Here is a 57671-nt window from a genome sequence, read left to right on the forward strand (position 1 = left end):
GGCGAGCGCATCGCCGGGGCGTTGTCGACCCCCATGCCCGCCAGCAACGCGGTGAAATGCGGCCGCCCGCTCTCGTCGAGCCCGAGCAGGATCGGTTCGGCATCGTCGGGCAAGTCCGCCATCGACGTCCATTCGAGCCGCCCCTCGCCCGTCACGGCGGGCAACAGACCGTCGAGCGCGAGCAACCGCGCCCGCCAGTCGCCCTGCGCCGCCGCCAGTGCGTCTGCATCGTGGCGCAGAGCATCGGCACGATCGAGCGTCCCGCCGGTAAAACCCGGTGCGACATCGGGCATGAGATCCGCGGTCAAGTTCATCGGCGCACGCCCCCCGCGGATCCGCTTCGCGCGACATCGGCGACCAGCGCGCCGACCACCTCTTTCCGCAACGGCCATTTCTCCCCGGGGAAATAATTGACCATCACCGTGCTCCGGACATGACGGACCGGGTCGACCCAGGCGAACGTCCCCGCCGCGCCGCCCCAGCCATAGGTGCCCTTCGATGCGCCGCCCGGCACGTCGGCGAGATACACCGACCCGCCCGCGCCGAACCCCATCGCATTACCTGCGGCCGCCGCACCGGTCCCGGTGCCGATCCCGCCGAACGACACCCCCTTGGGCATCAGGTTCGACATGCCGAGCGCGACCGTTTCGGGCTTCATCACCCGCACGCCGTCCAGCGTCCCGCCATCCTGCAGCATGTGCAGGAACCGGTCATAATCGCGCGCCGACATCACCAGCCCCGCGCCGCCATAGGGAAAGCTTGGCCGCTCGGCGAACACCGACGTCGCCGCAGGGTCGAGCGGGGTGCGGTTGTTGCCGACGAACGCATAGTTGGTCGCCAGCCGCTTCAGCTGGTCCTGTGGCACCATGAAGAAGGTCGAATTCATCTTCAGCGGCGCGAACATCCGCGTCTGCAGGAATCGCTCGAACGACATTCCGCTCGCCACCTCGATCACCCGGCCCATCACGTCGAGCCCGATCGAATAGCTCCATTTGGTGCCCGGCTCGGCGACCAGCGGCAGCGTCGCTGCACGGTTCGCGAAGTCCTCGAGCGAGGTCGGGCGCACCTTGGCCATCTGCGTTTCCATCTGCGCATTGACCGACATCGGCAGCACACCGCGCTGTTCATATTCCTTGAGCAGCGGCCCCTTCACATTGATGCTGTAGCCAAGCCCCGCAGTATGCGTCAGCAGCATGCGGATCGTGATCGGCGTCGTCGCGGGCCGCGTCGCCAGCGACGTGTCGGGGCTGGTCGCGACCGTCATCGTCTTGAATGCGGGGATGTATTTGCTCAGCGGATCGTCGAGGTTCAGCCGACCGTCCTCGACCAGCATCATCGCCGCCATCCCGGTGATCGGCTTGGTCATCGAATAGACCCGCCACAACGAATCGGCGTCGGCGAACGGCCGCCCCGGCTCGTCGCCGATTTTGCCGCTCGCCAGGAACAGGGTCGGCCGGTCGCCCAGGTCGAACGCGCCGACGATACCGGGCATCTTGTTGTCGCGGACATAGCCGTCGAACAGCCGTTCGACGCTCGGCAAGGCGGCGCGTGCGGGATCGCCCGCGCGTTCGGTGACGGCGATAGGGCCGGGGGCGGCCTGTCGCTGCGCCTGCCCGATGGCTGCGGTCGCCGCCAGTGCGGCGATGACGCCAGTCGAAATCCAGTGTGCACGCGTCATGCAGGCCTCCCTATCGCGCCCGTATAGCCTGGGCGGCCTTGGCGAAAACGGTCGGCAGCCCGGCGGTATCCAGGGTCTCGACGGGCCACCATTCGCCGGGTTGATGCGCCTCCACCCGCGCCACCGCAAGACCGAGTTCGAGGTCGAAATGCGTGAAGCCATGCGTGACGCGGTCGTCGAGCATCTGCCAGTCGGCCTGTGCCGGTGCGGCCTCGAACCCCGGCGGCTGGTCGGTCCAGGGCCCGGTCGGGAGCGCGCGCATGCCGCCGAGCAGCCCGGTGTCGGGCCGGCGCACCAGCAAGACCTGTCCGTCGCGCTCGAGCCAGAAGATCGTCCCGTGACGCTGCGGCTTGGCGGCTTTCTTTGCCTTGACCGGCAGCCGTTCGGGCTCGCCTTGCGCAAAGCCGTCGCAGTCGGGGCGGAGCGGGCACAGCAGGCATTTGGGGTTGCGCGTCGTGCAGATCGACGATCCCAGGTCCATCATCGCCTGCGCGAAATCGCCGGCTCGCATGTCGGGCGTGATCGTATCCGCGGCCGCGCGGATCGCCGGACGCGCGGCGGGGAGCGGCGTCGTGATCGCGAACAGCCGCGCGACGACGCGCTCGACATTGGCATCGACCACCACCGCGCGCTCGCCGAACGCGATCGCCGCCACCGCCGCCGCGGTATAGGCGCCGAGCCCGGGGAGCGTCCGCAGCTCGGCCTCGGTCCGCGGAAACACGCCATCATGCTCCGCGACGACCGCCTTCGCCGCCTTCACCAGGTTGCGCGCGCGGGCATAATAGCCGAGCCCCGCCCAGGCGGCCATCACATCGGCATCGTCCGCCGCGGCGAGGCTCGCAAAATCGGGCCAGCGCGCGGTCCAGGCGAGGAAGCGCGGGGTGACCGCGGCGACCGTGGTCTGCTGCAGCATCACCTCCGACAGCCAGACGCGATAGGGATCGACCGTCTCGCCCGGCCGGGCGCGCCACGGCAGCACGCGACGATGCGCGTCATACCAGTCGAGCAGGGCCACGGGGACCGAAGAGCGCTTGGCGTTCACGCGCCGCCTATGGCATGGGTGGCGCGATGAGCAACCCGCCCGGTATCACCACCGAACAAAAGTCCGCGACCGCGGCCAGCACGACGGACGTTCCGCCCGCGCGCAAGACCGCCGCCCGCAAAGCTGCTGCCCGCAAACCCAAAGTCGACGCCGATGCGCCGCGCGCCAACCGGTCGCGCGCCGTCGCCGAGCTGCTCCCCGCGATCGGCGGCGCGGCGTTCCGGCGCTTCGGCTTCATCCAGTCCTCGGTCGTCAGCCGCTGGCCCGAGATCGTCGGCGAGCGCTTTTCCGGTGTCAGCACGCCCGAATCGATCCGCTTCCCGATGGGACAGAAACAGGATGGCGTTCTGACCCTGACCGTGCGCGGCGCGCATGCGCCGATGATGCAGCACGTCATTCCCGAGATCACCGAGCGCGTGAACCGCTTCTTCGGCTACGCCGCGGTCGCGCGCATCACCATCCGCCAGGGCGAGGTTGCGAAGCCGCGCGTCAAGGCGGCGCCGCCCCCGCTCCGCACCGTTCCCGCCGATCTCGGTCTCAGCCTGAAGGGCATCGCCGATCCCGAACTGCGTGCGGTCCTCGAATCCCTCGCCGCCGGCGTCGCCTCGACGAGCGGCCTTCCCAGGATCAGCTGAATGCGTCTGTTCTTTGCGTTGTTCGGTCTCGCGCTGCTCACCGCGGCCGCGCCCGCCCCGAAGCCCGTGCCCGTCACCCGGACGGCGAGCGGCACCTATGTGCTCGGCAGCCCCGCAGCCCGGGTCAAGCTCGTCGAATATGCCAGCTACACCTGTTCGCATTGTGCCGATTTCTCGACCCAGTCGCAGGCGGTGCTGAAGGGCAAGATGATCGCGTCTGGATCGACCAGCCTCGAATTCCGCCACATGATCCGTGACCGGCTCGATCTCGCTGCGGCGGTGCTCGCCCGCTGCACCGGGCCGCGTGGCTTCTTCCCGACATCGGCGGCGATCTTCGCGGCGCAGCCCGCCTGGCTCGAAAAGGGGATCGAGTTCCAGCAGGTCAACGCCGCGCGCATCAACCTCTATCCGCGGCCGGCGCAGCTCAAGGCCTATGCCGATGGCGCGGGGCTGACCGATCTGGTCAAGGCGCGCGGGCTGTCCGCCGCCGCGATCGACGCGTGCTTCGCGGATACGGCGGAGATCGACCGGATCCTCGCCATCACCGCGGCGGCACCGCCCGAGGTCGATTCGACGCCGTCCTTCTTCATCAACGGCAAGGTCATGCCGCATGGCGGCTGGGCCCAGCTCGAACCCGCGCTGCGCACTGCCGGCGCCCGCTAATTTCGTTGGAGTATCCCGCATGAAGTTCGTCACTGCCATCGCCGTCCTGCCGCTCGCGCTCGCTGCCTGTTCGGGGGGCGATTCGTCGAACACCACCCAGGCCGCGGCCCCCGTCGCCGCGGCGGCCGCACCCGCCGGTCAGAACTGGACCGAAACCGTCGTCAAGACCGACGAGGGCTATCTGATGGGCAACCCCAATGCCCCGATCAAGCTGGTCGAATATGGCGCGCGCTCCTGCCCGACCTGCGGCGCGTTCGGCCGCGAGGCGTTCAAGCCGCTGACCGACAATTACGTCTCGACCGGCAAGGTCAGCTTCGAATTCCGCGACTTCCTCGTCCACGGCGCGCCCGACGTCGCGCTGACGCTGCTCGGCCAGTGCGGCGGGACCGCGCCGTTCTTCCCGATCCTCGAGCAGATGTACCAGAACCAGAACGCCTTCCTCGACAAGCTCCAGACGATGCCCCCGGCGATGCAGCAGAGCCTCGCCAATCTCGCCCCGACCGCGGTCGCGACCAAGCTCGCCGAGCACATGGGGGCGATCGACTTCGTCAAGCAGCGTGGCATCCCCGAGGCCAAGGCGCGCGCCTGCCTCGCCGACCAGAAGCAGCTCGAGATCATGGCCAAGCCGACCGAAAACGCGATGCAGTCGGGCACCGTCACCGGCACGCCGACCTTCCTGCTGAACGGCAAGAAGATGGAAAACGTGCTGTCGTGGAGCGAGATGGAAAAGGCGCTGAAGGCCGCCGGCGCGTAAGCCGCATCCCGTCCGGCGGGCATTCGGCAGCCCGGAATGTGTCCCTGCGAAGGCGGGGACCCAGTCCGGGCTGCCGCCTTCGCGGGAGAGCAGGAGCGCGCTACGCTCGCCAATCGTGAAGGGAGAGCGCGCGCCATGCAGATCAAACGCCTCCGCATCACCGGGTTCAAGAGCTTCGTCGAACCCGCCGACCTGGTGATCGAACCCGGGCTGACCGGCGTGGTCGGCCCCAATGGCTGCGGCAAGTCGAACCTGCTCGAGGCGCTGCGCTGGACGATGGGCGAGGCCAGCGCCAAGTCGCTGCGCGGTGCCGGCATGGACGACGTGATCTTTGCGGGGACCGCGACCCGCCCCGCGCGCGATTTCGCCGAAGTGTCGATCCTCGCCGAGATCGCCGGCCCCGACGGCGCCGACGAACGTGAGATCGTCCGCCGGATCGAACGCGGCGCAGGGTCCGCCTACCGGATCGACGGCCGCGACGTCCGCGCGAAGGATGTCGGGCTGCTCTTCGCCGACGCCGCGACCGGGGCGCATAGCCCCGCGCTGGTCAGCCAGGGCCGGATCGGCGCGGTCATCGCCGCCAAGCCCGCCGACCGCCGCGCGATGCTCGAGGATGCCGCCGGGATCGCCGGACTCCATGTCCGCCGCAAGGATGCCGAGGCGCGGCTGCGTGCGACCGAGGCCAATCTCGCACGGCTCGATGCGGTCATCGCCGACCAGGACGCACGCGCCGCCGCGCTCAGACGCCAGGCGCGCGCCGCCGAACGCTATCGCCTGCTGTCGAACCAGATCCGCGTCGCGGAGGCACGGACGATCTTCGCGCGCTGGCGCGACGCCGCTGCCGCCGCCGAGGCCGCGACCGCCGACGCCGCGCAGGCCGAGGCGCAAGTGGCCGCCGCCGCCGCCGCCGAATCCCTTACCGCGAAGGCGCAGCACGACGCCGCCGCCGCGGTCGCGACCGCCCGCGCCGCCGCGCTCGCCGCGCGCGACCATGCCGCCGAAACCGGCCACACGCTGGCCGGCCTGCGGACCGAACGCACCGCGCTCGACCGCCGCCTCGCCGATCTCGCCGACTCGCGCCGCCGCATCGCCGAGGACCGGCTGCGCGAAGGTAGCCTCGCCAGCGACGCCGCCGACGCGCTGACCCGGTTGACGACGGAGGTCACCGCGCTCGATGCCGCGATCGCCACCGCCACCGCCGCGCTTCCCGCGCTCGATGCGGCGCAGGCCGAGGCCGAACGCGCCGCGCGCGACGTCGAGGTCGCGCTGGCGCAGGCGATGACCCGCCATGCGAGCGATGTCGCCGAGGCGCGCGTCGCCGCCGCCGCGCTCGCCGCCGCGCGCACCCGCACCGATCGCGCCGCACGCGACGCGGCGCAGATCGCGGCGGCGCACCGCGCGCTCGGCGACCCCGCCCCGCTCGAGGCGGATCGCGCCACAGCCGCCGAGGCGCGTCTCGCCGCGCTGGAGGACGCCGCCGCTGCCCGCCACGCGCTCGCGCAGGCCGACAGCGACGAACGCACAGCGATCGCCGCGCGCGATGCCGCCGAGACCGCGCGCGCCACCGCCCGCGCCGAACTCGCCGCGCTCGACAGCGAGGCCGCCGCGCTCACCCGCGCAACCCAGAGCGGCGGCCGCGACCGGCTGCTCGACCATGTCACCGCCACGCCGGGGCTGGAGCGCGCGCTCGCCGCCGCGCTCGGCGACGATCTGGATACCGACCCCGCCGCCTGGGCCGGCGCTGTGCCCGCGCCCGGCGATCCCGCGCCCCCGCCCGACACCACCGCGCTCGCCGCCGACGTCGACGCCCCCGCGTCCCTCGCGCGCCGGCTCGCCCAGGTCTTCGTCACCGACCAGGACGACGGCCAGCCGCTCGCAGTCGGCCAGCGCATCGTCACCCGCAACGGCATGTTGCGGCGCTGGGACGGCTTCGTCGCACAGGGCAGCGGCGCCGCGGCCGCCGAGCGGCTCGAACGTCGCAATCGTTTGCACGCGCTGGAGGCCGCGCGCCCCGCCGCCGCCGCCACGCTCGCCACGCATGACGCGGCGCGCACCGCGACCGACCAACGGATCGCCGCGCACCGCCAAGCCGCCCAGGACGCCCGCGCCCACCTTTCCGCCGCCGAGACCCGCATCCGTGACTCGCAACGCAACGAGGATCGCGCCGCCGCGGCGCTCGAACGCCGCGCCGGACAGCGTGCCGATCTCGACCAGCGCGCGCACCGCGTCCATGCCGAACAGGCCGACGCCGCCGCGGACCTCGCCGCCGCCGAGGCCGCGGCCGCGGCATTGCCCGACGGCCGCGCCAGCGCCGACGCGGTCGCGACGCTCCACCGCGACGCCGAGGGCCGCCGCGGCGCGGTCGCACAGGCGCGCAGCGACCGCGCCGCGCAGGACAGGCTGCGCGCCGAAACGCGCGAACGCCTCGCCGCCGCACAGGCCGATATCCGCAGCTGGCGTGCGCGCGCGGGCGAAGCGGCAACCCGCATCACCGCCTTGGACCGCCGGGCCCGCGACGTCGCCGCCGATGCAGCGGCGCTCGCCGACCGGCCCGCCACCCTCGATGCCGCGATCGCCACGCTCGATACCGAGCACACCGCCGCGCGCGCGGACGCCGACACACTCCGGACCGCCGAACGCGCCGCCGAAGCCGCGCTCCGCACCGCCGACGACGCGAATCGTCGCGCGGCCGAAGCGCTCGCCGAGGCACGCGAGCACCGAGCCGGCGCGCTCGTCCGCGTCGATACGCAGGACCAGCAGCGCCGCGAGCTCGGGCGGCTGTCGGGCGAGCGTTTCGCCTGCCCCGCCCCTGTCCTGCCCGAACGCCTCGACTTCGCGGCCGCCGATGTCCGCACCCCCGCAGACGAGAGCCGCGCACAGGACCGCCTGACCGCCGAGCGCGAGCGGATCGGCGCGGTCAACCTCGTCGCCGACCAAGAACTCGCCGCACTCGAGAGCGAGGCGATCGGCAATGCGGTCGAACGCGACGAGCTGGGTCAGGCGGTCCACCGGCTGCGCGGCTCGATCGGCACGCTCAACCGCGAGGGGCGACAGCGATTGCTCGCGGCGTTCGAGACGGTGAACGGGCATTTCCAGCGGCTGTTCGCAACGCTGTTCAACGGCGGCAGCGCGCATCTCGAACTCGTCGATTCGGACGATCCGCTCGAGGCGGGGCTCGAGATCCTCGCCCAGCCCCCCGGCAAGCGGCTCCAGTCGCTGACGCTGTTGTCGGGCGGCGAGCAGGCGCTGACCGCGGTCGCACTCATCTTCGCGCTGTTCCTGACCAATCCCGCGCCGATCTGCGTGCTCGACGAGGTCGACGCGCCGCTCGACGACGCCAATATCGACCGGTTCTGTGACCTGCTCGACCGGATGGCGCGCGACACCGCCACGCGCTACCTCGTCGTCACGCACAATGCGGTCACGATGAGCCGCATGCACCGGCTGTTCGGCGTGACGATGATCGAACCCGGGGTCAGCCGCCTCGTCTCGGTCGATCTTCAGGCCGCCACCATCCTCGTCGCGGCATAAAGGCGTCACCCGCTGCGAAACGCGAGCAATCGCGCTATAATGGTCGGATGTTCCTCGACGACTCGACGATCTGGCCGCGCAAGGACGATCTTCCGCCGCGCAAACCCGCCTTCCGCCATGAGAAGGCGCTCAGCCGCATGCTCCTCGTCTATGCGCTCGCGCTGATGCTCCTCCCGATCAGCCTTGGCAGCTTCGTCGACATCATCCGCTACGTCGCTGGCCTGTTTGGATAATCCCCCGGACAGTTGATCCGCATCAATCGACAGGCCCCTGCGCGGAACGTAAGATGAACGCATGGCCCAGCTCGACACCCGTGAGAAACTCGAGATCCTGGCCGATGCCGCCAAGTACGACGCATCCTGCGCGTCGTCGGGCACTGCCAAGCGCAATTCGAAGGACGGCAAGGGGCTCGGCTCGACCGAGGGCATGGGGATCTGCCACGCCTATGCGCCCGATGGCCGCTGCATCTCGCTGCTCAAGATCCTGCTGACCAACAGCTGCATCTTCGACTGCCATTACTGCATCAACCGCAAGAGCTCGAACGTCCGCCGCGCGCGCTTCACCGCCAAGGAGGTCGTCGACCTGACGATCGCCTTCTACAAGCGCAACTATATCGAGGGGCTGTTCCTCTCCTCGGGGATCATCGCCTCGTCCAACTACACGATGGAGCAGATGGTCGAGGTCGCGCGCAGCTTGCGCGAGGATCATCATTTCCGCGGCTATATCCACCTCAAGACGATCCCCGACGCCGATCCCGAGCTCGTCCACCAGGCGGGGCTCTATGCCGATCGCCTGTCGATCAACGTCGAGCTGCCGACCGCAGGCGGGCTCAAGCGGCTCGCCCCCGAAAAGGACGGCGTCCGGATCGAGACCGCGATGCGCGAGGTCAAGGCCTCGATCGTCGACGGCAAGGACGCCAAGGCCAAGTACAAGTCCGCGCCGCGTTTCGCCCCCGCGGGCCAGTCGACACAGATGATCGTCGGCGCCGATGCCGCGACCGATGGCGACATCGTCCGCAAGGCCTCGACATTGTACGACCGGTTCGGTCTTCGCCGCGTCTATTATTCGGCGTTCAGCCCGATCCCCGACGCCAGCGCGGTGCTCCCGCTGCAGCGCCCGCCGCTGATGCGCGAACACCGGCTCTATCAGTCCGACTGGCTGATGCGCTTCTACGAATTTCAGCCGCACGAGGTCGTCGCCGCGGCGGACGACGCGACCGGCATGCTCCCGCTCGACATCGATCCGAAACTCGCCTGGGCGCTGAAGTTCCGCGGCAGCTTCCCGGTCGACGTCAACCGTGCGCCGCGCGAGATGCTGCTCCGCGTCCCCGGGCTCGGCGTGAAGGCGGTCAACGGCATCCTGACCAGCCGCCGCTGGCGCCGCCTCCACCTCGCCGATGTCGCGCGGCTGACCGTTTCGGTCGCCAAGATCCGCCCGTTCATTATCGCCGAGGACTGGCGCCCCGTTGTGCTGTCCGACCGCGCCGAGCTCCGCCCGATCGTCGCGCCGAAGCCGCGCCAGATGGAAATGTTCGCCTGATCTTCCAGCCGTGGCGTGCGCTGTCGCGGCTGGTGGATCGGGGGCGATGCGCTAAGGTCAGCCCATGGCCTTTGGCGTATTCATTCACCGCTCGGACTCGATCTACGACGACAGCCCGGCCGAACGATACCAGTTTCCCGCCCAGTATCTGAGCCGTGCGCAGCCCAGTATCGGCGACTGGATCCTCTATTACGAACCGCGCAAGGTCGCGGCCACGCGCGGCTATTTCGCGGTCGCCAAGGTCGAGCGGATCATCCCCGATCCGTCGACGCCGGCGATGTATCTCGCGCTCATCGAACCCGGCTCCTATCTCGACTTCGCGACCCCCGTGCCCTTTGCCGGCGTTGACGGTCCGGTCGAACGGGGCGTCCTGAACGATCAGGGGCGGATATCCGGCCGCGCCCAGTCCGCCGTGCGCCCGATCTCGCCTGCCGACTTCAACCGCATCGTCACGCTCGGCCTCGACGACGAGACCCCGCTGCTGCCGCGCACCGGCGATGCCGTGGCCGACACGGTGGACGACAGCCATTGGCACGAGGAGCGCAGCCCGTTCCTGATCGAGGGCGCGCGTCCGCGCATCGCCAGCCTCACCTCCCGCATCGTCCGCGACCGGATATTCCGCCGCACCGTCCTGCGCGCCTATGACGAACGCTGCGCGATCACCGGGCTGAAGCTGATCAACGGCGGCGGCCGTGCCGAGGTCGAGGCGGCGCATATCCGCCCGGTCGAGGCGAACGGCCCCGATATCGTCAGCAACGGGCTCGCGCTGTCGGGCACCGCGCATTGGATGTTCGACCGCGGGCTGTTGTCGCTCGCCGATGATCTCGCCATCCTCGTATCGCGCCAGGCCAATGATCCCGACACGATCCGCGGGGTCGTCAACGCGAGCGGCTATGCCACCGCGCCGGCCCGCGCCGCCGATCGGCCGCACCCGCATTTCCTGCAATGGCACCGCGCGCACTGCTTCAAGCACTAGCGTCGGCATCGCGGCGGCAAGCCCATTCTCGCCACCTGCCAAAAACCATGCGGGATCGCGCGCGGCGGTGCGTATGTCTGGATACAGAGGGAGCAGACGATGCAGGATCCTGTCGATGAAGGACTGACCCGGCTGGCGGCGATGCCGGTGCCGCGTGCGCTCGATGGTGTCGAGGCGTCGGTGTTCGAGAGCATCGCCGAGAATGCGCGCAGTCGGCACACCAGCCTTCTGGTCGGGCGCTGGTCGGTCGGTACCGCGCTGGTGCTGGGATTGATCGGCGGGGCGGCACCGATCGGCCATGGCGCGCCGGCGCAGGCGTCGATCCCGATCGGAATCGACGGCGCGCTTGCCCCCTCGACATTGCTGCTCGGGCGGTGACGTCCGTGGTCCGGCGTGCGGCACCGACGATCGTCCTTGCCTTCCTCGCGGCGATCGCCGGTGTGTTTATCGGCGGCTGGATCCGGGCGCCGGGCGCAGCGCACGGCACCGAACTTCACACGCTGCTCCACCGCGACGTGATGCTCGACGCCCCGCAGGAGGCGGCACTCGACCGGCTCGAGGCCGAGTTCGCGGTCCGCCGCGCGGCCCTGGAAGCGGAGCTGCGCGCCGACAATGTCCGTCTCGCCGCCGCGATCGAGCGCGAACATGCCAATGGCCCCGCGGTCGCCGCCGCGGTCGACCGGTCGCACCGGACGATGGGCGCGCTGCAAAAGGCGACGCTCGCGCACGTCTTTGCGATGCGCGGCGTGATGCGCGCCGACCAGACCGCGGCGTTCGACCGGGTCGTCGTGCAGGCGCTGACCCCCGCGCATTGATCCCGCCCCGCCCCGACAGGACCGCGCGCCGCACGAGCATCGATCTCGATGCCTATGACGACGCCGCGCTGGTCACCGCGCATCTCGCCGGACCGGCGGCGGACCGGCAGGCGGCGTTTGCGGCGCTGATGCGGCGGCACAAACAGCCGCTCTACCGCCTGATCCTCGCGCAGATCGGCGATCCCGACGAGGCGCTCGACCTGTTGCAGGACAGCTTCGTTGCGGCGCACGCCGCGCTGTCCCGCTATGACCGCGACCGGTCGCTGCGCGCGTGGCTCGCGCGGATCGCGATCAACAAATGCCGCGACTGGCACCGTCGCCGCCGGGTCCGCCATATGCTCGCCCGCGTGTTGCCGATCGAGGCGGGCGAGCGGGTCGCGGACGGGGCGGCGGATACGGAGACGAACGCGATCGGTCGCGACGACCTCGCCCGCACGATGGCCGATATCGCGCGGCTCCCCGCCCCGCTGCGCGAGCCGCTGCTGCTGTGCACGATCCACGAACTGAGCCAGGCAGAGGCCGCGCAGGCGCTGGGGATCAGCGCAAAGGCGGTCGAGACCCGGATCCGCCGCGCGCGCGCAGCGCTCGCCGCCGCGGCCTGATTTGTCTAACGTCATGAGGGGCGAGCCGATCGGCGGCGTATGACCTGACAGACGTGGCCGCTCCCGGCCCGAGGATCCGCATGACCCGACCGACCCGCCGCCAATTCCTGCGCGACGCCACGCTTGGCGGCGGCGCGCTTGCGCTGCCCTGGCTGCCCGCCTGGGCCCAGCCCGTGTCCACGGGGATCGCGACCCCGCTGCCGATGCTGTCCGGCACCGATATCGCGCTGACCGTGGCGCATCTGACGCGGACGATCGACGGCACGCGCAGCCACGCGATCGGCATCAACGGCACCAGCCCCGCGCCCCTCATCCGGCTGAAACAGGGGCAGCAGGTCCGGCTGTCGGTGACCAACAGCCTCGACGAGGAGACGTCGATCCACTGGCACGGGCTGCTCGTGCCGTTCCAGATGGACGGTGTGCCCGGGATCAGCTTTCCCGGCATCCCGGCGCGAACCACCTTCACCTACGACTTCCCCGTCGTGCAGGCGGGGACCTATTGGTATCACAGCCATTCGGGGCTGCAGGAGCAGATGGGGCATTACGGCCCGATCGTGATCAATCCCGCCGGCGCCGATCCGATCGTGTCCGACCGCGAACATGTGATCGTCCTGTCGGATCACAGCCCGCTTCACCCGCACGCCATCTTCCGCAGGCTGAAGCTCCAGGGCGGCTATTTCAACTATCAGAAGCAGACGCTCGGCGGCCTGCTCGCGGGTCGGGATCAGCCGGCGGGCGAACGGCGGATGTGGGGCGGGATGCGGATGGACCCGACCGACGTGTCCGACGTCACGGGCGCGACCTACACCTATCTCGTCAACGGGCATGGCCCCGCGGACAACTGGACCGCGCTGTTCACGCCCGGCGAGCGCGTCCGCCTGCGCATCATCAACGCCTCGGCGATGACCAATTTCAACGTCCGTATTCCGGGGCTGAAGATGACCGTCGTGCAGGCCGATGGCCAGAACGTGCGCCCCGTCGCGGTCGACGAGTTCCAGATCGCGGTTGCCGAAACCTATGACGTGATCGTCGAACCCGCCGCGCCCGTCGCCCACACGCTGGTCGCCGAGGCCTGGGACCGGTCCGGCATGGCGCGTGCCACGCTAACGCCGCGCATCGGGATGGTCGCTGCGGTTCCTGCGCTGCGCAGACGCCCGCTCGCGACCATGAAGGACATGGGCATGGGCGACATGGCCGCGATGGATCATGGCGCGATGGGCGGCATGGTGGGGATGGACCACGGCACGATGCCGGGCATGGACAAGCCCGCGCAGTCTCCCGCCGGCGAGGCGCCGATGCCCGCTATGAGCCACAGCATGCGCGACTTTGCCAACGCGCCGGGCCTGCCGAAGACGCCGACCGTACAGACCGTCGCGCCGATGCCGATGGATCGCACCGGCGAGCCGCCACAGGGCCTGAGCAACACCGGCCACACGGTGCTCGTGTACCGCGATCTCGTCGCGCTCGAGCGCAATACCGACCTGCGCGCGCCGACGCGGCAGCTGCAGATCCACCTGACCGGCAACATGGAACGCTATATGTGGGCGTTCGACGGCGTGAAACTGAACGAGGTCAAGGCGCCGATCCCGTTCCGCCAGGGCGAACGCGTCCGCGTGACTTTGGTCAACGACACGATGATGGCCCATCCGATCCACCTGCACGGCCATTTCTTCGAGCTGGTGACCGGCCACGGCGATCATTCGCCGCGCAAGCACACGATCAACGTCGCCCCCGGCGGCACCGCGACCTTCGACCTCACCGCCGATGCGGTCGGCGACTGGGCGTTCCATTGCCACATGCTCTACCACATGCACGCGGGCATGATGCAGGTCGTCACCGTCCGCCCTGATAGCGAAGCGGGAGCAGCGGCATGAAGACGCTCGCTTTCTTCCTCGCGACCGTCACGGCCACGCCCGCCGCGGCGCAGATGCATGAGATGCACGGGATGAAGATGCCCGGCATGGCGATGCCCGCCAAACCCGCGCCCAAAAAGCCCGCACCGAAAAAGCTCGCCCCGGCGAAACCCACGCCAAAACACGCGACACGCAAGGCGGCGCCGGCGCGGGCGCGCGCTGCGAAGCCCGCTGCATCGGCAATGCCGGCGATGGACATGTCCCCGACCGCCGCCTGTTCGGCCGAGCATGCCGCAATGGGCCACTGCCAACCCGCCGCCGGCGCGACCACGCCCCCGCCAGCCATGCCAGACGCCGCCTGCTCGCCCGAACACGCCGCGATGGGCCATTGCACCCCGGCCGCGTCTGACGATTCCGCCGCGCCGACAGGCACGAACCAGCCCGCCGGCACCGCACCGCCCCCCGCGCCGCCGACCACGCTGGCGGCGGCACGCTTCTACGATTCCGCGACGATGACGAAGGCCAATCGGATGATGCGCGACGAGCATGGCGGCATGCGCTTCAGCCAGATCCTCTTCAACCTCGCCGAGGTGCAGGTACGCAGCGGTCGCGACGGCTATCGCTGGGACGGCGCGGGCTGGTTCGGCGGCGATATCGATAGGCTGGTCGTCAAGACCGAAGGCGAAGGCGGTTTCGGCGACCGGGTCGAGGCCGCCGAAGTGCAGGCGCTCTATTCGCGCGCGCTCGACCCGTACTGGAACCTGCAGGCCGGCGTCCGCCAGGATCTCGGCGCAGGCGCCAAACGGACCTATGCCGCACTCGGGGTCGAAGGTCTGGCGCCCTATTGGTTCGACGTCGAGGGCACGCTGTTCCTGTCCGACAAGGGCGACGTGCTGGCGCGTGCGGAGGCCTGGTACGACCAGCGCATCACCCAGCGTGCGATCCTCCAGCCGCGTGTCGAGCTGAACCTCGCCGCGCAGGACATGCCCGGCAGCCGGATCGGCGCGGGGCTATCGACGGCGGAGCTCGGCGTGCGGCTGCGCTACGAGATCCGCCGCGAACTCGCGCCCTATGTCGGGCTGTCCTGGGAACGGCGCTACGGTGCCACCGCGCGTTATGCGCGCAGCGATGGCGATAGGACCGGCGGGGTCTCGCTCGCGCTCGGTGTGCGCGCCTGGTTCTGACGCGCCGCCTGCCACTGTCGATAGCCCAGCAGCGCGAGCAGGATCATCGCCGCGTAGAGACCCGCGGTCAGCATCAGGCCCTTCACGACGAACATCCCGACATAGACGATGTCGACGGCGATCCACAGCAGCCAGCTCGCACTGTGCCGCCGCGCGGTCCAATATTGCGCGACGAGGCTGAAGCTGCTCAGCGTCGCATCGATCCAGGGCAGCGCCGCGTCGGTATAGCGGCTCATGACGAACCCGATTCCCAGCGCGGCACCCGCACCGGTGCAAAGCCCCGCCAGCGCGGGGACCGGCCGGAGCGGCACGACGGCGACGTCGCCCGCATCCTGCCGCCCGCGCGTCCAGTTGCGCCACCCATAAACCAGCGCGCCGGCGAACACCGCCTGCAGCATCATGTCCGCATAGAGCCGCACGTCGAGGAACAGCTTGAAGTACAGCGCACAGGCCAGCAAATTGACCGGCCAGCACCACAGCCGCCGCACCGCGGTCAGCCAGATGCCGAGGAAACTGACGGCGACCGCGGCGATCTCGAGCATCGTCATGCGCCGTGCTCCGCATCGGCGATCCGGCGGAGGAACGCCTGCCCCGGCGCGGACAGGAACCACGCCGCATGGCCGATCAGATAACCGTTCCAGGCCAATGCCGCCGCGCTCATGTCGCCGAGCACCCCTGCGAAATACGCGACCTCCGACAAGGCGAATTCGAGATGCACCAGCGGCAGCAGCCGGACGAGCGTCGCCCGGTCCTCCGCACCGAACGCGGTCGTTGCCGCATAGCCCGCCAGCAGCGCGCACGCCGCCTCGGGCTGGCCGATCGCGGCGTCCGCGCCCTGCCCGAGCGCCAGCCAGGCGACACCACTGCGTTCGATCGCAATCGCCACGTCGTGCAGCGCGCAGGTCCGGTCCGCCAGCCCGAAATCGATGACGGTCCGCACGTCCTCCTCCGCCCAGAGCAGGTTGGAGGGATGCCAGTCATTATGCGTCCACAAGGGCGGCTGCGCGGCGAGCCGTGGCTGCAACCCGTCGCCGAGCGCGCCGAACAGCGACGCGAGCTCGCGCCGCCACGGCCGCGGGGCGAGGAACGCGGCGAGCGCCGGCCGCGCCGCGACATAGCGTTCCGCCGCCGCGATTGGATCGGGATCGGGCAGGATGGTGAAGCTCGCGACCAGCGGTTGTGGCGCGCGCGCGGGCGCGGCGAACCCCTGCGACGCGCGGTGCAGCCGGGCCAGTGCCACGCCCGCCGCGTGTGCCTGCGTTAGTGACAGGAACGGCGTCCAGGAGGGCCGGTCGCGATACAGGTCGACGCCGGGGGCCTTGCGATGCAGTTCATAGGTCCAGTCGCCGCGGGCCAGCGCGCCGTTGTCGCTGGGGGCGAGCGTCATGACCTCGGGCACCGTGATGCGCGTCCGCAGGTGCGCGATGAACCGGTGTTCCGCGCCAAGCTGATCGGGCGTCCGCATCCGGCGATGATGGCGCTTGAGCAGGAACATCCCCTGCCCGGTCTCGATCAGCGCTGCCGCGGAGAAGGGCCGCGGCGAATGCCAGTGCACGCGCTCGAGCGGACCGGCGACCGGAAACTGCGCGACCACGGCCGCGGCTTCCTCGGCGGTGATCGCCGGCCAGCTCGGCGCAGCCATGTCAGTGCCCATCCCGTGGACCAGATGCGCCGCCGGCGAGCCCGCGCCGATCATCGCGCGCGCTCCGGTCACAGGCCGCGCGAGATGGTCGCCATGACGGCCGCACCACTCCCGACATAATAGGTCGGCGCAGATCCCGCGATCAGCGTCCCCCCGCGCCCGATCACGTCGCGCGCATTGGTCGAGACCGACTGCACCCCCGCCAGCACGCGCGGATCGGTCACGTTGATCGCGTTCAGCCGCAGGTCGGTCCGCTTGCCATCGAGCATCGACGCCAGATGCACGCCGACCGACAGGTCGAGCGTCGCATAGCCCTTGATGCTCTCGTCGTTGACGAACGTCGCATATTGCCGGCCGACATATTTGACCGCGACACTGCCGAACAACCGTCCGTCGTCATAGGTCCCGCCGCCACCGATCTGCACGGTCGGGCTCGAGACCGCATGCCGGCCGCGGGTCGGCAGATAATCGTCGCCGACCGGCAGGTCGTCGCTGATCCGTGCGCGCAGATATTCGCCCGAGACATAGACGCTGACACCGCGCGCCGGGCGATAGTCGATCTCGGCATCGATCCCGTAGGAGCTCTGTCCCCCGGCATTCAGCGTCGAATTGACCAGCGCGCCGCCATTGTTGATGACCGTCGCCAGCTGGCGGTTGCGGAAATCATAATGGAACCCCGTCACCGATGCGGACAGTGCGGGGCCGATATAGCGATAGCCCAGCTCCTGCGAGACCGCATATTCGTTCTTCAGCGCGGTCGTCCCCGCGCTGACCAGCGCACCGCCCGCATAGCTGTCGTAAAGCGTGAACTCGTTCGGCGTGCGGAAGTTCGTCGTGATGTTGGCGAACAGCTGCTGCCGGTCGTCGATCTCGTAATGCACCGCCGCCCGCGGCAGCGCGGCGAAGCTGTCGAGGCGGACGCGGTCCTGCGGACCCGGCAGGTAGTTGCGCCCGCTGCGCAGCACATTGACGCCCTTGAACCCGATATCGACCGCAAGACGCGGTGTCAGCGTGATATGGTCGGCCAGGAACGCCGCCTTGGTGACGGTCACGGTCCGCTGGTTCTCATAGGCGAGCAGCCGGCCGTCGGCGGTCCGGATCGCCTTTGCGCGATAGCCCCAGCGATCGGCCGGCGCGCCATCGGCACCGACCGCGGTATAGGACTGGACGACGCGGTCGGTGCCGTGATCGAACCACAACCCTGCGGTCAGCCGGTGGATGCCGCGCTCGATCGTCAGCGTGTTGACCGTGCCCACGCGGCGCTGGTCGCCGGTATAATTGCCCAACACCGTCGCGACCCCGTCGACCGCACCCGGCAGCGCGATCGGATCGGCGAGCGGCTCGATACCCAGGAAGTTGCCGGTCGTGCCGAGCTGCGTCCCATAGGGCGAATTGCCGTAGCCGAACTGCAGATAGCTGGTGCTGTCGAGCGTTACCCCCGCGCCCAGCGCCAGATGCACCGGCGCCGACGCATAGAGGTTGCGGAACGGCGCGCGGTAGAGCCGCCAGTAATTGGTGTTGCCCGCGCTGTACCGCGCATCGAAGTTGAAATCGCGTCCCTGCGCGCGCCATTCGGCGAGCGTCGGGCTGCGATAGGTCGACGAGTTCGCGTTGTTGAACGACAGCGCCAGGCTCGCGCGGTTGCCGTTGCCCCATTCGCCGAGCAGCTTGGCATCGACATGCTGGCGCGTGTCATGGCCGGCACCGCGCCAGTTGTTCGCGCGCGTGTTCGAATAGGAGACGAAGGCCCGCAGCCCCGTCTGGCCGATCCGTCCGGTATCGAGCCGGACGAAGCCGCGCCGCGCCGCATAGGATCCGATCGACAGGTCGACGAGCCCGCGCGGCGCCGCACTCGGATCGTCGAGCCAGAGCGACAGCGACCCGCCCGCACCCCCCAGCGTCGGCGACGCGATATCGACCGCGCCCTGCGCCAGCGCGATCCGCTGGAGATTCTCGGTATCGGCGAACTGCGAGGGATAGGCGTAATAATAGCCAATGTCGTTCTGCGGCGCGCCCTCCATCGTCACACCGATCTCGTCCTGCCCCAGCCCGCGCAACGTCAGGCTCGAACTGGTCGACAAGCCGTAAGGATCGCTCGACGCGACGGTCGCGCCGGGCAGGAGGTTGACCAGCTGGAACGCGTTGAGCGTCGGCGCCTGCTTGGTGATGAACGCAGCGGCGATCGCGCTTTCGGATTTGGGCACCGTCTGGTCGGGGAGCAGCCCCTCGGGATCGAGAAGACCGACGACGCGGATATCGACCGGGTCGGCGCCGTCCCGCGCATCCGCCTGCGTCTGCGCGCTGGCGGGGGCGAAGGCCACCACAGCAGCAAGTGCCACTGCCAGCGCGCTGCATGCAACACGGGGCGGCCGGCCCGTCATCAGGTCAAATCGAAGGATCATCACGGTCTTGCGTCCACTCCACACGGAGGGACGACGGACGCGCCGCCAGCCCTCCCTACGCCGGTATCAACCGGATCAGGTTCAGCGGGTCATGGGCTGCAGCCCACCTCTCAGCCGCGCGTCAGCGGCCCCCCGGGGAGCGCGCCGTCTAGGCGGTTCGGTCCTCCGGCGATAGCGTTATTGCCCGTTTGCCCGTCCGCAGCGCCTTCCCGGCACACGCGCGGCAGAATTATATGACAATCCACCCCGCCCAGAGGCTTGCAGTGGGTGACAGCCGGACCGGTTTGCGCCACACAGGCTTTATGGAGCGTGTGCTGACCGACGTCGTTGCCCTGGAGAATCGGGATCTGGGACGGAACCTTACGCATGGCATGCTCGACCTGCTCGGCAAGGCCATCGTGACCGGCCAATATACGGATCGGCCATTCCCCACCGAGGCGGAGATCGCGGTGGCGCATGGCGTCAGCCGATCGGTGACCCGTGAGGCGGTCAAGATGCTGACCGCCAAGGGACTGGTCAGCGCGCGCCCGCGACAGGGCACGATCGTGCAGCCATCGAGCAGCTGGAACCTGTTCGACACCGATGTGCTGCGCTGGCTGCTCGACCGCAAATTCTCGGTCGAGCTGCTCCAGCAGTTCAACCAGCTGCGGATCGGGATCGAACCCGAAGCGGCGGCGCTCGCGGCGCTGTACCACACCGAACAGGACATGGTCGCGATCGAGGCGGGGCTGGCGCGGATGGCCGCGGCTGAGCGCAGCTATGACGATCCACTCGACGCGGACATCGCGTTCCACGTCGCCGTCCTGCGCGCGTCGCGCAACCCCTTCTACGCACAGTTCCAGTCGGTGGTCGAAACCGCGCTGCGCACCTCGATCCGCTTCACCAACCGGATCAAGGGGCGCAGCGCGAACATCGCCGACCATGCCGCGGTCGCCGTCGCGATCGCCGCGCGCGATGCCGATGGTGCGCGCGACGCGATGCGACGCCTGATCGGCGACGTTCTCAGCCTGATCGCCGAGGCCTGACACCCGAATCGTCGCGACCCGGTGTACGATCAAGGGACAGCACCGTGCGACGCCGTCACTCGACCTGATCGCGCTTTTCACTTATCGAGACGCGGTGCCCTTGGGCCCGGTGCCGCGAGTCGAGATTTGACAAGCGCCGGAATAGCTCGAAGGACGAAATGCGACCGCGCATCATGCGGGTAGCAATTGAAAACATGACGGGAAACAATGCGAAGGGCTCGAGACGAGCGAACTGCACGGATCGGCAAGGTCGCGCTCGCGGCGGCCATGACCGGCGGTTTGGTGAGCGGTGCGCAGGCACAGACGGTCAACGTCAACACACCCGTCAGCGTGCCCGTCGCGGGCAATGTCGACCGGTTTCGTGTCGTGCCGGTGATCACCAGTGTCTATGACAGCAACGTGCTGCGTCTCAACGACGCGCGCGGGAGCGGGCCGCGCGACAATATCCGCGTTTCGCCGGCGTTGGCGGTCGATCTGAACCGCATCTTCGGCCGCACCCGCGTCACCGCCGGCGGCACGGTCGGCTATGATTTCAACACCCGGTTCAGCGGCCTCGATCGTGAGCGGATCAACCTGACCTCGAGCGTGACGACCCCGGTCGGCGCGCCCTGCAGCGTGACCGGCAGCGCGGCGCTCGAACGCGCGCAGTTCGATCTCGGCGACACCAACACCGTGGTGACCGAGAGCTTCCTGCGCCAGGTCTATGACGTCGGCGCGAGTTGCCGCGCCGCGGCGGGCTTCTTTCCCGCGGTGGGTGTCAACCGCGTGTCGCTCACCAACAGCAGCCGCAAGGTTCTGGACACGAACCAGTCCGCGCTGCGCGCGGGGATCGGCTATGGGCGGCCCAGCCTCGGGACGCTGCAGCTCATTGGCTCCGTTGCGAAGATCGCGCGCCCGGGTATCGAGGATCTGACCGGGATCGACGATTCGACGATGATCACCGACGTCCAGCTGGTCTTCGAACGTTCGGTCGCGCCGCGCGTCAGCTTCCGGCTAGGCGGCGGCATCACGCATGCCGACCCCAAGCGCGCGGCCGTGCCGTCCTTCAGCGGCCCGTCGTTCGACGCGCAGGTGACGATACGCCCGGTGCCCCGGTTCACGATCGTCGGCTCCGGCCGCCGTGCGGTGCAGAATCAGAGCTCGTTTGGCGCGACCTATATCATCGCCGACAGCTACAACCTCAACGTGTCCTATCTGCTCTCGGCGCGCAGCACCGCCACCCTGTTCGCCCAGCGCGCGCAACGCGATCCGCGCGGCGAGGATCTGGCGCTTACGCTTCAACCACCACGCGGCAAGGACAAGCTGAACCTGGTCGGTGGCAGCTATGCATTCGATTTCCACCGGTCGCTGCGGCTCAGCCTGAGCGTCACGCATCAGCGCCGCACGGCCGACAATGCGATTTACGATTATACGGCCACATCCGCATCGGCGGGTGTCACGGCCCGTTTCTAAGGGGATGATGATGAAGATCCGCATGGCGCATTCGCTTGTTCTGCCGTTGCTCATGGCCGCTACGGCCGCCGGGGCGCAGGTACCAACCGCGCGCCCGACACCCGCGCCGGCGGGTGCCGTACCCAACGACGGCTATCGCCTGGCCCCCGATGACGAGGTCGAGGTGACGATTTTCGGCCAGGGCCCGGGCCAGGTGGTCAAGACGCGCGTCAAGAGCGACGGTACGATCACCCTGCCGTTCCTCGGCGCGGTCCAGGTCCGCAACCAGACCGCGCGCGAACTTGCCGCGGACATCGCCGCCCGGCTGCGGAGCGGCGGCTATTTCGTCAAGCCCGTCGTCAATGTCGAGGTCACGCAGTTCGTCAGCAGCTCGGTGACCGTGTTCGGCGAGGTCGGAACCCCCGGCATCTATCCGCTCGATCTGCAGCTGACCGTCGGCATGACGCTCGCCCGCGCGGGCGGCACGCGTGGGACCAGCGCGGACTATGCGATCCTGAAGCGCGTCGGCGATCCGGTCGAACACCGCATCCTCCTGTCGGACCTCAGCGGCGAATGGAGCGCGGCGACGCTGCTCGAGGCGAAGGACACGCTCTTCGTTCCGGTCGCGCCCGTCATCTATGTCTATGGCCAGGTGAATTCGCCGGGATCCTTCCCGTTGAAGACCGGGATGACGGTTCGCCAGGCGCTGGCCCGCGCCGGTGGTCCGACGCTCGCCGGATCGACGCGGAACGTCACGATCTTCCGCGACGGCGAGAAGTTGAAGAAGGTCGATCTCGACGGCGAACTGAAGGCCGAGGACTCGGTCTTCATCAACGAGAAATGGCTCTGAATCAGTGATCGGCGTCCGGGGGTCGGAATGTCTCGTTTCATGCGATGCCCTGCGCATTCGTCGTCGCCAGGTCTGTTTCGCAACAGCCTGACGTCTGCGGCCACGGCCTGAGAAGAGGGCGCTCCGGCAACGGGGCGCCCTTTTTCATACCCTAGTGCCCCGCCATGTCCCGTGCCGCCAGCGCCGGCGCACCCCGCTACCCGGGCCAGCCGTCGCGATTCCCCCGGCGTTGGTCGTGTGATGCTTGCACGGGTCACCGGCTTGGGTGATGGGCGTGCCGATGCGACATAACGGCCTGTTCATCGCGCTGGGAGGCGCTGCGCTGGTCGCGACGGCCGGCGTTGCGGTCATGATTGCGCCCTCGCGAACCGGTCTACCGATCACGCTCGATCCCGCCGCCGATGCCCCCTCCGCGACTGGGCCGCGCAAGCCTGCGCATCCGCGCTATACCGGCGTCAACATCGCGACGGGCGGCTTTGCCTCGAAGCGCATTCCCGGGCGCTACGGCTTCGACTATTTCTACCCCAAGCCACAGGAGACCGCGCCCTTCGTCGCCGCGGGCATGAACGCGATCCGCGTGCCCGTTCTCTGGGAACGGCTGCAACCGCGGCCCAATGCCCCGATCGACGCCACGGAACTCGCACGGCTCGACGAATCGATCGCGGGGCTCGGCGGGTTCGGCCTGATCATCCTCGACGTGCACAATTACGCCAAATACCGGGGCCAACGGCTCGACCAGATCGACCCGCGCGGCGCGATGCTCGCCGACCTCTGGACCCGCCTCGCCCGCCATTATGCCGGGGACAAGCGTATCGCGTTCGGCGTGATGAACGAACCTAATGGCCTCTCCGCCACCGCGTGGCGACCGATTGCGGAGGCGTCGTTACAGGCGATCCGCGCGACAGGCGCGCGCAATCTGGTGCTCGTCCCGGGGACGAACTGGTCGGGTGCCCATTCCTGGACGAAAGGCAGCGACTCGAACGGCGAAGCGCTGAAAACGCTCGTCGACCCGGCGAACAACATGGCGTTCGAGATGCACCAATATCCGGATGCCGACTCCTCGGGAACGCATCCGGAATGCGTGTCGCCAAAGGCCGCCGCACAGGCATTCGATTCGGCCACCGCCTGGCTGCGCGCCAACAAGACACGGGGATTTCTCGGCGAATTCGGCGCCAGCAGCGACCCGAACTGCCTCGCCGCGCTCGATGCGGTGCTCGGCACACTTGACGCGGGCTCGGACGTCTGGCTCGGTTGGACCTATTGGGCAGGCGGCGCCCTGTGGGGGCCGTATATGTACAGCGTGCAACCCGACAAGACCGGGGACAAACCGCAAATGTCTATCCTGATACGGCACAAATCTTAATGATCACAGGGTATAGTGGCCCCGTGGAGCCGTACGGCAATCCTATTGTGCGTTGCAGCAACGTCGCGTACCCGCTCCCCGGATCGGCAAGGCAGATACAAGAATTATGTTGAAGTCATGGATTGCATCGCTGACGCGCTGGCTGGACGGCCGCGGATGGGCCGAGCCCCCCGTGATCGAGCTGACGCATCGCTACACCCCGCCCGCCGCGCCGGTCGTCGACCTGCCCGCGGATCCCGCCCCGGCAAGCACCGCGACGCGGCTGATCGGCGACCGGCGCAGGATCGCGGACACGTTCGATGCCGCACGCCCGGTGCGAACCCGCGGCGAACTGTTCGGACGCGCGGTCGAGCTCGACCATCTGCTCGCCGCGACGCTCGACTTTCACCAGCATGCGGTGATCCACGGCGCACGCGGCTCGGGCAAGACGTCGCTGGTGCGCGTGCTCGGTGAGCATGCGGATGAATCGGGCGCCGTCGTGCTCTATTTCGCGTGCGAACCGCATGCGACCTTCGCCGACATCATCAGGCTCTATCTCGATGCGCTCCCGCCCGCAGCCTTCGCGCCCGGCGGACAGCGTGCCTTTGCGCAGAAGCTCGAACAGATGCCGGAAAATTTCGGCCCGCGGGCGTTCGTCGATCTGGTGGCAGACCGCGTCACCGCGCCGACGATTCTGATCTTCGACGAGTTCGACCGGATCGAGGATGCGAGCGTGAAGAGCGACGTCGCGGCGGCGATGAAGCTGCTGTCCGACGCGCTCGTGCCGGTGCTGTTCGTGCTGGTCGGGATCGCGCGGACCGTGTCCGACGTCGTCGCCGGCCACCCGTCGCTCCGCCGTCACATGCGGATCGTGTCGCTGGGCCGGATCGGCGCCGACAGCGTCGACGCGCTGATCGCACGCGGCGAGGCCAATACCGGCGTCCGCTTCGATACCGATGCGCGCGCGATGATCGCCGATGCCGCCTGTGGCTCGCCCTATCACCTGCGCATGCTGGCCGGGCATTCGTCGCTCGCCGCTGTCAGCAGCGACGCGGATATCGTCACCAAGGCGCATACCCGCACCGGCTTCGTCGATGCGTTCAGCCACTGGGCGCAGATGAACGAGCCCGATGCGCGGCTGTTCGCGAAGGTCGTGCTCGGCTGCACGCTCGAACAGCGCGATGCGCTCGAAGCTTTGGCCCGCGCCGCCGCGACAATGGACGTCGTTTTGCTTGATACCGATCGATATGATCGTGCCATTTCGATGCTAGACCCCGCATTGGTCCGCGAACGGGGCAATGACGGCGAACACGATGGCGTGTATTTCCGTGACAGTACCGCGCCGCAGATGCTGATCGCGCTGTTGATGACGACCCCTGTTTCCACCACGGCGGCCCGGCTTGGCGCACCGCAGGAGAGCAACCTTGCTAATACCCGCTGATCTGATCGCGTCGCTCAAGGCGCGCTGGCGTATCGAGCTGGCGATCATTCTGCTGATCGTCGTGCTGGTCGCACTCTGGACGGCCGTCACGCCCAAGACCTATGTCGCGCAGTCCTCGCTGCTGTTCGACGGCGGCCCGGCCCAGTCGGTTACCGACGAGGCGGCGCCGCAGCAGGATGGCGTGGCCGCGCTCGTCGCGACCCAGGCCGACGTCCTGCAGAGCGAGGCGATCGCCGCCGCGGTCGTCCGCGACCTGAAGCTTGCCGCCAACCCGCAGGTTGCTGACCAGTGGCGTGCGCGCACCGGTGGCGCCGGCGACGTCAACGCCTGGTATGGTCGCCAGCTGCTCGGCGGGCTCGAGGTCATACCGGGCCGGACCTCGCGCGTGCTCGCGATCCGCTTCAAATCGGCCGATCCGCAATTCTCGGCCCAGGTCGCCAATGGCTTTGCCACCAGCTACCTCGATGCGCGCCTGCAACTGCAGACCGATCCCGCCCGCACCTATTCGCGCTGGTTCGAGGATCGCACGCGCGAGGTCCGCACCGCGCTCGAGCAGGCGCAGGGCCGGCTGACCGCGTTCCAGCGTCGCACCGGGATCGTCGACACGACAACCAACAATACCGACGCCGCCCGCCTGACCGAATTGTCCGGCCAGCTGACCGCGGCCGAAGCGGCGGCGGCGGATGCCGGCGCACGCGCTGGCGGCGGCAGCACCGGGCTCGACGTGCAGTCGGCCGGTGTCGTCCAGGGTCTGCGCACGCAAATCTCGGCCAAGACAGCCGAAGTCGCACAGCTCAGCGCGGATCTCGGCCCGAACCACCCGCAGCGCCAGGCCGCCGAGGCGGAACTGTCGGCGCTGCGTCGCCGGCTCGCGGTCGAGACCGGGACGAGCACCAATGCGGTGCGCGTCGCCAGCGGTGCGGCGAGCAGCAAGGAAAGCCAGATGCGCGCCCTGCTGAACCAGCAGCGCGGCAAGATGCTGTCGCTGGCGGGTGACCGCGCCGAGCTCGACGTGCTCCAGCGCGACGTCGATTCGGCCCGTGCGGCCTATGACACCGTGACCCAGCGTCTCGGCACGATGCGGCTCCAGAGCGAGGCGCCGTCGACCAACGTCGTCCAGCTCGACGTCGCGCAGCCGCCGATGTTCCCCTCCTCGCCCAACGTACCGATGCGGTTGGCGCTCGGCCTCGTGCTGGGCGGAATGCTGGCAGCGGGGACGGCGCTGGCGCTCGAACTGTGGCGGCCGCGGGTGCGGACGTCGAGCGGCGCAGCGACGGCCATGGGTGTGCCCGTGCTGGGCTCGGTATCGTTTTCGCAGTCGCGCGTCGCGTCGCTGCTGGGTGGAAGGCAGACGTTATGAGGCTTCGTTCGAGCGAAACGGCAAATGTCGTTCGTCCCGCGGTCGCGCCGGGTGCCGAAGCGCCCAGCCAGCGGCAGCTTCTGGGCAAATTGCTGTCGCTGTCGCCCGAGGCGCATCGCCAGATCGAGCATCGCCAGGCTGAAACCGGGCTGTTGTTCGGCGAGGCGGCGGTCGAGCTCGGCTTTGCGACCGAGGAGCAGGTGCGCCGCGCGATCGAGCTGCAGCAGGGCTTCACGGTTCTTCCCGAGGGCGATGAGCGCGTCGATCCGCTGGTCGTTGCAGCATTCGCGCCCGATGATCCCATCGCGGTCACCGCGCGCGACATTCGCGCGATCGTGACGCGCGACGTCCGTCCCGACGGCTCCCCGCTTCAGGGGATCGCGATGATCGGGATCGACGACGAGACGCTGCATACCACCGTGCTCACCGCCAATCTGGCGGTCGCGTGCGCGCAGGCCGGCTATTCGACGCTGCTGGTCGATGGCGGCATCGGCGCACCGCGTCAGCACGGGCTGTTCCGCCTGCCCAACCGCACGGGCCTGTCGACGCTGTTGTCGTCGGGCGGCCGCGTCGAGGCGATCGCCCAGACGACCGCGATCCCCGGCCTGTCGCTGCTGTCGGCGGGCCCGAGCGTCCCCAACGCGTCTGAGCTCTTCGATCGCCAGCGTCTTGCCAACACGCTCGATCCGCTGCGCGATCATTATGGGCTGGTGATCTTCGATGCCGGCCCCGCCAGCGCGACGCAGCTCGAGGCGTGTTTCGGACTCGACGCGGCGATCATCGTCGCGCGCCGCAACCGGTCGGACGCGCGCGCGCTGCGCAACGCCGCGGCCGTGCTGCAGGAGCATGCCACCCCCGTGCTCGGCTCGATCCTGATCGATTGAGCATGGTGGGCATGATGGAGATTCGGCGAATCGGCCACATCGACGTGGTCGCCACCGATGTACCAGGTGCCGTTGCACAGGTCGTTGCCGCGGTAGACGGCGACGGTCCGGCGATCTTCGGCTTCTGCAATGCGCACAGCGTCAACCTTGCGCGGGCGGATCCCGCCTTCGTGACCGCGACGCGGGCGGGCGTGTTCTTCAACGACGGCAGCGGCGTCGATATCGCCAGCCGGCTGCTCTACGGCACGCGCTTCCCGGCCAATCTCAACGGCACCGACCTGACGCCCGCGGTGCTCGCCGCGCTGCCGGCGGGAACGGGCGTCTTCCTGCTCGGCAGCCCGCCAGGCGTCGCGCAAAAGGCCGCTGCGATCCTCGCGGAGCGCTTCCCGAACATCCGCATCGCGGGCAGCCATCACGGCTTTTTCAGCGCCGACGAGGCACCCGCCCTGTCGGAGCGGATCCGCGCATCGGGCGCGCGGCTCGTGCTCGCGGGCATGGGACAGCCGCGGCAGGAAAAATGGGCGGCCGCCAATGCTGGCGCGGTCGATGCGGTGATCCTGTGCATCGGCGCCTTTCTCGATTTCACTGCGGGCCAGTTCGTCCGCGCGCCGCTCTGGATGCAGCGCGCGGGCATCGAATGGACCTTCCGCCTTCTGCAAGAGCCCCGACGGATGGCGTCACGCTATCTCGTCGGGAACGCGACCTTCCTGGCCGCGACGCTCGGACAACGGATGAAGCGATGAAACAGATGATGCCTCCTCGCCTGCACCGCGCGCTCTCGCGTCTGCGGCATGCCCCGCCGCCCTCCTATGACGACCGCTATCCGCGCGTCGACGTCTTCGAATGGCGTCCCGCGGGCAGCGCGATCAATTTCGGCGACCGGCTGGCGACGGTCGTCGCCGAGCGTGTCCTCGCGCTGCACGGTCGCAGCCTCGACGAGGAGACGGCGCGCGACGCGACGCTGTTCACCGTCGGATCGGTGATGCATTTCGCCAAGACCGGCGACACCGTCTGGGGCTCGGGCGTCAACGGCAAGATTCCCGCCGACCGCCACGCCTTCGACGCACTCGACATCCGCGCGGTCCGCGGTCCGCTGACGGCGGCGTTTCTTTCGGAGCGCGGGCTGGACGTCCCGGCGGTCTATGGCGACCCCGCGCTGCTGCTGCCGACGCTGTTCCCCGACCGCTTCAAGCGGCATAGCGCCCTGCCGGTCCTGTTCGTCCCCAACCTCCACGACCTCACGCTCGCGCCGACGCTCGGCTTGCCGTTCGTGTCGCCGCTGCGCGGCTGGAACGCGGTCGTCGAGCAGATCGTCGGTGCCGATCTGGTGCTCGCCAGCTCGCTCCACGGCGTCGTGATCGCCGAGGCCTTCGGCATTCCCGCGCGGCATGTGCGCTTGACCGAGACCGAACCGCCGTTCAAATATGACGATTATGCGCGCGGGACCGGACGATCCGGCATCGACTCCGCGAACAGCGTCGCCGAAGCGCTCGAAATGGGGGGCGCACCGCCGATATCCTTCGATCCCCAGGCGCTGCTCGCGACATTCCCGCACGATCTGTGGGAGTGAGTTATGGCTGCCCCCTCATTAGGTAAACAGGTCGGACGCGGCGCAATCTGGTCGGTCGTCAACAGCGCGCTCGTCCAGGTCATCAACCTCCTGGTCTTCCTGGTGACCGCGCGGTTCGTCCCGGTCGCCGATTTCGGCATCCTCGCCACCTGCCTGCTCTTCGTCGAGCTGTTCAAGCAGATCTCGGTCGAAAGCTTCGCTACCGCGATCGTCTCGCGCGGTGCGCCCGACGCCGGCGACTACAATGCCTGCTTCCTGCTGATCCAGATCGGCGCGGTGATCGGCGCGGCGCTGATGCTGCTGTCGGCGCAGTTCATCTCGGAGATCATGCACAATGAGCGGATCGAGTTCGCGCTCCGGCTGACCTCGGTGCTGCTCCTCAGTTCAGGACTGTCGCGCACGCATGAGGCGTGGATGACGCGCCAGTTGCTGTTCAAGCCGCTCGCGATCCGCTCGATCCTCGCGCTGCTCGTCGGCGGCGGTGCGGGCCTGTTCCTCGCGATGAACGGCTGGGGCCTGACCGCGCTCGTCGTCCAGCAGCTCACCACCTCCTTGCTGTCGACGATCCTGCTCTGGGTCGTCAGCGACTGGCGGCCGAGCCTGCGCGTCGAACGCGCCAAGCTGCTCGCGACCTGGCGCTATGGCCGCCATGTGGCGATCACCGGCTTCACCAACTTCGCCAACACGCAGAGCGACACCTTCTTCTCGTCCTATTATCTCGGCGCGTCGGCGACGGGCATCTACAACGCCGCCAAGCGCATCCTGCTCGGCCTCAACCAGCTGATGGCGTCCGCGCTGTCGCGCGTCGCGCTGCCGACCTTTGCCGGGCTTCGCGACGACGAGGAACGCCTCCGCGGCGCGTTTCTGAACGCGGTATCCTTCACCACCGCGATCACCGCGCCGATGTTCCTGTCGCTCATCGCGGTCAGCGATCTGGTCGTGCGCGTCGCGCTCGGCGCGAAATGGATGGAGGCGGCACCGATCATCTCGATCATCGCCGGCACCGCCTATCTGACGACGATCGGCCAGTATAATCAGGCGATCATCCTGGTGAAGGACAAGCCGCACTGGCAGACGGTCCTCACCTCGATCTACGCGGTCAGCAACATATCGCTGTTCCTCGTCGTCGTGCGCTATGGTCTCCAGGCGCTCGCGATCGGCTTCACCGTCCGCGCCGTCCTGCTCTACCCGCTATCGGTCGGGGCGGCCCTCCACCTGCTGAGGATAAAACCGATGGCCTATGCTGCCCGCATAGCACCCTCGCTTGCCGCATCCGCGGTGATGGTCGGGGCGCTGCTTCTGCTGCACCGGACGATCGACGTCCCCTCCCCGCTGCTCGCGCTGGTCATCCACGTCGCGGTCGGCGCGGTCGTCTATGCCGCGGCGCTGTTCGTGATCGGCCGCCGCGACATGCTCGCGCTCATCCGCTTCGCCCGGACGGCGGTGGCCCGTGGCTGATCCGCTCCGCGTCCTCGCCTGGCCCGCCGGTGATCCGAGCGACCTTAACCCCTATGTCCGCCGCATGTACGGCGCGTTCCGTGCGCCCGCGGCCTCGGTCACCGCGTTCCGTCCACTGATGCGGCACATCCCCGCCGCGGACATCTTCCATATCCACTGGCCCGAGGGGATCTTCGAAGGCTCGGGCAGCAACAACCCGGCGATCGTCGCGGCCAAGGCCGCGCGTGTGCTGAACGCCGCGCGGGGGATCCGTCGATCGGGCGGCAAGCTCGTCGTGACGGCGCACAATGTCACGCCGCACCGCGACCTGACCGGCTGGCGGCACCGGGTCTGGCACGCCTATCATGCACGGCTTCTCGGCCAGATCGATCACCTGATTGGTCTGTCCGCGGCCTCGCTCGAGCGCTATCGCGCCGCGCATCCGGCGATCGCCGCGGTGGCGGGGACGATCATTCCGCACCCGCATTACCGCGAGGACTATCCCGCGGTGCCCCGCGCCGAAGCGCGCGCGGCCTGGGCGATTCCCGACGGTATCTGGGTGCTCGGCATGATCGGGTCGCTGCGCCCCAGCAAGAACCTGGTCGAGGCCGCCGAGGCGTTCCTCGCCATCCGCCGGCCCGATGAGATGCTGCTGATCGCGGGCGATGCGGGCGATGACGACATCACCGCGCGGCTTACCGCGGTCGCGGACCGGTCCGACGGGACGATCCGTATCATGACGGGTCCGCTCGACGATGCGCGCTTCGCCTCGGCGATCGCCGCCTGCGACGCCTGTCTGATGAACCAGACATCGACGCTCAATTCGGGCACCGCGCTCGTCACGCTGTCGCTCGACCGCCCGCTGCTCGCCCCCGCGGTCGGCACGCTGCCCAGCCTGGCGGCGGAGATCGCCGGCGGCTGGGTCACGCTGTTCGATCCTCCGCTCGCGCCGCCGGCGCTGCGCGCGAACATCGACACGCTTCGCACCAGTTCACCGGGCGGCCGCCCCGATCTGGAGCCGCTCGACCCGATGCGACTGTCCGAGGCAATGCTCGCGCAATTCAAGAAGGTGGCGTCGGGCTGACCTTGGGCGCGAAGCCCTTCGCATAGTCGATCTTCGCCGCCTTGCGCAGCGCCGCCTGACGCTGGCTGGTTCCCGATCGCAGCTTCGTGGTCGCGAGCCAGCTAGGCCTCGACGTTGCGCCCGCTCAGCCTCTCCCGCAGCGTCGCGGTCGTCGTCAGGGCAGTCCCACCGCGAGAGCGGGGGCAAGATACTGCATTTGCCCGAGACGATGAGAAAATCTAGAAGGACCGGGCATAGGGATCGCCTCTGACGGAATGTGGCGCCGGCCGGGTTCCGGGCGGCTTGGGAAGTATATCATGGAAACAATTTACGATTGGCTGAGCGTCGCGGTATTTGCGGGCCTGGCGCTGCTCTATCTGCAACGCTCGATGGAGGATGAGCCGGTCGATACGGTGTGGCATTATCTGCCGCCCGCGATCGCCTGTGCGTTGAGCAACTGGCTCGGCAACGAAGGCTATGCGATCCCCGCCGTGCTCGTGCTTGCAGCCAGTGTCGGCTATATCATCTACGTGCTGCGCCCATCCCTGCCCGGGCGCTGATCCGGCCGGCTGGACGCGCCGGCCCCGGCAGCAGCGGTTGATCATGGTAGAACAGGATCTGCATTACCCTAAACCCGCCGCTAACCAGGTTTGAAGAGACCTCCTTTGCATCGGCCGAGTGAAGGATCGGGTGCCAACGGAGAATTTCCAATGCCCCTGATCCACGACGCGCATCGCGCCGTCGCGTCCGCCGCGCCGGCCCCGGCCGCTCGCCCGCATGCCCTGAACCGTGTCCTGACGGACTCTCTTTATGATGGTGGCCGACCCGCGCGCGCCGGCGCCGCCCTGCGCGGCATGGTCGGCATCGCAGCGCTGGCGATGCTCGCCGCCTGCGGATCCGCGGTCGAAGCGCCCGAACAGGCGGGAATCGTCGTCGTGAGATCGGGGGCCGGACCGAGCGAATCCGGTATTGCGGTTGCGGCAGCGGCAGCGCCTGCAGCGGCGACCGGCGCCGACGCGGGCACACCAGCCACCAGCGATACCGACGATGCGGTCATCCCCCCCGACACAATGCGGGACCCGGATCATATGCAATATGCCAGCCTGGTCGAATAACCCGACTGGCCCTTGGCTTAATTAGACAGGCGGCGCACCGATCGGCGCGCCGCCTGTCCCGGTCGATCAGCGGCCGACCGCGTGATAGGTCAGCCCGGCCTTCTCGACCATGTCGCGCGGATAGATGTTGCGCAGGTCGACGAGCACCGGCGACGCCAGCAGCGACTTGACGCGCTTGAAGTCGAGCGCGCGGAAGATGTCCCATTCGGTCACGATGACAAGCGCCTCGGCACCCTCCATCGTCTCATAGGGACCGGTGCAATAGGTCACGTCCTTGATGACCGCCTTCGCCTGCTCATGACCCTCGGGATCATAGACGTTGATCGTCGCGCCCGCATCCTGCAGCGTCTGGATCAGCGCGATCGCCGGGCTGTCGCGCATGTCGTCGGTGTTCGGCTTGAACGTCAGGCCGAGTACCGCGATCGTCTTGCCGCGAACGTCGCCACCGACGGCGGCGATGACCTTGCGACCCATTGCGCGCTTGCGATTGTCGTTCACCGCGACGACCGCCTCGACGATGCGCTGCGGCGCGTCGTGATCCTGCGCGGTCTTGAGCAGCGCGAGCGTGTCCTTCGGGAAGCACGAGCCGCCATAGCCCGGGCCGGCATGCAGGAACTTGGAGCCGATGCGGTTGTCGAGGCCGATGCCGCGCGCAACGTCCTGCACGTCCGCGCCGACCTTCTCACACAGATCGGCGATCTCGTTGATGAAGGTGATCTTGGTCGCGAGGAACGCGTTGCCGGCATATTTGGTCAGCTCGGCAGCACGCCGGCTCATCTCGACGAGCGGCGACCGACCGAGGGCGAGTGGACGATAGATCTCGCGCATGACCGCCAGACCCTTCTCGTCGTCGCTGCCGATCACGACGCGGTCGGGACGCTTGAAATCGTCGATCGCGGCGCCTTCGCGCAGGAATTCGGGGTTCGACACGACCGCGAAGTCGGCATCGGGATTGACGCGGCGGATGATCCGCTCGACCTCGTCGCCGGTGCCGACCGGGACCGTGGACTTGTCGACGATCGCGGTAAAGCCATCGATCGCGCCGGCAATTTCCTCGGCGGCGGCATAGACATAGGACAGATCGGCATGACCGTCACCGCGCCGCGACGGCGTACCGACGGCGATGAAGACCGCGTCGACGCCCTTCACGCTCGCGGCAAGATCGGTACCGAAGCGCAACCGCCCGGCCTCGACGCCGCGCGCCACCAGTGCATCCAGACCCGGCTCGTAGATCGGCATGATGCCGTTTTCGAGCGCCGCGATCTTGCCGGCATCCTTGTCGATGCAGATCACGTCATGTCCGAAATCGGCGAAACATGCGCCCGACACCAAACCAACGTAACCCGATCCCACCATCGCTATGCGCATTATAATCCCTCAGACGATGTTGGTCCCTACGATCGTCGTACGGACATTGATATTCGGCGGAACTCCTAGAAGATGAACCGCCGGCCATCAATAAGGTGGTTCACCTGATGCGGCGGGCCGGTACGCTGCTCCAGCGATCCGTGCCGATACCGATCAAACGCCGATATCCGAGAGGGTTGGCGGGCCGGCCCGCGCCCGCGGGCGACGCGCCGGCCCCGCCCATTTAGTCCGCGACGATGCGGGCGTCAGGGTAGTTTTCGGGACGAAGCACGCGGTCGGCGACCTCTGTCCAGGTCGAGAAATGCCGCGCGGGCACCTGCCCCGCCAGCGCCAGCGCCTTTTCGGTCGCCGCGATCATCGACGCCGGATCGTTCGACACATAGCCCGCGCGGAACGGGTTCGTCCCGACCGCGAAATCGGGGCAGACAGCGGGGATCTGCAGATATTCATATTGTCCCAATTTCAGACTCGACTCGGCAAGATACTCGACCCCCGGCGCCAGCCGGTAGGGTGCGATGCCGATGCTCGCATGCTTGATATAGGGCAGCGTGGCGCGGAACGGCATTTCCTTGTGGACGAACACGTTGTCGGGCCCCTTGAAGCTCTTCCCGCAGCCGATCACGTGGAAATGCACATCGGGAAACTGCGGCGCGACCGCATGGAAGAAGCTTTCGTCGAACAGCATCGACCCGACCGCGACGGCATTGCGCTGCGCGGTATAGGGCGACGGCCCGACGGTCTCGAAGTCGGCGGGATCGATCCCGAATTCGGCGCGGTACAGGCGATCCTTCGCCCACAGGAAATCCGACACCATCTTGGTCGACCGCAGGCAGACATGGTCGATATGCCGCGCGTTCTTCACCAGATGGCGGCGGACATAGGGATGCGCGCCGACGGTATCGAGCCGGTCGGTGGCGTAATAGATGATCTTGGCGGTCGGGTTGAGCCGCTTGATCCGGTCGATGAAGATCGCCGCGACGCTCGATTCGATGACGATATAGTCCGCCGCCTGGAACGCGCCGTCGATATCGGCATTGGGCAGCCTGGCGAACAGCGGAAACAGCTTCGCCATCACCGCATCGGCGACCGCATTGTTGGTCGCAAAGGGATGCAGCGGCGTCCGCCAGAGATAGCAATTGACGCCGTCCACCTTGTGCCAGGCATTGGCCTGGTCCCACAGGAACAGGCGCGAATCGCCCTTCTTCTTCGAGATCAGGCTGAACCGGGTCGAGATGAACGACACGTCGCAGCCATCCTGCGCCAGCGCATGCGCGACCTGATGGATGCTGGCGCGCTTGGGCGTCCGGTAATCCTGAAATGCCGACAGGATGACGACACGGGAACGCTTTGGCTGCGCCGGCGCTGGCTTATCGGACATGCATGACACTCCATCGACTTTGGGCTGGACGGTTGGCCGTAATCAGACAAAGGGGCTGGCAATCTGGATCACGTTGGGAAGCCGATGCACGTTCTTCACGTCGTTCGTCAATTTTATCCGGCCATTGGCGGGCTGGAAGACGCCGTCAGCAATCTTGCGGTCGCGCTCAAGCGGGACTGCGGAATCACGACGTCGGTGGTCACGCTCGACCGGCAGTTTTCGCGTCTCGACGCGACGCTGCCGCCGCGCGACACCTATCAGGGCGTGCCCGTGCAGCGGATCCCGTTCCGCGGCTCGACGCGCTATCCGCTCGCACCCACCGTACTGCAGCATCTCGGTCAGGCGGACATCGTCCATGTCCATGCGATCGATTCGTTCTTCGACGGCATGGCGCTCACCCGCCCGCTCCACCGCCGGCCGATGGTCGCCTCGACGCATGGCGGCTTCTTCCACACCGATTTCGCCAGCCGGCTGAAGCTCGCCTATTTCGCCAGCGTCACGCGCGCGTCGTCGCTCGCCTATGACCGGATCATCGCCTCGAGCGAAAGCGACGCCGCCCGGTTCAACGAGATCGCCGCGAGCAAGACGGTGACGATCGAGAATGGCGTCAATATCGGCAAGTGGCAGGGTGCAGGGTCGCCGCAGCCGACGCGGACGATGATCTATATCGGCCGCTTCTCGTCGAACAAGAACATCACCGGCCTGATCGACCTCGTCGCCGCGCTCGGCCGGCTTCACGGCGACTGGCGGCTGATCATCGCGGGCGGCCCGGCCGACGTCACGCCTGCACAGATCGAGGAGCATATGCGCCGGACCGGTACCGAACGGGCGGTGAAGCTCGTACCCTCGCCCAGCGACGAGGGTATCAAGGCGTTGATCGGCGAGGCCAGCTATATCGGCTCGGCGTCACGCTACGAAGGCTTCGGGCTGAGCGTGGTCGAAGGCCTGTCCGCTGGCCTGACCCCGATCGTCAGCGACATTCCGCCCTTCCGCCGGCTGGTCCGCTCGTCCGGCAGCGGCATCCTGTTCGACATTGACGATGTCGAGGCGGGCGCGGCCCGGATCGAGGCCGCGCACCGCGATTCAAGCGCCGCCTATGAGTCGAACCGCGCGAACAACATCGCCGCTAGTCTGGCCTATGACTGGCGTAGCGTCGCGCGGCAGTTCGCCGATGTGTATGAAGATGTTCTGCGGAAACGCGGCGCGCGGGGCTGACAACGCCGGAGTGCCGCACGGCTTGTTCGCAGGTGATTCGGTGAGGAAGAGCGTATCGTCGCTCTGCATCGATTACGATGCTTATACTGCCGACGGCGACGTCACCGCGAACGTACAAGGCCTGTTGCGTCGAGCGGGTCAGGCCAACGCTCAGGTTTGAGGATCACCGCGGCCCTAGGGCAAAGGCCAACCGTCGTACCCCGGGCGCCCAAGCACTTTGGCAATCCGACGACCGAGATCGTCAGACACAGGCGGACGCGAGGTAGCGACCGCCTGTGTGCTTGAAATCAAGCCAGGAAAAACGCCATCAGGACGATCAGTGCCCAGAGTGCAACGCTGACCGCGAGGCCAGTGATAAGACCGAGCACGGCCGAGGGGATTTCGGGATAGGATGGGGCCTGGATAGCCGGGCCGGGAAGCGCAGTCATGAACACTCTCCTCAGCGGTCGTTTCAACCGTCTTGTCTCAACATGGGACAGGGGTCATAAATAATCAATACTAATATCTAGACTAGCGCAAAATTAGCTAAGATCCTGAAAGTCTTGTGCGTTCAGCGGGTCGACGAGGCCGGCAAACGCCCCCGGGGCAGGGCTGCACCTCGCAGATCACCACACCGGCGTCAGCTGCGGTTCAGAACGATGAAAGTCCGCGCAGCAGCAGCGTCGCCAAGGCCCAGCATGCGCAGCTCGCCACGACCAGCAGGATAAGCCGCACCGGCGCTGCAAAGCGCTGCGGCGGGGCCAGCGCCGCACCCGCGGCGGGCATGGGCACCACCGCGCTGTCGGGAATCAACGACAGGACCGCAGATTCGCAGATCGTGTGTGTGAAGGCCGACTGGATCTGGTCGTTCGTCAGCAGGGGCTGGAACGCACAGCCATGCGCCTCGCCATCGCGCCATGCGATCCGCGCGGTCGCCTGCCCCGCACCGGCCAGGCCGACGCGGATATGGGCACCGACCGGCAGGACGCTGGCGCTAGAGAATCGGAAACCGCCTTCGGACAGATCCTCGACACGGACGTCGATCGCCCGCGCATCGGCCGCACGGACCGTGCTCGCGCGCGCTATTGCCGCACGACTCGGCTTTCGCCGGCGCTCGGCCACCGGCTCGATCGCCGTCATCTCCGCCCGCACGCTAGATGATCCAGGCAAGGACACCAGCGAGCGCCGCGGCGAAGACCGCCACGCCGGCGATGGTCGAACCGGCCCGGATCGCGCGTTCACCCAGCGAGGCAGGCTCGACCGGAAGGAGCCAGTTCTCGTAGTCGATCCGGTCGCCGGCCAACGGGTTGGCGGCACGCGGGTCGACGACCTGAAGCTCGGCCGCGAGCGGGTCTGCGACGGAACGCGCCCCGTCGAACGAATCCGTCGTAGCGCCGGAAAGCGGATCGCCGCCACGAAACGCCGCATGTGGCGATACGGGGTCAGCCAGGTTAGCAAGAGGTGCGTGAAGGGGCATGACGACACCATGCCATACTGGTGGTTAAGAAAGCGTATGTTAAATTGCTGTCGCGGCATTTTTTGTACGTGTTTTACGGTGCACTAGAACGCGTTGCGGTGCACAACGACCCGTACCGTAGACACGAGAATGCCAAAGTCGCGCCATACGGACCAGCCCAGGATATATTCCAGATCGGCCTGAAGGCGCTGCGTCAGATCGTCGCGACGATGCGTCGCACCCCGGAATCCGCGCACCTGCGCAAGACCGGTGATTCCCGGCTTGAGCGCGTGGCGGTGCCAATAGCGTTCATCGACCTCCCAGAACAGCTGCTGCCCCGCCAGCGACCCCAGTGCATGCGGTCGCGGCCCGACGATGCTCATCGATCCGAGCAGCACGTTCAGCAGCTGGGGCAGCTCGTCGACGCTGGTCGCGCGGATCACGCGACCGACGCGCGTGATCCGGTCGTCGGTGCGGGACGCCGAAACGCTGCCGCTCGCATCGGACTGGTCGACCCGCATCGACCGGAACTTGAACACCTTGAACAGCGCGTTGCCGCGGCCGACGCGATCCTGCCGGAAGAAGACCGGTCCGCGGCTGTCGATCTTGATCGCGGCGGCGGTGATCAGCAGCAGCGGTAGCACCACGATCAGCGCGGGCACCGCAAAGGCCAGGTCGAACGTCCGCTTGATCATCCGGTTGCGCGTGCTCAGCGGTCCGACCGCGACAACCAGCGTCGACCGCCCGACGAAAGTGTCGAGCCCGATCGCGCCGACCTGGTCGATTTCGTTCGAAATAATCTCCCCGCGAATGCCCGCGCCCTTCAGCAGCATCGCCCATTCGCGCTCCTTGTCGGGCCGGCAGGCGATCACGACGCGGTCGACACCACGCAATTGGCGCGCGAGTCGATCGAGCATCATCGGATCCTGCATGTTCGGGCGAAGGTTCGCGGCCCGCGTCTCGACGACTTTGCAATGTGCAGGCACCGCGAATTCGACGTCGTCCAAGATCACCAGATCGGTGGTCACGTTGCCGCCAATCGTCAGGCGGACAAACCGATCGATGACCAATCGAAAGACTGCCAGAAGCACGAAGCTGCCGAGCATTCCGATGCTGATGACACCACGGGATTCCGCCTGCACCGCCCGAAAATAGTAGGAGATGAACAAGAAGCTTGAAAAGGCTAGTAAAAGCGCCGTCGCCGAGCGCATGATGCCGGCCCGGGCCTTGCGAAGCACGTCGATCGAGTAGGCGCCATTGTTGAACGCCGTCAGCACATATATCGGCGCAGTGACGATGACGACGTTCATATGCGACGTAACAGCAAAACGGCCATATTTTGCAAATATACCGAGCTCGAATGCAGCAACCACCGCGAGCAGATCAGCAAACACCAACAGGATATAAAGAGCGATGCGCAGTTGGTGGCGATGCGAGGTCGAGCCAATACGATCGAACACTGCACCGCGCGTGCCGGTAACTTTAGTATTTTCCACAGTGCCAGCTCCCTGCCCGCCACAATCTCGACTTATGCTCAGCAGGGCCAAGGCTCTGCCATAGGCGGTTTGAAGAAACCAGAGCCGAGATGCGCGGCTCATCCCATCGGGGCGCCACCCGGTCGGCACGCACCGCGCCGCCTGCGCAACGCGGCCCGCCGCCGCTATGCCACCGCCACCACCTTGCCGTCGCCGCAGCACCCCCAGCATGCGCGCAGCACCGCCCAGCAGCCCGGTGCGGCTCCCCCGGCAATGGACTGAAACCGGTACGACCGGACTCCCCCCCTTGGCGCAACATACCCCTCTATAGCGGACAACCGGCGCCGGCGGGCCGTCCCATCCCGGAACATGCCCCCCATCATAAGAAAAACCGCGCCGTTGCCGCCCGCGATCAGCCGCCGCCCGTAGCCGCGACACGCCCCCGAACGCGGAACCGATCGTCGCGCAAGGATTGATCGCATGCTCTTTCGCGCTAGGGGGCGGCGGGATGAAACGGACGCGCGCGATCCCGCGTTGTACAATCCAGTACATAAAAAGGTTCGAGACAAGCATGCCAGAGGCTTTTCGTACGGCGCGCGACGCGCTCGCCTTTCTCGAGGCACATCGTCTCGCACCGGTGGCTGAAAACTATACCTTCGCGCTTGCCGTGGTCGCCGATCCCGGATCGGACCTGGCGCGCGCCGTGGCGGCCGAGACGGATGGCGGCCTGAGGCTGACCGCACGCGCGCTCGAAACGCTCAGCGAACGCCATCTTGCGATCAAGCGCGACACGACCGCTGAACGCGACAGCGCGGTCACCGCACGCGCGAACCAGCTCGGCGCGCTGACCACCGATGCGCAGACGCTGACGCGGTCGCTCAGCCACGACGTCAGCGCGATGGCGAGCGAGGCGGAGAACTGGCCCGATGCGACGCTGCTCGTGACCCGGCTGGCCGATGCCGAACGCGAGCTGGCCGAGTTGCGCCGCGACGTCGCCCGGCTCCAGTCCGACCTCGGCTCGCTCGGTACGGCGCGGCACGATCCCATGCGCGACGCAGCCACCGGCGCGCTGACGTCCGAGGGCGCGCGGCCGATCTTCGCACAGCTGGCCGAACAGGCGCGAAGCTATGTCCTCATGATCTTCAGCGTCGCCGATCTCGCCGGGGTCAATCAGCGCTTCGGCCACGCCGTCGGCGACAATGTGCTGAGCGCCTTTGTCGCGAACCTGCGACGGGTGTTTCCCGACGAGGAGATCATCCGCTGGACCGGCAATGAATTCGTCGTCGTCGTGACCGACGTCGCCCTGACGGCAGCCCGCGATCTCGCCGACGAAGCCATCGCCGCGTTCGAAACCCGCCGCCTCAAGCTGCGCGGCAGCGGCGCATGGATAGGCCCGGTCCGCGCGCTCGCGGGACTGGTCGTCGGCCAGGGTGACGATCAGGACGCCGCCCTGAGCCAGGCCCGCGCCGATTTGTACCGTGCCACCGTCGAGGGTTTCGCCCCCGTGGACGGCTGAGCGGGTCGGACCCGACGGTCCGCTCGCTCCGGCCGCGATCATAAGTTCGATAAGTATCTGCATTATGGCGTTTCTATCCCGCGACCCACGCGTTCCAGCGTGATGAGCACTTCGCACCATGGCCGCTACGCCTATCGCCCGATCGTCGACCGCCCGGACTATGACTGGCCCGACGGCGGCCGCCTCGCCATCTATTTCGGGGTGAATTACGAGGTGTTCGATTTCGGCGGCGGGCTGGGACCGGAACTGGCCCCCGCGCAGACCGACCCGGACGTGATGAACTATGCCTGGCGCGATTATGGCAACCGGGTCGGGGCGTGGCGATTGTTCGATCTGTTCGATCGGCTGGGCCTGCGCACCACCGCGCTGCTCAACGCCGACGTCCTCGATCGCTGCCCCGGGCTCGCCGAGGCGTGCCGCGACCGCGGCGACGAAATCGCGGCGCATGGCGGCACCAACGCGACCGCGCAAGGATCCCTGGCGCACCCGCGCGAGACCCAGATGATCGCCGACGTGACCGAGCGGCTGGCGACACTCGGCGTACGTCCCACCGGCTGGCTGGGGCCGTGGATCTCGGAGAGCGACACCACGCCGGATCTGCTCGCAGAAAACGGCTATCGCTATGTCCTCGACTGGGCACATGACGACCAGCCAACCCGGCTCGCGACCTCTCATGGCGGACTGCTCTCCATCCCCTATTCCCAGGAGATCAACGACCTGCCCGCGATCATCGCGCGCAAGCAGGAGGCGGTGACGTTCGCCGCCATGATCCGCGACGGCGTCGAACAGCTGCTGTCCGAATGCGACCGGCGTCCGCTCGTCCTGGGCATCGCGCTCCACCCCTATATCATGGGACAGGCACACCGCGTCCCCGCACTGGCCCGCGTACTGACCGAACTCCGCGCGGCGAACGATCCGCGCATCTGGTGGACCACCGCCGGCGACATCGCGACGCATGTCGAGGCGAACGGGCTGGCCGCCTGACCCCGCACTCACTCAGGCTTCACGACCGCCGCGCCACAGGCTCTCTTTCAACGGGCCGATCAGATAGTCGAGCGCGGACCGTTTCCGGAGCGGGACGAGGATCTCGGCGGGCATGCCCGGCGTCAGTGCGCCGGGCCCCTTGAGCGCGACGAGCGTCCGATAGCTTTCCGGCAGCAACGACGCCTCCGCCCGGAAGAAGCGGTTGCCGGTCCGCTCCTCGGTGAAGCTGTCCGCCGACACCGTGTCGATCCGGGCGTCGAGCGCGGGCATCGCGCGGTCGTGGAATCCGGTGAAGCGGACCTGCGTCGTCTGGCCGGGGCGCATGTCGTCGGCATCGTCGGGCGAGACCTGCACCTCGATCACCAGCGCCCTGCGATCGGGCACGATCTCCATCAGCGTCTGCCCCGGCGAGACCACCCCGCCGATGGTGTAGATCGTCGGGCCGACGATCGTGCCGGCCACCGGCGCGCGCACCATCGAACGGGCGAGCTGTTCGCGCGCCGCGAGCAATTTGGGTTGCAGCTCGTTCATCCGCACCAGCAGATCGCGCAGGCTCCCCTCCACCTCCTCGATCTGGCGACGATCGACGCCCGCGGCCGACAGTTCGGCTTCCCCGATCGCATCGCGCGTCTGGAGAATCTGCGCACCCAGCGCGCCATGCTCCCCGTCGAGCGCGGCCTGCGTACGCTCGAGCGCGCGGATCCGGTTGATCGAGGCAAAGCCCTTGGCGGCGATGACCCGCATCCCCGTCAGCTCGTCGTCGAGCAGCGCGCGTTGCCGGCGGTTCGCCGCGATCTGTTCGCCGAACCCGCCAATCTGTTCGGCATTGGCGTGGGCGCGCCGCATCCACACCGCCTTCTCGGTCTGCGCGGTCCGCAGGCGCGCCGCCAGCAGCAACCGCTGCCCGCGCAGCGCATCCTCCGCCAGCACCCGGTCCGCCGCCGGCAGCGCGCGGAATTCGACCGGCTCGGCCATCACCGCACGCCGGTCGCGTTCGGCGAGCAGGCGTTCGCGCTGCGCGAACAGCATCATCAGCTCGGCGGTCATCCCGCGTTCGAGCGCGTGCAGGTCCGCCGACGCGATCTCCAGCAGCACTTGCCCGCGGGCGACCTTCTGGCCTTCGACGGCGCGCAATGCCGTGACGATGCCGCCGTCGCGATTCTGCACCGCCTGCCGCTTGCCCGACACGATCACCGCGCCGCGGGCATAGACGCCGGCGTCGAGCGGCATCATCGACGCGCCCCCCAGCAGCCCGATGAAGAACAGCGCCGCGACGCGCAGGCCGCGCCGGATTTCCACCCGCGCCGAATCGTCGATCATGGTCATGACACCGCCCCCTTCAGTCCGACGACATTGCCGCGGCTTCCGCCGGCGCGACGCGCCAGCTCGGCCAGAACTTCCTCGGCCGGACCTTCGCAGTCGACCGACCCGGCGTTGAGGACGAGCAGCCGATCCGCGGCGGCCAGCACGCTGGTGCGGTGCGCCGCGATCACGATCGTCGCGCCGCGCTGGCGACTGGTCTCCAGCGCGCGCATGAGCGCCGCCTCGCCCTCCGCATCCAGCGCAGCATTGGGTTCGTCGAGCAGGAGGATCGGCGGGTCGTCGAACATCGCCCGCGCCAGCGCGATCCGCTGCCGCTGCCCCGCCGACAGCGCCAGGCCGCCGCGCCCGATCGGACAGTCATAGCCACCGGGCAGCGACAGGATCAGCGCGTGGCACCCCGCGACCTTGGCCGCGTCGATCACCCGCCGGTCGAACGAGACCGGGTCCACCGCGTTCGGATCGGCGAACCGGGCGATGTTCTGCGCCACCGTGCCCGTCAGGAAGCCGGGCTCCTGCGGCACATAACCGCGGTACCGCGCGAGCCGCTGCGCATCCCAGAGGATCGAGTCCGCGCCGTCGAGCAGCACCTGTCCGGATTCGGGCGCGATACCCCCGGCGAGGATGCGGATCAGCGTCGTCTTGCCCGCCCCCGACGCGCCGACGATGCCCAGCATCTGCCCCGCCTGCAGGTCGAAGCTCACGCCCTTGAGCAGCATCGCCGCGCCATCGCCGCTGCGCGTGGTGATCTTGCGCGCGGTGATCCGGCCGAGCGGCGCCGGCAGGACGGTCGCGGGCGCCGCCGCCGCGTCCGTGTCGAACAACTGCTTCAGCGATTTCAGCGCCTCGTTCGCGTTCTGCAGGTTCGACCAACCGCCGATCAGCAGCTCGACCGGCTGCAACGCACGGCTGAGCAGCACCGATGCGGCGATGATCGATCCGACCGAGATCTGCCGCTGGACCGCGAGGATCGCGGCGAGCCCCAGCGCCAGCGACTGGAGGAACAGCCGCATGAACTTGGCGATCGCGGCATAGCGCGCGGTCGCCATCTGCGCCGCGGCCAGCGCTGCCTGCCCGTCGCTGCGTTCGGTGATCTGCCGGTCGACCATCGCCCGGCCCATGCCCAGCGCGCGGACGAGCTCGGCCTGCTGGGCGATATCCTCCTGGACGATCGCCGACCGGGCATTGGCGGTGTGCGCGACGGTCATCAGCCCGCGCGTCCCCCGCTCGGACATCCATGTCAGCACCGCGAGGCACGCGCCCGCGGCGATGATGAACAGCCCCAGCAGCGGATGGATCAGCACCGCGGCCAGAACATAGATCGGCGTCCAGGGCGCATCGAAGATCCCGACCAGCGTCGGCGCGGTGATCACCTGCCGCAGCGTGTCGAACTCGCGCATCGCCTGTGCGGTCGTCGGGTCCCGCTGCCGGGTGTGACCGCGCTCGATCAGCCGCGCCAGGATCGCCCGGGACACACGCTGGTCGAGCCGCAGCGACACCTTGACCATCAGCCGCGACCGCAGGGCCTCCAGCACCCCGATCGTGGCGATCGCCGCGCCGAGCACCAGCGTCAGGATCACCAGAGTGACGACGCCCCCGGTCGGCACCACCCGGTCATAGACCTGCATCATGTACAGCGTCGGCGCGAGGTACAGGATGTTGACCAGCGCACTGAACAGCAGAGCGGCCACCACATGCGACCGGCACTGCCTGAGCGCGTCACGTACCGGCAGTGGCAGCCGGTCCTCGAACATCTGCATCATCGATCAGAACCCGAAATCGCTGTGGTCGATCGTCGTCGCGTTCACCCCGGTGAGCGTGATCGTCTGCGTGCCGATCGTGATCACCGTGTTGACGCCGACCTGCGAGATCAACACCTGTGCCCCGAAATTGGCGGCGGTGATGCCGCAACCCGAAACATCGAGCAGGTCCTGCCCCCCGGCCGCATCGAAGTCGAAATCGACCACCGTGTCATTGCCCTGCCCGGTCACGAACACGAACACGTCGTCGCCCGTGCCCCCGGTCAGCCGGTCGCTGCCGGTGCCGCCGACGAGCCGGTCCTGCCCCGCGCCGCCCAGCAGCTGGTCATTGCCCCCCAGCCCCTGCAACAGGTCGTCGCCGTCGAACCCGGACAGGATATTGCCCGCGCTATTGCCCGTCAGTGCGTTCGCGCCGGCATTGCCGTTGCCGTGCACCCCGGACGTGCCCGTCAGCGTCAGGTTTTCGAGCCCGTCGGCCAGCGTGAAGGTGATGCTGCTGGTGACCAGATCGACGCCGTCCCCGTCGGTCTCGTCGACGCTGTCCCCCAGAGTGTCGACGATGTAGATATCGTCGCCCAGGCCACCCGCCATCACGTCCGCGCCGGTGCCCCCGTCGAGCGTGTCCGCCCCGGCGCCGCCGAACAGCCGGTCGTCGCCGGCCATGCCGCGCAGCGTGTCGGCCCCCTCCATCCCCGACAGGATGTTGACGCCGGCATTGCCCGTCAGGATGTTGGCATCCGCGCTGCCCGTCGCATCGATCGCCGCCACCCCGCTCAGCGTCAGACGCTCGACCCCCGCCCCCAGCGTGAAGGACACGCTGCTGGTGACCGTATCGAGACCGTCCCCACCGGTCTCGTCGACCACGTCGCCGATATCGTCGACGACATAGCTGTCGTTGCCGCGCCCGCCGGACATCACGTCCTGGCCCGTGCCGCCGTCGAGCGTATCCGTGCCCGCACCGCCGAACAGCTGGTCGTTGCCGGCAAAGCCCGACAGCGCGTTGGCGCCATCATTGCCGGTGATGACGTTATCGGCGGCATTGCCCCGCCCCGCGATTCCCCCCGTCCCGGTCAGGGTGAGGCGTTCGACGCCGGCGCCGAGCGTGTAGGTGATGCTGCTGGTGACGGTGTCGATACCGTCGCTGCCGGTCTCGTCGACGATGTCGCCGGTCGTGTCGACGCTATAGAGATCGTCGCCGTCGCCGCCGGTCATGATGTCCGATCCGGTGCCGCCGTTCAGGATGTCCGCGCCCGCACCGCCGTTCAGCCGGTCGTTGCCCGACAGCCCGATCAGCGTGTCGTCGCCGTCGAGACCCGTCAGCGTGTTCGCCGCACCATTGCCCGTCAGGATGTTGGCGGCGGCGTTGCCCGTGGCGCTGGGCGAACCGCTCCCCGTCAGCGTCAGATTCTCGACGCCCGTGGCGAGCGTGAAGGTCACGCTGCTCTTGACCAGGTCGACGCCGTCGCCGCCGGTCTCGTCGACGACGTCGCCGGCATTGTCGACGGTATAGGTGTCGTCGCCCGTGCCGCCGGACAGGCTGTCCGCGCCGGTACCACCGTCGAGGTCGTCCGCCCCGCCCCCGCCGAACAGCTGGTCGTTGCCGGCCAGCCCGCGCAGCGTATCCGCGCCGTCGAGCCCGGACAGCCGGTTTACCCCGGCATTGCCCGTCAGGACATTGGCATCGGCATTGCCCGTCGCGTTGATCGCCGCACTGCCCGTCAGCGTGAGGCTGTCCACCCCGGCCGCCAGCGCGAAGCTCACGCTGCTGTTGACCAGATCGACGCCATCGCCGCCTGTCTCGTCGACGACGTCACCGACATTATCGACCGTATAGGTGTCGTTGCCGAGCCCGCCCGCCATCGCGTCCGCACCGGTCCCGCCGTCCAGCCGGTCGTTGCCGCCGCCGCCGGTCAGCCGGTCGTCCCCCGCGAGCCCCGCCAGAGCATTGTCCCCGTCATTGCCGGTGACGATGTTCGCAGCGGCGTTTCCGGTGGCGTTCAGCGCCGCGATCCCGGTCAGCGTGACGTTTTCCAGCCCCGTCGCGAGCGTGTAGGCGATGCTGCTGATGACGGTGTCGGTCCCGTCGCCCCCGCTTTCGCTGACGACATCGCCCGTGCTGTCGACGACATAGGTGTCGTCCCCCAGCCCGCCCGCCATGGTGTCGGCGCCCGCTCCCCCATCAAGGAAATCGGTGCCCGCGAGCCCCGTCAGCGTGTTGGCGGCGCCGTTGCCGGTCAGCACGTTGTTGCCCGCATTGCCGGTACCGCTGATTCCCGCGGAGCCGCCGAGCACCAGATTCTCGACCTCGGTGCCCAGCGTGTAGCTGATGCTGCTGGTCACCGTGTCGGTGCCGCCCAGGCTGCCCTCGACGACCGTGTCACCGCCGTCATCGACGACATAGGTGTCGTCGCCCAGCCCCCCCGCCATCCGGTCGGCCCCGCTGCCGCCGTCGAGGCTGTCGTTCCCGTCTTCGCCGAACAGACGGTCGTCTCCGTCCAGCCCGAGCAAAGTGTCATCGCCGCCGCGCGCGAAGACGAGGTCGGCGTCCTCCGTGCCGGTGAGCGCGTTGGCCTCCTCGTCACCGAGGATCGCGTAATCGGGGATCGCGACCGCCATCGTCGCGTCGGAATAGACCACCGATTCCGGCTGGTTCGTCCCCTGCGTGCTGAACCCGCGATTGTCGGTATAGTTGGTCGCGACGCGCAGCGGCTGGCCGATATCGTCGACCGTGACCTTGTACGTGTCGTCGGTCGCCCCCGCGATATCGACCCACGTCCCTTCGACCTGACGCTGCCACTGCCGCGCAAAGCTCGTCGTGCCGTCATAATCGATGAAGCTGCCCGTCGTGACCGTCAGCACCTGATCGATTTCCGGCTCGACGTTATCGATCTCGAAGCTGCCGACATGCTGGCGGTTGATCTCGGCGACGCTGTCGGCGAACTGGATCCGCTCGACGTTGCGCAGCATGTCGCTGCCCTCGTCGCCGACATTGTCGACGACGCTGACCCGCCCATCGGGCCGCAGCGTGATCGTGAAGTTGGAGCGGTTGCCGATATAGACCGCGGTATCCATCCCCGACCCGATCGTCGCCGCACCCGTGGCATAGCCGTTGACGGTCTCGCGGTAGACGATCTCGCGCGACGCGACGAGCTGGCCGGGGTTGATCGTCCCGTTCAGCAGCCGCGCCTGGATCTCCGTCAGCGAATCCGCGCGGAACAGCTCGGCGCCCGACCCGTCCTTGTTTTCGCGCACGCTGATGAAGACGTGCATAAAGGCGTCGCCGTCGATGACGTCGTTGCCCGCGCGCCCCTTGATGACGTCCGCGCCGCCGCCGCCGATCAGCAGGTCGTCGGTCGTGCTGCCGTCCATCACCAGCGCGTCGGCATCGCTCGCATCCCAGGTCTTGAAGCTCAGCAGCTCGCGCAGCCCGGTGATGAGCCGGACGCCGTCCTCGTACAGGTTGTTGCCGAGGATCCGGGGATTGTCGTCGCCGAGCAGGTCCGGGAAATTGGCGCCCGTGCTGACGAGCCCGAGCGGGATCTGCCGGCCGGTCAGCGTGTCGGCATATTTCCAGCCCGACAGCGCCTCGACCAAGTCGTTGCGGTCGCGCAGCGTGAACGCCTGCTGGTTGACCGCGGCACTCAGCCCCAGATCCGAATTGGCGGCGGTCGTGTCACCCTGGTGGATGACCCAGTCGAACCCGGCCATGCCGTTGTTGCGCTGGATCCCCGCCCCCTGGATCATGATGTCGTCGCCGCTCTCCCCGTCATAATCGGTGTCGTTGCCGCCGCCGTTCAGGATGTCGTTGCCGATGATCGGGCTGTTGAAGAACAGGTTCGAATTCTCGCCCGTCACGCTGTCGAAGCCGTCGCCGCCCTCGATCCAGTCGTCGCCTTCATTGCCCATCAGACCGTCGCTGCCGCTGCCGCCCAGCAGGAAGTCGTTGCCGCGGCCGGCGAACATCTCCTTCGCGTCGGTGCCGCCGACCATGAAGTCCTGGCCGCCGCCACCGAACATGATGTCGAGCCCGGAGCCGCCGCTGACGACGTCATTGCCCTCGCCACCGCGCAGGAAATCGTCGCCGAACGGATCCTCGATGATGTCGTCGCCGTCACCGGCATAGACCTGATCGGACTCCGTGCCCGCGTTCAGGTAATCGTCGCCGCCATCGCCCCACAGCGTATCGATGCCCTTGTCGCCATAGAGCCGGTCATTGCCCTCGGTCCCGCCGAGCACGACATGCTCGCCGCCGCTATATTTGAGCATCCCGCCATCGTCATGGCCGTCGCCGTCGACGTCCGCGCCCGGGGCGATCCGGTCCACCTTGGGATCGAACGCCTGCTGGAAACTGTCCTCCCAGACCGGATCGAACGTGCCGCCCGCCAGATACGTGCCGTCCTCGCCGATATTGGTGACCTGCGGCGTCAGCGGATCGAGCTCGAGGATATAGTCCGCGGTGTTGAAGATCTGGCCGTCGACATGCGTCGAATGCACGTCGCCCAGGTCGGAATTGCGCATCACGAGATCGGCGAAGCTGCTCTTCTCCAGCTCGTTGAGCATGTTCATGCCCTGCGTACGGCTGAGATAATAGAAGCGGTCGCCGTTCTGCAGGCTTTCGAGCTGGTGTTCGAACACATAGTTGAACGTCGAACCCAGCATCCCGCCGAATTCCATCTTCTCCTCGGCCAGACCGCCGATCCACAGATCGACCAGGTTCAGCCCGGTTTCGTGGCTATTGACCCCGTCGACGATGTTGGGCGCCCAGTTGCCCTTGCTCTGCAGGAAGTTGAGCCGATCGGCCGGCGCCTGGAGCACATGCTCCTCGACGCCCATCGCGGCATTCGCATGCACGACGATATCCGCGCCGCCCATCACCAGCAGGGTCGCGGCGGCGCGCTTGCCTTCCAGCGTCGTCTCGCCGGTGATCAGCGGATGCGTGCCATAGGCGGCGATGAAATTGACGATCGACAGCGGGTTCTTGATGTTCTGCGCGAAGTCGAGCCAGCTCGTATAGGGTTTGAGCTGCGACTCGTTGGTCGAGGCATAGAGCTCCGCACGCACCACGTTGAACGCCGCGACCCCAGCATCGCGGCCGCGCGCGATGTTGAGCGCGGCGAGATCGAGCGGCAGCCCGACGAGAAAATTGCGCAGCGAATCGGGCACGAACTCGTCGATCTCGCTCCCCTCGACGCGCGTCATCCCGCGGATGATGGCGCCCGCGGCGATCGCCGCATCCTCCTCGCCGGTGACGGGATCCAGACCCGCTTCGCCAAACGCCTGCGGGTTCAGGAACGCCTCGACCAGGCTCAGCGATTGCGTCGACAGCGTCGGATCGGTGATCTCGATCGTGTCGGTCAGCATCGAATGGCCGAACCGGTACACGGCGTGCGCGAACTCCGCGGTGATCGCAGGGTCGATGTCGGCGGTGTTGCTGAAGATGGACGGATCGATATTGGGCTGGATCCGGCGCGCGAATTCCTCGAACACCAGATGCTGATACTGCATCTCGGTGCTGAACCGCCCCGCCTGGAACAGCCTCTCGCCATCCCAGTCGAGCGCGGCGATCGCCTGCGTCTTCGCCGTCCCGGTCAGCGCCTCGATCGCATCGAGCTCCGCCTGCGTGATCGCGCTGCGCGTGCCGTCCGCGGCGGGCCGCAGCCATTCGTTGACGATGGCAAGGTCACCCGATGCGATGATCGTCAGCTTGTCCGCCTCGACCACGCGGTTGTGCTCGGAATGGAAGACCGTGTGGACCGCGGTCAGCCCGATATTCTCGTTGCCGCGGCCATCGCCCGTGACGAAATGCGCGTCGAGCATCTCGTCGTCGTAGGTCAGCGGGTTGTTGTCGTCGGCGATCAGGTCGCGCGCGTTGATCACGCCGTCCAGATTGACGTCACGCAGGTCGTCGAGCGTGATCACGTCGTCGCCATCCACATCGACGATCCGCCCCTCGCCCGCGACCAGGTCGGCCTCGTCGGACACGCCGTCGCCATTAAAGTCGAGCATATCCGTATCGGCGGTCTGCCGCACCGCGGGCGTCGCCGGGTTATGGTCGAGGTCGACCAGCACCGGTTCGGCATGATGCGCGATGTCGTTGAGGAACGCGTGGCCGGTGAAATAGGCGTTGGCAGGCACCGTGACGCCCTCGGCCGTCCCCTCGAGTAGCGTGCCATCCTTCAGCATGATCTGCGCATAGCCGTTCGCGCCGGGGATGAACCGGCCGTACGCGTCGGTCAGCAGCAGCGGCACATTGTGCACGTCGTAGTCGTCGAGCCGGATGCCGAGCATCGTCAGCGCCTGCGCCTTGGTCTCGGCCCAGTTCGCCATCCCGCCGATCGCGCCGTCGAGCAGCCGCCCGGTCGAGATCGCATGCGAATCCTTGACGCCGTCGCCATCCGAGTCGACCGAGAATTTATACTCGCGCAGGAACACCTGGTGCGACGCATGCGACGTATAGGTCTGGTTCTGGTCGATGAACGGCGTCGTGGTGTTGACTGTCTCGGTCCCGCCGACGACCGGGTTGCCGTTGGCGTCATATTGCGTCGACCGGGTCAGCGGCATGAAGTTGGGGCCGCCAGGCACATAGAGCGGATCGTCGGGCTGGAGCGGGATCAGCACCGTGCCGTTGCCGCCCTTGGTGATCAGGTCGAGCCCGTGATCGAAGAACTGGCCGAAGAACGTCATCCACGCGTTGAACGACGGCGACAGGCCGATGTCCGGCGACAGGTTCGGGATCGACGCCAGTTCCTCGTTGGTCGGGATATAGCCGTCGGGTGGCGCGTCGCCGCCATGCGCATCGGCATAGGCCGCCTGCGCATGCGCGTTGACGTACCAGGCGGCGATCGCCGCGGGATTGGTGCTGGTCATGTCGGCGATCAGGTTGCTGATCAGCCGCGGGTCGGCATCGACCACGCTGCCCGGCGTGCCATAATCGGTGTTGGTCAGGACCGGCCCGCCGGGCCCGGTGCCGAACGTCGCGCCGTCGTTCAGATTGCGGAACACCGGCGTCGTCAGCCGCGGCAGCAGCTGGTCCGCCGCGCCCAGCACCGCATTGCCCGGCAGCAAATTGTTGTAGCTGCCATCGACGGTCCGCAGACCATAGGGGATCAATTGCGCCTGGGGGCCCAGGATATCCGCGAGTGACTCGCCAGCGGCATTGCGCTCGCTGATCCTGATCTGCGCCAGGATGAAGTTCAGATCTCCCAGATCGACGGTAAAGTCACCAGACATGATGCAATTTCCCCTCTGAATGACGAAACGCGAAACGTCTCGACCGATCGTGATCGGGTCGTGATCGAAGACCGGCACACGTCGTGACGCCAACCTTCCATTCTTCGTTCGGCGGGATAAGGCCCATGAAGGACCTACGCCGGCCCCTGGCAGCCTAGGCCCTGTCCTAGGCCGAACGGCCGGGTTCGCGGCCGCTCCGCCTGGCGATGGATCCGAACACGCTTCGAATCCCGGTCTGTGCGAGGTCGAGCGGGGCCATGCGCGGCGCTACCCCGCCGCCAGTGAGGGGGGGCTCGTTCCGGCGGCGGGGTCCCGATCCGGCGAGCGAGTCAGCCGGTCGAGACGATACTGGACACAAAAGCCGCCGGGTCAGCCCCGGCGGCGTGCCAGATGACGGATCATGTCCTCGAGCGCGACCGACGGCTGGTCGTGCATCGCATAGCCCGCGACACGCGTGTCGGGCGCGAGGACATAGATGAGCGAGGAATGGTTGATGCTGTGCCCCATCTCGCCGGGCCTTGGCGGGATATGCTCGCGCGCGACGTTGAACGCCTGGGTCGCGGCGGACAGCTGCGCGCGCGTCCCCGTCGCCACCACCAGCCGCCCGTCGAACTTCTTGGCCAGCGCGCGCATCGCGGCAATGCGGTCGAGCTCGCCATGGCCATGATGCGGCGGCGCCTGCAACGCCATCGCCGCCGCCGCGCCCGGCCGGCGGAATCGCACCACGCCGAGCGGCGGCACGTCGATGTCGACGAACAGCGCACGCGCCGCGATCCCCGACTGACGCAGCCGTTCCGCCGTCTGCACCATGCGCGGAATGGCCATCGGGCAACTCGCGCTGCAGCGGCTGTACCCGAAGAACAGCAACGTCCAGCGATCGCGAAAGTCCGAAGGCCCGATCGGACGGCCTGCGACATCGGAAAAGTCGAACGCCCCGCCCAGTTGCATGGGCATTGCCGCATGCGTCGCATGGCCGGGACGTGCGGACGGGAGGGCGGATCGGGTCGGGGTCATGGTCATGATACGACAATCTGCGTCTTGGCCACGCCGCGGCCATTGTCCTGGACGCGGCGGGTGATCCAGTGGAGATATTCGATCGTTGCGTTGATCGCGCCGCGCTGAGTCGCGGTGATCAGGAAATCGAGCCGAGCGGCGCTGGTGAGCTCGATCGGGGTGCCCGCGGGAAAGACGATCGGCGCATTCCAGTTTTCCTTGCCCAGCCGGTGCCCGTCGCACGACACGCAGGTCACCGGCACCTGGAACGTCACCCGGAGGATCGAGTAGCTCGCGTTGAGCAGCCGGATCAGGATCGTGTCGCCGACCCGCGCCTTGGCCGCGACCCGCTGATCGGTCATCGTCTTGGTCGGGAACACACCGTTGATCAGGAAATATTTGGGCTCGAACCGGTTCAGCCCGACATTCTCGCCGCACATGCCCGCATCATGGTTGTTGCTCAGCACATTGTGCCAGCGCGCATCCATGTCGTCGCACACCCAGAGCCGCTCGACCTGATAGCGCTGGTAGGGCGCATTCTGCATCGGCGTCGAATAGAGATAGCCGGGGCCTTCGGGCGGATCGACGATCAGCCCGCCGAACATCCCCATCTCGAAATGCAGCGGGGTGTTGCGGTGGCAGTGATAGAAGAAGGTGCCGGGGCTCGACGCTTTCCACTGATAGGTGAACTGGTTCGCCACCTCGAACGACACATGGCCGACGCCGTCATGCATCGTCGTCGGCTCGATCCCGTGATGATGGATCGTGTGCGCATGCTTGGCGGTGAGCAAAGTGACATGCACGATCTGTCCCTCCCGCACGCGCATCAGCGGCGAGGGATAGGGCGATTTGATGCCGCTCGCCGGATCCTCGAACGCCCAGTAGCGCAGCCGTACCCCGTCGGGCGCGACCAGATTGCCGCTGGTCGTCACCTGCCGGACGAAGCTGATGTCGGGCGTCAGCCGGTCGGGCGTCGGCAGGCTCGCCTTGAAGACGTTGCAGCCGAACGTCTGGAAATTGGTGACGCCCTGTGCCGCGGTCTTGGTCCAGTCGATCCCCGACGGACTGATACTCTCATCGCCCATGGTCATTCCCCATCGTCTCGACCGGATCAGAAGGCGTAGATCGGGCTGGTCATCGTCCAGTGCGTGACCAGTCCCTGCGGATAATTGCCCCCGCCCGCGGTCTGCGACATCTCGGTGTGGCAGTGCATGACGTATTTCAGCGGGAACGGCTCCTCCCTCGGCGGCCAGACCGGCACGTCGGGCGGCCGCTCGAACGGCAGGATCATGTCCTTGCGGTCCATCGGCCGCATGACCCACACGTCGCGTTCATAGACGTTGGTCTCGCAATAGGGGACGCCGCTCGCATCCGCCTCGGTGCACTCGAACAGGTGATTGCCGTGGATGTGCGCCGAATGTTTGCACAGCCCGGCATTCATCACCCGGAGCAAGGTCGGTTGCCCCTGCTTCCCGACCGGCTCGATAGCCTGCGCGGCCGCCCGGTCGACGCTGGCCGTGGTGTCGTGGACCGCGGTATCGAACCCGCTCAGGCCGTTGATGTGGAAGTAATCGGGCAGGAACGCATCGATCAGCGCCTGGCCCGATATCCGGTAGCCCGCCGCCACGCGCGCGTTGATCGCCGAATCGGTCTGCGAGAACAGCCACAGCTTGTCGCGGGCCGGATCCCCCGCCTTCCACCGCTCGCCGGGAAAGCGCGGATGCCGCCCGAACGCATCGAACACCGCGGCGATCTGCGGCGTGTGCATCGCGCGGCTGAACGGCGTGGCCGAGCCCGCGACCGTCGTGCCCAGCGCAGGGTCGACGATGAAGGCGCCGTGCAGCCCCAGGATGCGGTTGAGCGGCGGCTCATACGGGTCTTGATAGAGATAGGAGCCGCCGACCGGCGCGACGAAGTCCGGCACCTGCCGCGTCTGGCCGGGGGGGATTTCGGGCACCGTCGCCTGCGGGATGCCGGTGATCGCAAAACCGTGCGGGACGAGGTCGTTGTTCGTGATGCTGATCGAGACGGGTTCGCCCTCGCGGTACCGCAACACCGGCTGCGGCTGGCCGCTTTCGTGGAAATAGAACACCATGTAGACGATCTTGCCGTCGATCATCTCCTTCTCGACCGGCTCGATGACCAGCCGGAGCGACTGCGCAAGATCGGACGCCCCCGACAGCGACATCGGCGTCGGCGCCGGGCTGCTGAGCGGCGTGTCGGTCGGCGTGATCATCTGCTGCGCCGTCGCCGCCAGCGCCACCGTCGTTGCGCCGGCCCCAATCTTCAGAAAGTCCCGGCGCTCCATCGACTATCCCCATGACGTTCGCGCAGCGCAATATCTGCCCGATTTCCCGGTATTTAGGTGCCAGACGCTGCTCAAGGATCAAGTAGGCCGCTCGGTCTAAGACCATGGACGATGCAGGGCCCGGGCGGGCCGCCGCGCGGCATGGCTGCAGGCCGGGTCAATAGGCCTGCGCATGCACCGACGCCACCGCACCGGTGCGGTTGTGCACCCCGAGCGCCTTGAACAGCCCCGACAGATGCACCTTGATCGTCCCCTCGGCGAGGTTCAGCGCATGCGCGATCTCCTTGTTCGACGCGCCCCCGACGAGCAGTTGCAGCACCTGTTGCTGCCGCCGGGTGAGCGCGCCCTCGGCCCGCACCGAGTCCGGTTCGGGCACCGACAGGTCGCCGACCATGTCGGGCAGGTAGATATGGCCCGCGGCGACCATCCGTACCGCCTTGGCGATCTCGTCCATCGGCATGGATTCGAGGATATAGGCGTGTGCACCCGCGCTGATCAGCGACAGGATCTTCATCCGCTCGCGCGTCTGCCCGACGACGATGATCCGAAGGTGCGGGTAGGACAGACGCAGCCGACGCATCATCCCGTGACCCTGGCCGTTCAGAACATCGGTATTGATGACGGCGAGCTTGGTGCAGTGCGCCCTCAGGAGATGCGCCTGGACGCTGCTCCAGTTCGATGTCGTCAGAACCGTATCGGCTAGATGCTGCTGGCTGAGAATGCTCGATATGGCGTAGCGGAATATTTCGGCATTGCTTGCGACAATAGCTTTGGATCTATCCAATTCGTCATTGCGAATGATCTGCTCATTCATGACGCCCCTCCATTGGATGTTTTTGTAATATTACGCGATAATCTTACCAAAGCTGCCTAGACCATTGGCCGAGGCTGCGACCACGCCGGGTCTTAGGCAAGTCCGTACGGATACGGACCCCAGACAGTCTGTTCAGGCTTGGCACACCATGACCGTCACACCGGGTTTGCTTCAATTTGAGACGGTTGCACTGCACGAAGACCCCGGCCGGTGTCTGGAAACCCCTATGCGGAAAGCGTAGCATTTTGGTTCTTTCCGGCGGATTCGAATTTGGAGCGATCGTGCAGCGGCTATGGGCCATCGTCGACCAGCAGGAGACCGCGTCCGACTGGCGCTGGAACCTGCTGCAGGGCGTGGGTTTCGGCAGCGCCGCGCTGGTTGCGACGGCGGTCGGCCGGCACCTGTTCGGAATCGACCTGCCCTTCACCTTCGCGCTGGCGGCGATCGCGATCGGCGCCGTCCTCGGGGGTGCGCTGACCGCATGCGTGGGCGCCGCGACGACGATCCCCACCGCGCTGGTGTTCAGCGCGCACCATCCGCTCGTGACGCCGCTGAACACGCTGGTCGTGACCGGTTTTGCGATCATCCTCGCGCTGTTCGGCGGTCGGATGACGCTGCTGCGCCAGCGCGCCGGCCTCGCGCAGGGCCGGTCGCACCAGCGCGAACTCTGTCTCCACTCGATCTTCAACACCACGCCCGCGGCGATGCTCATCGTCGACGCGGCGGGCGACGTGCTCGCGATCAACCGGAGCGCGCGCGGCATCCTCGGGATCACCGACCCCGATACCGGACGCCTGCGGCTCGCGGACCTGCTTCCCGGCCTGCCCGACCTGTCCGGCGACACCGCGACCGCGCACGAGCTGTGCCGCGCCGATGGCACGCGTCTCGCGCTGTCGCTGTCGAGCGGCCCGCTGCCGTTCGCCGCGACCGGGCTGCGCACGCTCCATCTCCGTGACGAGACCGAACAGGTCGCCGCCGCCGAACGGCTCGCGCTGTTGCAGGCGGAGCTCCACCAGCTCGCACGCGCCACCGCGCTCGGCC

48 protein-coding genes and 1 riboswitch (2 of these 49 cut by a window edge) are annotated in these 57671 nt (G+C 67.8%); of the genes, 29 read left to right on the plus strand and 19 right to left on the minus strand.

The features are described 5' to 3' along the window. The 3 genes in view from nudC to IFT71_RS08745 are tightly spaced (at most 10 nt apart) and all read right to left on the minus strand, a layout consistent with a single transcriptional unit that may run on beyond the window. Nucleotides 1-314 carry the start of an NAD(+) diphosphatase gene (gene nudC, locus IFT71_RS08735; RefSeq protein WP_244654849.1) on the minus strand. The gene continues 592 nt to the left of window position 1, outside the view, so 314 of the gene's 906 nt are visible here — the first part of the coding sequence; the start codon lies at nt 312-314; its stop codon lies beyond the left edge, outside the window. Then, nucleotides 311-1678 carry a serine hydrolase domain-containing protein gene (locus IFT71_RS08740; RefSeq protein WP_192140355.1) on the minus strand — a complete coding sequence of 456 codons (1368 nt, stop codon included), beginning with the start codon at nt 1676-1678 and terminating at the stop codon, nt 311-313. Before IFT71_RS08740 ends, nudC begins: the two co-directional genes overlap by 4 nt. A gap of 10 nt (nt 1679-1688) precedes the next feature. Next, complete coding sequence (locus IFT71_RS08745; protein ID WP_037529879.1) at nt 1689-2720, minus strand: A/G-specific adenine glycosylase; 1032 nt, start codon at nt 2718-2720, stop codon at nt 1689-1691. A 26-nt stretch (nt 2721-2746) separates the two neighbouring features. Between IFT71_RS08745 and IFT71_RS08750 the strand changes: the two genes are divergently transcribed. From IFT71_RS08750 to IFT71_RS08805, 12 genes are all read left to right on the plus strand, one after another. Beyond that, on the plus strand, nt 2747-3355 hold the full coding sequence (locus IFT71_RS08750; protein WP_084215154.1) for a DUF721 domain-containing protein: 609 nt from the start codon (nt 2747-2749) through the stop codon (nt 3353-3355). Then, nucleotides 3356-4018 (plus strand): DsbA family protein, encoded by a 663-nt coding sequence (locus IFT71_RS08755; protein ID WP_042466643.1) that lies wholly within the window; start codon nt 3356-3358, stop codon nt 4016-4018. Nucleotides 4019-4037: 19 nt separating this feature from the next. Further along, on the plus strand, nt 4038-4772 hold the full coding sequence (locus tag IFT71_RS08760; RefSeq protein ID WP_166746289.1) for a thioredoxin domain-containing protein: 735 nt from the start codon (nt 4038-4040) through the stop codon (nt 4770-4772). A gap of 135 nt (nt 4773-4907) precedes the next feature. After that, nucleotides 4908-8303, plus strand: coding sequence for a chromosome segregation SMC family protein (locus IFT71_RS08765; RefSeq protein WP_192140357.1), 3396 nt, complete (start codon nt 4908-4910; stop codon nt 8301-8303). Between the two features lie 47 nt (nt 8304-8350). After that, nucleotides 8351-8536: a hypothetical protein gene (locus IFT71_RS08770; protein WP_031394247.1), complete on the plus strand. Its 186-nt coding sequence runs from the start codon at nt 8351-8353 to the stop codon at nt 8534-8536. Between the two features lie 61 nt (nt 8537-8597). Then, the gene (locus tag IFT71_RS08775; protein ID WP_192069609.1) at nt 8598-9842 is read left to right on the plus strand and encodes a putative DNA modification/repair radical SAM protein; all 1245 of its coding nucleotides are present in this window, start codon (nt 8598-8600) and stop codon (nt 9840-9842) included. Nucleotides 9843-9906: 64 nt separating this feature from the next. Continuing rightward, nucleotides 9907-10818 (plus strand): HNH endonuclease, encoded by a 912-nt coding sequence (locus IFT71_RS08780; protein WP_192140359.1) that lies wholly within the window; start codon nt 9907-9909, stop codon nt 10816-10818. A gap of 99 nt (nt 10819-10917) precedes the next feature. Further along, nucleotides 10918-11196 carry a hypothetical protein gene (locus tag IFT71_RS21400; RefSeq protein WP_192140361.1) on the plus strand — a complete coding sequence of 93 codons (279 nt, stop codon included), beginning with the start codon at nt 10918-10920 and terminating at the stop codon, nt 11194-11196. Continuing rightward, nucleotides 11193-11633 (plus strand): periplasmic heavy metal sensor, encoded by a 441-nt coding sequence (locus tag IFT71_RS08790; protein WP_446740757.1) that lies wholly within the window; start codon nt 11193-11195, stop codon nt 11631-11633. The genes IFT71_RS21400 and IFT71_RS08790 overlap by 4 nt, the downstream gene beginning before the upstream one ends. Beyond that, nucleotides 11630-12235: an RNA polymerase sigma factor gene (locus IFT71_RS08795; RefSeq protein ID WP_446740758.1), complete on the plus strand. Its 606-nt coding sequence runs from the start codon at nt 11630-11632 to the stop codon at nt 12233-12235. The genes IFT71_RS08790 and IFT71_RS08795 overlap by 4 nt, the downstream gene beginning before the upstream one ends. A gap of 80 nt (nt 12236-12315) precedes the next feature. Next, nucleotides 12316-14109 carry a copper resistance system multicopper oxidase gene (locus tag IFT71_RS08800; protein WP_192140363.1) on the plus strand — a complete coding sequence of 598 codons (1794 nt, stop codon included), beginning with the start codon at nt 12316-12318 and terminating at the stop codon, nt 14107-14109. Next, nucleotides 14106-15272 carry a copper resistance protein B gene (locus tag IFT71_RS08805; RefSeq protein WP_244654850.1) on the plus strand — a complete coding sequence of 389 codons (1167 nt, stop codon included), beginning with the start codon at nt 14106-14108 and terminating at the stop codon, nt 15270-15272. Before IFT71_RS08800 ends, IFT71_RS08805 begins: the two co-directional genes overlap by 4 nt. Here IFT71_RS08805 and pnuC read toward each other — a convergent pair. Genes pnuC through IFT71_RS08820 form a run of 3 tightly spaced genes read right to left on the minus strand, consistent with a single transcriptional unit; the run spans nt 15203 to nt 19295 of the window. After that, complete coding sequence (gene pnuC / locus IFT71_RS08810) at nt 15203-15820, minus strand: nicotinamide riboside transporter PnuC (RefSeq protein ID WP_192140365.1); 618 nt, start codon at nt 15818-15820, stop codon at nt 15203-15205. The genes IFT71_RS08805 and pnuC overlap by 70 nt on opposite strands. Continuing rightward, nucleotides 15817-16968 carry a phosphotransferase enzyme family protein gene (locus IFT71_RS08815; RefSeq protein WP_446740761.1) on the minus strand — a complete coding sequence of 384 codons (1152 nt, stop codon included), beginning with the start codon at nt 16966-16968 and terminating at the stop codon, nt 15817-15819. The genes pnuC and IFT71_RS08815 overlap by 4 nt, the downstream gene beginning before the upstream one ends. A gap of 14 nt (nt 16969-16982) precedes the next feature. Continuing rightward, complete coding sequence (locus IFT71_RS08820; protein ID WP_192141184.1) at nt 16983-19295, minus strand: TonB-dependent receptor domain-containing protein; 2313 nt, start codon at nt 19293-19295, stop codon at nt 16983-16985. A gap of 70 nt (nt 19296-19365) precedes the next feature. Continuing rightward, nucleotides 19366-19454: riboswitch (TPP riboswitch) on the minus strand. Nucleotides 19455-19618: 164 nt separating this feature from the next. Between IFT71_RS08820 and IFT71_RS08825 the strand changes: the two genes are divergently transcribed. The 13 genes from IFT71_RS08825 to IFT71_RS08885 all read left to right on the plus strand — a co-directional run bounded on the left by IFT71_RS08825 (nt 19619) and on the right by IFT71_RS08885 (nt 32834). Continuing rightward, entirely contained in the window at nt 19619-20341 is a 723-nt protein-coding gene (locus tag IFT71_RS08825; RefSeq protein ID WP_056673965.1) for a FadR/GntR family transcriptional regulator, read from the plus strand. Between the two features lie 207 nt (nt 20342-20548). After that, complete coding sequence (locus tag IFT71_RS08830; RefSeq protein ID WP_192140367.1) at nt 20549-21793, plus strand: outer membrane beta-barrel protein; 1245 nt, start codon at nt 20549-20551, stop codon at nt 21791-21793. A 10-nt stretch (nt 21794-21803) separates the two neighbouring features. Further along, entirely contained in the window at nt 21804-22622 is an 819-nt protein-coding gene (locus tag IFT71_RS08835; protein WP_192140369.1) for an SLBB domain-containing protein, read from the plus strand. Nucleotides 22623-22902: 280 nt separating this feature from the next. Further along, nucleotides 22903-23985, plus strand: a complete 1083-nt coding sequence (locus IFT71_RS08840; RefSeq protein WP_244654886.1) for a glycoside hydrolase family 5 protein — start codon at nt 22903-22905, stop codon at nt 23983-23985. Between the two features lie 109 nt (nt 23986-24094). Then, the gene (locus IFT71_RS08845; protein WP_167396689.1) at nt 24095-25405 is read left to right on the plus strand and encodes an ATP-binding protein; all 1311 of its coding nucleotides are present in this window, start codon (nt 24095-24097) and stop codon (nt 25403-25405) included. Continuing rightward, the gene (locus IFT71_RS08850; RefSeq protein ID WP_042467776.1) at nt 25389-26765 is read left to right on the plus strand and encodes a GNVR domain-containing protein; all 1377 of its coding nucleotides are present in this window, start codon (nt 25389-25391) and stop codon (nt 26763-26765) included. Before IFT71_RS08845 ends, IFT71_RS08850 begins: the two co-directional genes overlap by 17 nt. After that, complete coding sequence (locus tag IFT71_RS08855; protein WP_192069601.1) at nt 26762-27649, plus strand: CpsD/CapB family tyrosine-protein kinase; 888 nt, start codon at nt 26762-26764, stop codon at nt 27647-27649. The genes IFT71_RS08850 and IFT71_RS08855 overlap by 4 nt, the downstream gene beginning before the upstream one ends. Nucleotides 27650-27660: 11 nt before the next feature. Next, nucleotides 27661-28392: a WecB/TagA/CpsF family glycosyltransferase gene (locus IFT71_RS08860; RefSeq protein ID WP_192140371.1), complete on the plus strand. Its 732-nt coding sequence runs from the start codon at nt 27661-27663 to the stop codon at nt 28390-28392. Beyond that, nucleotides 28389-29219, plus strand: a complete 831-nt coding sequence (locus IFT71_RS08865) for a polysaccharide pyruvyl transferase family protein (protein ID WP_197976109.1) — start codon at nt 28389-28391, stop codon at nt 29217-29219. The genes IFT71_RS08860 and IFT71_RS08865 overlap by 4 nt, the downstream gene beginning before the upstream one ends. 3 nt (nt 29220-29222) lie before the next feature. Next, nucleotides 29223-30677, plus strand: a complete 1455-nt coding sequence (locus tag IFT71_RS08870; protein ID WP_042467778.1) for a lipopolysaccharide biosynthesis protein — start codon at nt 29223-29225, stop codon at nt 30675-30677. After that, nucleotides 30670-31740, plus strand: coding sequence for a hypothetical protein (locus IFT71_RS08875; RefSeq protein WP_192140372.1), 1071 nt, complete (start codon nt 30670-30672; stop codon nt 31738-31740). The genes IFT71_RS08870 and IFT71_RS08875 overlap by 8 nt, the downstream gene beginning before the upstream one ends. 296 nt (nt 31741-32036) lie before the next feature. Next, nucleotides 32037-32279, plus strand: coding sequence for an XrtV sorting system accessory protein (locus IFT71_RS08880; RefSeq protein WP_031396237.1), 243 nt, complete (start codon nt 32037-32039; stop codon nt 32277-32279). Nucleotides 32280-32429: 150 nt separating this feature from the next. After that, nucleotides 32430-32834, plus strand: a complete 405-nt coding sequence (locus IFT71_RS08885; RefSeq protein WP_192140373.1) for a hypothetical protein — start codon at nt 32430-32432, stop codon at nt 32832-32834. A 66-nt stretch (nt 32835-32900) separates the two neighbouring features. On the opposite strand, the gene IFT71_RS08890 is transcribed toward IFT71_RS08885, so the two are convergent. Together IFT71_RS08890 and IFT71_RS08895 are read right to left on the minus strand one after the other, a co-directional pair. Further along, complete coding sequence (locus tag IFT71_RS08890) at nt 32901-34202, minus strand: UDP-glucose dehydrogenase family protein (RefSeq protein ID WP_031396235.1); 1302 nt, start codon at nt 34200-34202, stop codon at nt 32901-32903. Nucleotides 34203-34425: 223 nt separating this feature from the next. Next, a complete protein-coding gene (locus IFT71_RS08895) occupies nt 34426-35580 on the minus strand; it encodes a GumK N-terminal domain-containing glycosyltransferase (protein ID WP_192140374.1) in 1155 nt (384 codons plus the stop codon). A gap of 84 nt (nt 35581-35664) precedes the next feature. Between IFT71_RS08895 and IFT71_RS08900 the strand changes: the two genes are divergently transcribed. Beyond that, nucleotides 35665-36795, plus strand: coding sequence for a glycosyltransferase family 4 protein (locus IFT71_RS08900; RefSeq protein WP_192140375.1), 1131 nt, complete (start codon nt 35665-35667; stop codon nt 36793-36795). 287 nt (nt 36796-37082) lie between these two features. On the opposite strand, the gene IFT71_RS08905 is transcribed toward IFT71_RS08900, so the two are convergent. From IFT71_RS08905 to IFT71_RS08920, 4 genes are all read right to left on the minus strand, one after another. After that, nucleotides 37083-37223: a hypothetical protein gene (locus IFT71_RS08905; protein ID WP_156360375.1), complete on the minus strand. Its 141-nt coding sequence runs from the start codon at nt 37221-37223 to the stop codon at nt 37083-37085. 202 nt (nt 37224-37425) lie between these two features. After that, nucleotides 37426-37926: a PilZ domain-containing protein gene (locus IFT71_RS08910; protein ID WP_166746302.1), complete on the minus strand. Its 501-nt coding sequence runs from the start codon at nt 37924-37926 to the stop codon at nt 37426-37428. A gap of 1 nt (nt 37927) precedes the next feature. Beyond that, entirely contained in the window at nt 37928-38251 is a 324-nt protein-coding gene (locus IFT71_RS08915; RefSeq protein WP_031394409.1) for a hypothetical protein, read from the minus strand. Nucleotides 38252-38334: 83 nt separating this feature from the next. After that, a complete protein-coding gene (locus tag IFT71_RS08920) occupies nt 38335-39726 on the minus strand; it encodes an exopolysaccharide biosynthesis polyprenyl glycosylphosphotransferase (protein WP_342212626.1) in 1392 nt (463 codons plus the stop codon). A 550-nt stretch (nt 39727-40276) separates the two neighbouring features. Here IFT71_RS08920 and IFT71_RS08925 point away from each other — a divergent pair. Both IFT71_RS08925 and IFT71_RS08930 read left to right on the plus strand, forming a co-directional pair. Next, nucleotides 40277-41221: a GGDEF domain-containing protein gene (locus tag IFT71_RS08925; RefSeq protein ID WP_192140379.1), complete on the plus strand. Its 945-nt coding sequence runs from the start codon at nt 40277-40279 to the stop codon at nt 41219-41221. A 102-nt stretch (nt 41222-41323) separates the two neighbouring features. After that, on the plus strand, nt 41324-42205 hold the full coding sequence (locus IFT71_RS08930; protein ID WP_192140381.1) for a polysaccharide deacetylase family protein: 882 nt from the start codon (nt 41324-41326) through the stop codon (nt 42203-42205). Between the two features lie 12 nt (nt 42206-42217). On the opposite strand, the gene IFT71_RS08935 is transcribed toward IFT71_RS08930, so the two are convergent. The 7 genes from IFT71_RS08935 to IFT71_RS09005 all read right to left on the minus strand — a co-directional run bounded on the left by IFT71_RS08935 (nt 42218) and on the right by IFT71_RS09005 (nt 56630). Continuing rightward, on the minus strand, nt 42218-43531 hold the full coding sequence (locus IFT71_RS08935; protein ID WP_159512263.1) for an HlyD family type I secretion periplasmic adaptor subunit: 1314 nt from the start codon (nt 43529-43531) through the stop codon (nt 42218-42220). Next, nucleotides 43528-45288, minus strand: coding sequence for a type I secretion system permease/ATPase (locus tag IFT71_RS08940; RefSeq protein ID WP_192140383.1), 1761 nt, complete (start codon nt 45286-45288; stop codon nt 43528-43530). The genes IFT71_RS08935 and IFT71_RS08940 overlap by 4 nt, the downstream gene beginning before the upstream one ends. A 3-nt stretch (nt 45289-45291) precedes the next feature. Further along, complete coding sequence (locus IFT71_RS21155; protein ID WP_197976110.1) at nt 45292-52515, minus strand: peroxidase family protein; 7224 nt, start codon at nt 52513-52515, stop codon at nt 45292-45294. 369 nt (nt 52516-52884) lie between these two features. After that, complete coding sequence (locus IFT71_RS08990) at nt 52885-53535, minus strand: SCO family protein (RefSeq protein ID WP_192140385.1); 651 nt, start codon at nt 53533-53535, stop codon at nt 52885-52887. After that, on the minus strand, nt 53532-54593 hold the full coding sequence (locus IFT71_RS08995) for a multicopper oxidase domain-containing protein (RefSeq protein ID WP_192140390.1): 1062 nt from the start codon (nt 54591-54593) through the stop codon (nt 53532-53534). Before IFT71_RS08995 ends, IFT71_RS08990 begins: the two co-directional genes overlap by 4 nt. Nucleotides 54594-54619: 26 nt before the next feature. Continuing rightward, on the minus strand, nt 54620-55816 hold the full coding sequence (locus tag IFT71_RS09000; RefSeq protein WP_192140392.1) for a hypothetical protein: 1197 nt from the start codon (nt 55814-55816) through the stop codon (nt 54620-54622). 157 nt (nt 55817-55973) lie between these two features. Beyond that, nucleotides 55974-56630 (minus strand): LuxR C-terminal-related transcriptional regulator, encoded by a 657-nt coding sequence (locus IFT71_RS09005; RefSeq protein WP_192140394.1) that lies wholly within the window; start codon nt 56628-56630, stop codon nt 55974-55976. A 281-nt stretch (nt 56631-56911) separates the two neighbouring features. Here IFT71_RS09005 and IFT71_RS21840 point away from each other — a divergent pair, with 281 nt between their 5' ends. Further along, on the plus strand, nt 56912-57671 hold the 5' portion of the coding sequence (locus tag IFT71_RS21840) for an ATP-binding protein (RefSeq protein WP_192140395.1). Its footprint extends 695 nt past the window's final position; the window shows 760 of its 1455 coding nt (coding positions 1-760); it begins with the start codon at nt 56912-56914; its stop codon lies off the right edge, out of view.

The sequence above is a fragment of the Sphingomonas sp. CFBP 13733 genome (assembly GCF_014841795.1).
GTDB lineage: Bacteria > Pseudomonadota > Alphaproteobacteria > Sphingomonadales > Sphingomonadaceae > Sphingomonas > Sphingomonas aerolata.

Coding starts and splice junctions, on each gene's coding strand:
- IFT71_RS08755 (WP_042466643.1), top strand. CDS start 3,356: ATGCGTCTGTTCTTTGCGTTGTTCGGTCTCGCGCTGCTCACCGCGGCC.
- IFT71_RS08900 (WP_192140375.1), top strand. CDS start 35,665: ATGCACGTTCTTCACGTCGTTCGTCAATTTTATCCGGCCATTGGCGGG.
- IFT71_RS08765 (WP_192140357.1), top strand. CDS start 4,908: ATGCAGATCAAACGCCTCCGCATCACCGGGTTCAAGAGCTTCGTCGAA.
- IFT71_RS08925 (WP_192140379.1), top strand. CDS start 40,277: ATGCCAGAGGCTTTTCGTACGGCGCGCGACGCGCTCGCCTTTCTCGAG.
- IFT71_RS21400 (WP_192140361.1), top strand. CDS start 10,918: ATGCAGGATCCTGTCGATGAAGGACTGACCCGGCTGGCGGCGATGCCG.
- IFT71_RS08760 (WP_166746289.1), top strand. CDS start 4,038: ATGAAGTTCGTCACTGCCATCGCCGTCCTGCCGCTCGCGCTCGCTGCC.
- IFT71_RS21155 (WP_197976110.1), bottom strand. CDS start 52,515: ATGTCTGGTGACTTTACCGTCGATCTGGGAGATCTGAACTTCATCCTG.
- IFT71_RS08800 (WP_192140363.1), top strand. CDS start 12,316: ATGACCCGACCGACCCGCCGCCAATTCCTGCGCGACGCCACGCTTGGC.
- IFT71_RS08855 (WP_192069601.1), top strand. CDS start 26,762: ATGAGGCTTCGTTCGAGCGAAACGGCAAATGTCGTTCGTCCCGCGGTC.
- IFT71_RS08775 (WP_192069609.1), top strand. CDS start 8,598: ATGGCCCAGCTCGACACCCGTGAGAAACTCGAGATCCTGGCCGATGCC.
- IFT71_RS08895 (WP_192140374.1), bottom strand. CDS start 35,580: ATGTCCGATAAGCCAGCGCCGGCGCAGCCAAAGCGTTCCCGTGTCGTC.
- IFT71_RS09005 (WP_192140394.1), bottom strand. CDS start 56,630: ATGAATGAGCAGATCATTCGCAATGACGAATTGGATAGATCCAAAGCT.
- IFT71_RS08830 (WP_192140367.1), top strand. CDS start 20,549: ATGCGAAGGGCTCGAGACGAGCGAACTGCACGGATCGGCAAGGTCGCG.
- IFT71_RS08885 (WP_192140373.1), top strand. CDS start 32,430: ATGCCCCTGATCCACGACGCGCATCGCGCCGTCGCGTCCGCCGCGCCG.
- IFT71_RS08825 (WP_056673965.1), top strand. CDS start 19,619: ATGGAGCGTGTGCTGACCGACGTCGTTGCCCTGGAGAATCGGGATCTG.
- IFT71_RS08905 (WP_156360375.1), bottom strand. CDS start 37,223: ATGACTGCGCTTCCCGGCCCGGCTATCCAGGCCCCATCCTATCCCGAA.
- IFT71_RS08995 (WP_192140390.1), bottom strand. CDS start 54,593: ATGGGCGATGAGAGTATCAGTCCGTCGGGGATCGACTGGACCAAGACC.
- IFT71_RS09000 (WP_192140392.1), bottom strand. CDS start 55,816: ATGGAGCGCCGGGACTTTCTGAAGATTGGGGCCGGCGCAACGACGGTG.
- IFT71_RS08990 (WP_192140385.1), bottom strand. CDS start 53,535: ATGACCATGACCCCGACCCGATCCGCCCTCCCGTCCGCACGTCCCGGC.
- IFT71_RS08815 (WP_446740761.1), bottom strand. CDS start 16,968: ATGATCGGCGCGGGCTCGCCGGCGGCGCATCTGGTCCACGGGATGGGC.
- IFT71_RS08805 (WP_244654850.1), top strand. CDS start 14,106: ATGAAGACGCTCGCTTTCTTCCTCGCGACCGTCACGGCCACGCCCGCC.
- IFT71_RS08780 (WP_192140359.1), top strand. CDS start 9,907: ATGGCCTTTGGCGTATTCATTCACCGCTCGGACTCGATCTACGACGAC.
- IFT71_RS08930 (WP_192140381.1), top strand. CDS start 41,324: ATGAGCACTTCGCACCATGGCCGCTACGCCTATCGCCCGATCGTCGAC.
- IFT71_RS08940 (WP_192140383.1), bottom strand. CDS start 45,288: ATGATGCAGATGTTCGAGGACCGGCTGCCACTGCCGGTACGTGACGCG.
- IFT71_RS08870 (WP_042467778.1), top strand. CDS start 29,223: ATGGCTGCCCCCTCATTAGGTAAACAGGTCGGACGCGGCGCAATCTGG.
- pnuC (WP_192140365.1), bottom strand. CDS start 15,820: ATGACGATGCTCGAGATCGCCGCGGTCGCCGTCAGTTTCCTCGGCATC.
- IFT71_RS08740 (WP_192140355.1), bottom strand. CDS start 1,678: ATGACGCGTGCACACTGGATTTCGACTGGCGTCATCGCCGCACTGGCG.
- IFT71_RS08935 (WP_159512263.1), bottom strand. CDS start 43,531: ATGACCATGATCGACGATTCGGCGCGGGTGGAAATCCGGCGCGGCCTG.
- IFT71_RS08835 (WP_192140369.1), top strand. CDS start 21,804: ATGAAGATCCGCATGGCGCATTCGCTTGTTCTGCCGTTGCTCATGGCC.
- IFT71_RS08860 (WP_192140371.1), top strand. CDS start 27,661: ATGATGGAGATTCGGCGAATCGGCCACATCGACGTGGTCGCCACCGAT.
- IFT71_RS08890 (WP_031396235.1), bottom strand. CDS start 34,202: ATGCGCATAGCGATGGTGGGATCGGGTTACGTTGGTTTGGTGTCGGGC.
- IFT71_RS08840 (WP_244654886.1), top strand. CDS start 22,903: ATGCGACATAACGGCCTGTTCATCGCGCTGGGAGGCGCTGCGCTGGTC.
- IFT71_RS08750 (WP_084215154.1), top strand. CDS start 2,747: ATGAGCAACCCGCCCGGTATCACCACCGAACAAAAGTCCGCGACCGCG.
- IFT71_RS08880 (WP_031396237.1), top strand. CDS start 32,037: ATGGAAACAATTTACGATTGGCTGAGCGTCGCGGTATTTGCGGGCCTG.
- IFT71_RS08820 (WP_192141184.1), bottom strand. CDS start 19,295: ATGACGGGCCGGCCGCCCCGTGTTGCATGCAGCGCGCTGGCAGTGGCA.
- IFT71_RS08865 (WP_197976109.1), top strand. CDS start 28,389: ATGAAACAGATGATGCCTCCTCGCCTGCACCGCGCGCTCTCGCGTCTG.
- IFT71_RS08915 (WP_031394409.1), bottom strand. CDS start 38,251: ATGCCCCTTCACGCACCTCTTGCTAACCTGGCTGACCCCGTATCGCCA.
- IFT71_RS08770 (WP_031394247.1), top strand. CDS start 8,351: ATGTTCCTCGACGACTCGACGATCTGGCCGCGCAAGGACGATCTTCCG.